Annotated in this window: 58 protein-coding genes, 15 tRNA genes, 2 rRNA genes and 1 riboswitch (1 of these 76 running past the window's edge); of the genes, 17 read left to right on the top strand and 58 right to left on the bottom strand. The window is 40.3% G+C overall.

Features of this window, described 5'->3' with window-relative positions; all coding sequences use genetic code 11:
* Positions 1–99: the 3' portion of an MFS transporter gene (locus MPH60_RS00375; protein WP_241593900.1), read on the top strand. It extends 1,200 nt beyond the left edge of the window; only the last 99 of its 1,299 coding nucleotides appear in the window; its start codon lies beyond the left edge, outside the window; it ends in the stop codon at positions 97–99.
* Positions 100–189: 90 nt separating this feature from the next.
* Here MPH60_RS00375 and MPH60_RS00370 read toward each other — a convergent pair whose 3' ends face one another.
* From MPH60_RS00370 to MPH60_RS00340, 7 genes are all read right to left on the bottom strand, one after another.
* A complete protein-coding gene (locus MPH60_RS00370; RefSeq protein WP_241593898.1) occupies positions 190–885 on the bottom strand; it encodes a YjjG family noncanonical pyrimidine nucleotidase in 696 nt (231 codons plus the stop codon).
* Positions 886–1,034: 149 nt separating this feature from the next.
* A complete protein-coding gene (locus MPH60_RS00365; protein ID WP_241593891.1) occupies positions 1,035–2,585 on the bottom strand; it encodes a BCCT family transporter in 1,551 nt (516 codons plus the stop codon).
* Positions 2,586–2,784: 199 nt separating this feature from the next.
* The gene (locus tag MPH60_RS00360) at positions 2,785–3,867 is read right to left on the bottom strand and encodes a tartrate dehydrogenase (RefSeq protein ID WP_241593889.1); all 1,083 of its coding nucleotides are present in this window, start codon (positions 3,865–3,867) and stop codon (positions 2,785–2,787) included.
* Positions 3,868–3,884: 17 nt separating this feature from the next.
* Complete coding sequence (locus tag MPH60_RS00355; RefSeq protein ID WP_241593887.1) at positions 3,885–5,336, bottom strand: aldehyde dehydrogenase family protein; 1,452 nt, start codon at positions 5,334–5,336, stop codon at positions 3,885–3,887.
* Positions 5,329–6,411, bottom strand: coding sequence for an aromatic ring-hydroxylating oxygenase subunit alpha (locus MPH60_RS00350; protein ID WP_241593917.1), 1,083 nt, complete (start codon positions 6,409–6,411; stop codon positions 5,329–5,331). Before MPH60_RS00350 ends, MPH60_RS00355 begins: the two co-directional genes overlap by 8 nt.
* A 90-nt stretch (positions 6,412–6,501) precedes the next feature.
* Entirely contained in the window at positions 6,502–6,750 is a 249-nt protein-coding gene (locus MPH60_RS00345; RefSeq protein WP_241593885.1) for a ferredoxin, read from the bottom strand.
* A 25-nt stretch (positions 6,751–6,775) separates the two neighbouring features.
* Entirely contained in the window at positions 6,776–7,795 is a 1,020-nt protein-coding gene (locus tag MPH60_RS00340; RefSeq protein ID WP_241593884.1) for an NAD(P)/FAD-dependent oxidoreductase, read from the bottom strand.
* A 294-nt stretch (positions 7,796–8,089) separates the two neighbouring features.
* Between MPH60_RS00340 and MPH60_RS00335 the strand changes: the two genes are divergently transcribed.
* A complete protein-coding gene (locus MPH60_RS00335; protein WP_241593883.1) occupies positions 8,090–9,463 on the top strand; it encodes a sigma-54 interaction domain-containing protein in 1,374 nt (457 codons plus the stop codon).
* A gap of 120 nt (positions 9,464–9,583) precedes the next feature.
* Here the strand turns inward: MPH60_RS00335 and MPH60_RS00330 are convergent, their stop codons facing one another.
* The 9 genes from MPH60_RS00330 to MPH60_RS00290 all read right to left on the bottom strand — a co-directional run bounded on the left by MPH60_RS00330 (position 9,584) and on the right by MPH60_RS00290 (position 17,881).
* Positions 9,584–10,306, bottom strand: coding sequence for an anti-sigma factor (locus MPH60_RS00330; protein WP_241593882.1), 723 nt, complete (start codon positions 10,304–10,306; stop codon positions 9,584–9,586).
* Positions 10,307–10,861, bottom strand: coding sequence for an RNA polymerase sigma factor (locus tag MPH60_RS00325; RefSeq protein WP_241593881.1), 555 nt, complete (start codon positions 10,859–10,861; stop codon positions 10,307–10,309).
* Positions 10,862–10,938: 77 nt separating this feature from the next.
* Positions 10,939–11,409, bottom strand: coding sequence for a COG4315 family predicted lipoprotein (locus MPH60_RS00320; protein ID WP_241593880.1), 471 nt, complete (start codon positions 11,407–11,409; stop codon positions 10,939–10,941).
* A gap of 21 nt (positions 11,410–11,430) precedes the next feature.
* On the bottom strand, positions 11,431–12,204 hold the full coding sequence (locus tag MPH60_RS00315) for an extracellular solute-binding protein (protein ID WP_241593879.1): 774 nt from the start codon (positions 12,202–12,204) through the stop codon (positions 11,431–11,433).
* A gap of 270 nt (positions 12,205–12,474) precedes the next feature.
* Positions 12,475–13,581: a GerAB/ArcD/ProY family transporter gene (locus MPH60_RS00310; protein ID WP_241593878.1), complete on the bottom strand. Its 1,107-nt coding sequence runs from the start codon at positions 13,579–13,581 to the stop codon at positions 12,475–12,477.
* A 108-nt stretch (positions 13,582–13,689) separates the two neighbouring features.
* Positions 13,690–14,790, bottom strand: a complete 1,101-nt coding sequence (locus tag MPH60_RS00305; protein WP_241593877.1) for a GerAB/ArcD/ProY family transporter — start codon at positions 14,788–14,790, stop codon at positions 13,690–13,692.
* A 54-nt stretch (positions 14,791–14,844) separates the two neighbouring features.
* The gene (locus tag MPH60_RS00300) at positions 14,845–15,066 is read right to left on the bottom strand and encodes a hypothetical protein (RefSeq protein ID WP_076367809.1); all 222 of its coding nucleotides are present in this window, start codon (positions 15,064–15,066) and stop codon (positions 14,845–14,847) included.
* Positions 15,063–16,250: a Ger(x)C family spore germination protein gene (locus MPH60_RS00295; RefSeq protein WP_241593876.1), complete on the bottom strand. Its 1,188-nt coding sequence runs from the start codon at positions 16,248–16,250 to the stop codon at positions 15,063–15,065. The genes MPH60_RS00300 and MPH60_RS00295 overlap by 4 nt, the downstream gene beginning before the upstream one ends.
* A 53-nt stretch (positions 16,251–16,303) precedes the next feature.
* Positions 16,304–17,881: a spore germination protein gene (locus MPH60_RS00290; protein ID WP_245406421.1), complete on the bottom strand. Its 1,578-nt coding sequence runs from the start codon at positions 17,879–17,881 to the stop codon at positions 16,304–16,306.
* A 368-nt stretch (positions 17,882–18,249) separates the two neighbouring features.
* On the opposite strand from MPH60_RS00290, the gene MPH60_RS00285 reads away from it, so the two are divergent.
* A complete protein-coding gene (locus MPH60_RS00285; protein WP_241593875.1) occupies positions 18,250–20,316 on the top strand; it encodes a Na+/H+ antiporter in 2,067 nt (688 codons plus the stop codon).
* 65 nt (positions 20,317–20,381) lie between these two features.
* On the opposite strand, the gene MPH60_RS00280 is transcribed toward MPH60_RS00285, so the two are convergent.
* The 6 genes from MPH60_RS00280 to MPH60_RS00255 all read right to left on the bottom strand — a co-directional run bounded on the left by MPH60_RS00280 (position 20,382) and on the right by MPH60_RS00255 (position 25,570).
* Positions 20,382–20,801, bottom strand: coding sequence for a DUF3021 domain-containing protein (locus tag MPH60_RS00280; RefSeq protein ID WP_241615801.1), 420 nt, complete (start codon positions 20,799–20,801; stop codon positions 20,382–20,384).
* Positions 20,798–21,253 (bottom strand): LytTR family DNA-binding domain-containing protein, encoded by a 456-nt coding sequence (locus MPH60_RS00275; RefSeq protein ID WP_241593873.1) that lies wholly within the window; start codon positions 21,251–21,253, stop codon positions 20,798–20,800. The genes MPH60_RS00280 and MPH60_RS00275 overlap by 4 nt, the downstream gene beginning before the upstream one ends.
* A 230-nt stretch (positions 21,254–21,483) precedes the next feature.
* Complete coding sequence (locus MPH60_RS00270) at positions 21,484–21,969, bottom strand: PaaI family thioesterase (protein ID WP_241593872.1); 486 nt, start codon at positions 21,967–21,969, stop codon at positions 21,484–21,486.
* Between the two features lie 244 nt (positions 21,970–22,213).
* Entirely contained in the window at positions 22,214–24,004 is a 1,791-nt protein-coding gene (locus MPH60_RS00265; protein ID WP_241593871.1) for a glycosyltransferase, read from the bottom strand.
* A gap of 37 nt (positions 24,005–24,041) precedes the next feature.
* Entirely contained in the window at positions 24,042–24,365 is a 324-nt protein-coding gene (locus tag MPH60_RS00260; RefSeq protein WP_241593870.1) for a hypothetical protein, read from the bottom strand.
* 20 nt (positions 24,366–24,385) lie between these two features.
* Entirely contained in the window at positions 24,386–25,570 is a 1,185-nt protein-coding gene (locus MPH60_RS00255) for a glycosyltransferase family 4 protein (protein ID WP_241593869.1), read from the bottom strand.
* A gap of 487 nt (positions 25,571–26,057) precedes the next feature.
* Here MPH60_RS00255 and MPH60_RS00250 point away from each other — a divergent pair, with 487 nt between their 5' ends.
* The gene (locus MPH60_RS00250; RefSeq protein WP_241593868.1) at positions 26,058–26,912 is read left to right on the top strand and encodes a DUF4915 domain-containing protein; all 855 of its coding nucleotides are present in this window, start codon (positions 26,058–26,060) and stop codon (positions 26,910–26,912) included.
* A 156-nt stretch (positions 26,913–27,068) separates the two neighbouring features.
* A complete protein-coding gene (locus tag MPH60_RS00245; RefSeq protein ID WP_241593867.1) occupies positions 27,069–27,905 on the top strand; it encodes an RMD1 family protein in 837 nt (278 codons plus the stop codon).
* 523 nt (positions 27,906–28,428) lie between these two features.
* On the opposite strand, the gene MPH60_RS00240 is transcribed toward MPH60_RS00245, so the two are convergent.
* From MPH60_RS00240 to MPH60_RS00215, 6 genes are all read right to left on the bottom strand, one after another.
* The gene (locus MPH60_RS00240; RefSeq protein ID WP_241593866.1) at positions 28,429–28,998 is read right to left on the bottom strand and encodes a YdhK family protein; all 570 of its coding nucleotides are present in this window, start codon (positions 28,996–28,998) and stop codon (positions 28,429–28,431) included.
* 135 nt (positions 28,999–29,133) lie between these two features.
* Positions 29,134–29,277: a DNA-binding anti-repressor SinI gene (gene sinI / locus MPH60_RS00235; protein ID WP_241593865.1), complete on the bottom strand. Its 144-nt coding sequence runs from the start codon at positions 29,275–29,277 to the stop codon at positions 29,134–29,136.
* Positions 29,278–29,652: 375 nt separating this feature from the next.
* A complete protein-coding gene (locus MPH60_RS00230; RefSeq protein WP_241593864.1) occupies positions 29,653–30,270 on the bottom strand; it encodes a hypothetical protein in 618 nt (205 codons plus the stop codon).
* Between the two features lie 415 nt (positions 30,271–30,685).
* Entirely contained in the window at positions 30,686–31,453 is a 768-nt protein-coding gene (locus MPH60_RS00225) for an arylamine N-acetyltransferase family protein (RefSeq protein ID WP_241593863.1), read from the bottom strand.
* 214 nt (positions 31,454–31,667) lie between these two features.
* A complete protein-coding gene (locus MPH60_RS00220; protein ID WP_241593862.1) occupies positions 31,668–32,648 on the bottom strand; it encodes an NAD(P)H-quinone oxidoreductase in 981 nt (326 codons plus the stop codon).
* 184 nt (positions 32,649–32,832) lie between these two features.
* A complete protein-coding gene (locus MPH60_RS00215) occupies positions 32,833–33,678 on the bottom strand; it encodes a manganese catalase family protein (protein WP_034305265.1) in 846 nt (281 codons plus the stop codon).
* Between the two features lie 271 nt (positions 33,679–33,949).
* On the opposite strand from MPH60_RS00215, the gene MPH60_RS00210 reads away from it, so the two are divergent.
* From MPH60_RS00210 to MPH60_RS00200, 3 genes are all read left to right on the top strand, one after another.
* Positions 33,950–34,468, top strand: a complete 519-nt coding sequence (locus MPH60_RS00210; protein ID WP_241593861.1) for a DUF2243 domain-containing protein — start codon at positions 33,950–33,952, stop codon at positions 34,466–34,468.
* Positions 34,458–35,237 (top strand): cytochrome c oxidase assembly protein, encoded by a 780-nt coding sequence (locus tag MPH60_RS00205; RefSeq protein WP_241593860.1) that lies wholly within the window; start codon positions 34,458–34,460, stop codon positions 35,235–35,237. Before MPH60_RS00210 ends, MPH60_RS00205 begins: the two co-directional genes overlap by 11 nt.
* Before the next feature lie 111 nt (positions 35,238–35,348).
* Positions 35,349–35,714, top strand: coding sequence for a carboxymuconolactone decarboxylase family protein (locus MPH60_RS00200; protein WP_241593914.1), 366 nt, complete (start codon positions 35,349–35,351; stop codon positions 35,712–35,714).
* Positions 35,715–35,756: 42 nt separating this feature from the next.
* Here the strand turns inward: MPH60_RS00200 and MPH60_RS00195 are convergent, their stop codons facing one another.
* Positions 35,757–36,389, bottom strand: a complete 633-nt coding sequence (locus MPH60_RS00195) for a spore coat protein (RefSeq protein ID WP_133352230.1) — start codon at positions 36,387–36,389, stop codon at positions 35,757–35,759.
* Between the two features lie 178 nt (positions 36,390–36,567).
* On the opposite strand from MPH60_RS00195, the gene MPH60_RS00190 reads away from it, so the two are divergent.
* Positions 36,568–36,711, top strand: coding sequence for a hypothetical protein (locus MPH60_RS00190; protein WP_241593859.1), 144 nt, complete (start codon positions 36,568–36,570; stop codon positions 36,709–36,711).
* Positions 36,712–36,814: 103 nt separating this feature from the next.
* Positions 36,815–37,324 (top strand): DUF3231 family protein, encoded by a 510-nt coding sequence (locus MPH60_RS00185; protein WP_241593858.1) that lies wholly within the window; start codon positions 36,815–36,817, stop codon positions 37,322–37,324.
* Between the two features lie 287 nt (positions 37,325–37,611).
* On the opposite strand, the gene thiC is transcribed toward MPH60_RS00185, so the two are convergent.
* The 6 genes from thiC to MPH60_RS00155 form a co-directional block, all read right to left on the bottom strand.
* Complete coding sequence (thiC, locus tag MPH60_RS00180) at positions 37,612–39,390, bottom strand: phosphomethylpyrimidine synthase ThiC (RefSeq protein WP_241593857.1); 1,779 nt, start codon at positions 39,388–39,390, stop codon at positions 37,612–37,614.
* Between the two features lie 135 nt (positions 39,391–39,525).
* Positions 39,526–39,640, bottom strand: a riboswitch (TPP riboswitch).
* A 116-nt stretch (positions 39,641–39,756) separates the two neighbouring features.
* Complete coding sequence (locus MPH60_RS00175) at positions 39,757–40,545, bottom strand: HAD family hydrolase (protein WP_241593856.1); 789 nt, start codon at positions 40,543–40,545, stop codon at positions 39,757–39,759.
* A gap of 135 nt (positions 40,546–40,680) precedes the next feature.
* The gene (locus MPH60_RS00170) at positions 40,681–41,214 is read right to left on the bottom strand and encodes a histidine phosphatase family protein (protein ID WP_241593855.1); all 534 of its coding nucleotides are present in this window, start codon (positions 41,212–41,214) and stop codon (positions 40,681–40,683) included.
* A gap of 227 nt (positions 41,215–41,441) precedes the next feature.
* Positions 41,442–41,894 (bottom strand): hypothetical protein, encoded by a 453-nt coding sequence (locus MPH60_RS00165; RefSeq protein WP_241593854.1) that lies wholly within the window; start codon positions 41,892–41,894, stop codon positions 41,442–41,444.
* 318 nt (positions 41,895–42,212) lie between these two features.
* Positions 42,213–43,352: a zinc-dependent alcohol dehydrogenase gene (locus MPH60_RS00160; protein ID WP_241593853.1), complete on the bottom strand. Its 1,140-nt coding sequence runs from the start codon at positions 43,350–43,352 to the stop codon at positions 42,213–42,215.
* A gap of 156 nt (positions 43,353–43,508) precedes the next feature.
* Positions 43,509–44,429: a glycerophosphodiester phosphodiesterase gene (locus MPH60_RS00155; RefSeq protein WP_405390232.1), complete on the bottom strand. Its 921-nt coding sequence runs from the start codon at positions 44,427–44,429 to the stop codon at positions 43,509–43,511.
* Between the two features lie 417 nt (positions 44,430–44,846).
* Between MPH60_RS00155 and MPH60_RS00150 the strand changes: the two genes are divergently transcribed.
* The gene (locus MPH60_RS00150) at positions 44,847–46,073 is read left to right on the top strand and encodes a sensor histidine kinase (RefSeq protein ID WP_241593852.1); all 1,227 of its coding nucleotides are present in this window, start codon (positions 44,847–44,849) and stop codon (positions 46,071–46,073) included.
* A 61-nt stretch (positions 46,074–46,134) separates the two neighbouring features.
* On the opposite strand, the gene MPH60_RS00145 is transcribed toward MPH60_RS00150, so the two are convergent.
* Both MPH60_RS00145 and MPH60_RS00140 read right to left on the bottom strand, forming a co-directional pair.
* Positions 46,135–46,968, bottom strand: coding sequence for an ABC transporter permease (locus tag MPH60_RS00145; protein WP_405390234.1), 834 nt, complete (start codon positions 46,966–46,968; stop codon positions 46,135–46,137).
* Positions 46,969–46,991: 23 nt separating this feature from the next.
* A complete protein-coding gene (locus tag MPH60_RS00140) occupies positions 46,992–47,759 on the bottom strand; it encodes an ABC transporter ATP-binding protein (RefSeq protein ID WP_241593850.1) in 768 nt (255 codons plus the stop codon).
* Positions 47,760–48,142: 383 nt separating this feature from the next.
* Here MPH60_RS00140 and MPH60_RS00135 point away from each other — a divergent pair, with 383 nt between their 5' ends.
* Complete coding sequence (locus MPH60_RS00135; protein ID WP_241593849.1) at positions 48,143–49,132, top strand: ABC transporter substrate-binding protein; 990 nt, start codon at positions 48,143–48,145, stop codon at positions 49,130–49,132.
* A gap of 30 nt (positions 49,133–49,162) precedes the next feature.
* Positions 49,163–50,056 carry a TauD/TfdA dioxygenase family protein gene (locus MPH60_RS00130; protein WP_241593848.1) on the top strand — a complete coding sequence of 298 codons (894 nt, stop codon included), beginning with the start codon at positions 49,163–49,165 and terminating at the stop codon, positions 50,054–50,056.
* A 102-nt stretch (positions 50,057–50,158) separates the two neighbouring features.
* On the opposite strand, the gene clpP is transcribed toward MPH60_RS00130, so the two are convergent.
* From clpP to MPH60_RS00115, 3 genes are all read right to left on the bottom strand, one after another.
* Positions 50,159–50,743, bottom strand: coding sequence for an ATP-dependent Clp endopeptidase proteolytic subunit ClpP (clpP, locus tag MPH60_RS00125; protein ID WP_241593847.1), 585 nt, complete (start codon positions 50,741–50,743; stop codon positions 50,159–50,161).
* A gap of 30 nt (positions 50,744–50,773) precedes the next feature.
* A complete protein-coding gene (locus tag MPH60_RS00120; protein ID WP_241593846.1) occupies positions 50,774–51,481 on the bottom strand; it encodes a sigma-70 family RNA polymerase sigma factor in 708 nt (235 codons plus the stop codon).
* Positions 51,482–51,877: 396 nt separating this feature from the next.
* A complete protein-coding gene (locus tag MPH60_RS00115) occupies positions 51,878–52,204 on the bottom strand; it encodes a hypothetical protein (protein ID WP_241593845.1) in 327 nt (108 codons plus the stop codon).
* Positions 52,205–52,562: 358 nt separating this feature from the next.
* Between MPH60_RS00115 and MPH60_RS00110 the strand changes: the two genes are divergently transcribed.
* Both MPH60_RS00110 and MPH60_RS00105 read left to right on the top strand, forming a co-directional pair.
* A complete protein-coding gene (locus tag MPH60_RS00110; RefSeq protein WP_241593910.1) occupies positions 52,563–53,084 on the top strand; it encodes a tyrosine-type recombinase/integrase in 522 nt (173 codons plus the stop codon).
* The gene (locus MPH60_RS00105) at positions 53,071–53,265 is read left to right on the top strand and encodes a hypothetical protein (protein ID WP_241593844.1); all 195 of its coding nucleotides are present in this window, start codon (positions 53,071–53,073) and stop codon (positions 53,263–53,265) included. Before MPH60_RS00110 ends, MPH60_RS00105 begins: the two co-directional genes overlap by 14 nt.
* Before the next feature lie 272 nt (positions 53,266–53,537).
* On the opposite strand, the gene glsA is transcribed toward MPH60_RS00105, so the two are convergent.
* Complete coding sequence (glsA, locus tag MPH60_RS00100; protein ID WP_241593908.1) at positions 53,538–54,479, bottom strand: glutaminase A; 942 nt, start codon at positions 54,477–54,479, stop codon at positions 53,538–53,540.
* 370 nt (positions 54,480–54,849) lie between these two features.
* Here glsA and MPH60_RS00095 point away from each other — a divergent pair, with 370 nt between their 5' ends.
* Together MPH60_RS00095 and MPH60_RS00090 are read left to right on the top strand one after the other, a co-directional pair.
* Positions 54,850–55,056 (top strand): hypothetical protein, encoded by a 207-nt coding sequence (locus MPH60_RS00095; RefSeq protein WP_241593843.1) that lies wholly within the window; start codon positions 54,850–54,852, stop codon positions 55,054–55,056.
* 213 nt (positions 55,057–55,269) lie between these two features.
* Complete coding sequence (locus MPH60_RS00090) at positions 55,270–55,560, top strand: hypothetical protein (RefSeq protein ID WP_241593842.1); 291 nt, start codon at positions 55,270–55,272, stop codon at positions 55,558–55,560.
* 334 nt (positions 55,561–55,894) lie between these two features.
* On the opposite strand, the gene MPH60_RS00085 is transcribed toward MPH60_RS00090, so the two are convergent.
* The 17 genes from MPH60_RS00085 to MPH60_RS00005 all read right to left on the bottom strand — a co-directional run.
* Positions 55,895–55,975 (bottom strand) — tRNA-Leu (locus MPH60_RS00085).
* A gap of 8 nt (positions 55,976–55,983) precedes the next feature.
* Positions 55,984–56,057: transfer RNA gene (locus MPH60_RS00080), tRNA-Cys, on the bottom strand.
* Between the two features lie 8 nt (positions 56,058–56,065).
* Positions 56,066–56,140 (bottom strand) — tRNA-Gly (locus tag MPH60_RS00075).
* A gap of 3 nt (positions 56,141–56,143) precedes the next feature.
* Positions 56,144–56,218, bottom strand: a tRNA-Gln gene (locus MPH60_RS00070).
* A 35-nt stretch (positions 56,219–56,253) separates the two neighbouring features.
* Positions 56,254–56,329 (bottom strand) — tRNA-His (locus MPH60_RS00065).
* A 17-nt stretch (positions 56,330–56,346) separates the two neighbouring features.
* Positions 56,347–56,420: transfer RNA gene (locus MPH60_RS00060), tRNA-Trp, on the bottom strand.
* A gap of 10 nt (positions 56,421–56,430) precedes the next feature.
* A tRNA-Tyr gene (locus MPH60_RS00055) sits at positions 56,431–56,514 on the bottom strand.
* A gap of 16 nt (positions 56,515–56,530) precedes the next feature.
* A tRNA-Thr gene (locus MPH60_RS00050) sits at positions 56,531–56,606 on the bottom strand.
* Positions 56,607–56,613: 7 nt separating this feature from the next.
* Positions 56,614–56,689, bottom strand: a tRNA-Phe gene (locus tag MPH60_RS00045).
* A 12-nt stretch (positions 56,690–56,701) separates the two neighbouring features.
* A tRNA-Asp gene (locus MPH60_RS00040) sits at positions 56,702–56,777 on the bottom strand.
* 5 nt (positions 56,778–56,782) lie between these two features.
* A tRNA-Met gene (locus tag MPH60_RS00035) sits at positions 56,783–56,856 on the bottom strand.
* A 105-nt stretch (positions 56,857–56,961) separates the two neighbouring features.
* A tRNA-Val gene (locus MPH60_RS00030) sits at positions 56,962–57,037 on the bottom strand.
* A 15-nt stretch (positions 57,038–57,052) separates the two neighbouring features.
* Positions 57,053–57,127: transfer RNA gene (locus MPH60_RS00025), tRNA-Glu, on the bottom strand.
* Between the two features lie 9 nt (positions 57,128–57,136).
* A tRNA-Ser gene (locus MPH60_RS00020) sits at positions 57,137–57,228 on the bottom strand.
* A 5-nt stretch (positions 57,229–57,233) separates the two neighbouring features.
* Positions 57,234–57,308 (bottom strand) — tRNA-Asn (locus MPH60_RS00015).
* A 9-nt stretch (positions 57,309–57,317) separates the two neighbouring features.
* Positions 57,318–57,433: ribosomal RNA gene (gene rrf / locus MPH60_RS00010) — 5S ribosomal RNA — on the bottom strand.
* Between the two features lie 119 nt (positions 57,434–57,552).
* Positions 57,553–57,671, bottom strand: a 23S ribosomal RNA gene (locus MPH60_RS00005); the annotation flags it as partial.

Here is a 57,671-nt window from a genome sequence, read left to right as displayed (position 1 = left end):
CTCGCGATTTCCCTGGCACTTTGTATATTCTCACCGCATTTCAGCAGAAAGATTGAAAAGGATCAAACACTCAAACCACATGAGCTGGATTTGAACTGATTATAAAATCCCTGGCATAAGTAATAACAGAGGCTGCACGTCCTATCACTCGGACAAGCGGCCACTGTTATTTAGAATGCATATACCTCTCTATACTTGTTTACTTCCTACAATCTCCAAAAGATCAGTCAGCGTCCGGATTTCATATGTGGGCTTGATTCCCAGATTATTATCCTTTTGATGGGGATTGTACCAGCATGTATCCATTCCATAATTAAAGCCGCCCTGTATATCTGATGTCAAGGAGTCACCCACTATCAACGCTTTCGATTTATCTGTGATCTTTAACTTGGAAAATGCATAATCAAAAATCCCTTTATCAGGCTTCTGAAACCCAGCCTCTTGGGAAACTATCAAAGTCTCAAAGGTATTGCAAAGGGGTGACCCCCCGATTCTTGCTGTCTGCACTGTCGTGAAGCCATTTGTTATAATGGCCAGCCGGCATCCTCCAAGCTTCTCGCAAACCTCCAAAGCCCCTGGCAGAAGATGTATTTCCTTTCCCAAATGTCCTAGGTACACACGGCCGAACGCATCCGCATCGATATCAAGCCCATGCTTCAGGAACAACCGCTTGAACCTTTCCACTCCCAGATTTGTTATATCAATAAGGCCCTGTTCCAAATCCCTCCACAGTACCTTACTGATTTCTTGGTAGCATCCTGCATAATCCTCCTCCCCTGTAGGCAAACCGAACTCTAAGAAAGCTTCATGCAGTGCCTTTTTTTCCGATATTCCAAAGTCTAGCAATGTATCATCAACATCAAATAAGATAATCTCGTATTTCATCACTGCCTCCATAATTTACTTACACATCCCGTCTGTATTAACATTATCATTAGAACAGGAAAGAATATCAACTTTTTCCTAAACATAAAAAGCCGAATAAGGACACTTTTTAATAGCGTCCTTTATTCGACCAATTGACAATCCCCTTTTTATAATGCCTCTTTTTCAGGAAGAAGCGATTTTTTTTCAGGTTTTTTATTTTGTTGTTCCATAGTAAGACGTATTTCCGCTTTAAGACCTTTATACGTAGAATAACACATAATAAGCATTAGCAATGCCAATGGAACCGCCGTTGCCACAAGTGCAGATTGCAAACCTGCCAGACCACCTGTCATGATCAATACAATGGAAATTGCCGCAATGACAGCACCCCATATGATTTTAATTGAATGGGAAGGATTTGGATTTCCATTTTCGCTAAACATCCCTAACACAAAAACAGCCGAGTTGGCGGATGTAATGAAGAAAACCAGGACGAGAACCATAGCTAGAACACTTAAGAAAGTAGTCATTGGAAAATAATCAAAAAATTTGAACAATGCAGAGGTTACATCGGTCGAAACTGCAGTAGCCAGTGCTGTTTCACCCATATTTTGAATTAAATGAATGGCTGATCCCCCCATAACAGCAAACCAGAAAAATGATCCGATTACCGGAATGAAAACGGCACCCATCATAAATTCTTTAATCGTTCTCCCTTTTGATATTCTAGCTACAAAACTTCCAACAAGTGGTGCCCAAGCGATCCACCAACCAAAATAAAATAATGTCCAGCTAGCTATCCAAGTACCTTTACCTTCACTATATGGCTCAGTCCTGAAGGACATGCTAACAAAGTTCTGAACGTAATCACCTATGCCCTGAAAAAAGACTTTAAAAATGGTTTGGGTCGGTCCGAGAAAAAGAACGAAGGCCAGTAATGCAAAAGCGAGCAACATATTTAGATTGGATAAATGTTTCATGGCTCCTTGTAGTCCAGAAACCGTGGATGCTACATAAATAATTGTCACCACTACAATAATTGAAGTTTGAACACTAACATTCATCGGCAGATCCCACAGAAAATTCAAACCGCTGTTAACCTGCAATGTACCAAAACCTAGTGACGTAGCAATTCCAATGACAATGGAGAGAATGACAATCACATCGATTCCCTTGCCAATGGGGCCTCTGATTTTGTCTCCTATTAAGGGATGAAAAACGGAACTTAATGATGAAGGCAATTTTTTTCTAAATTGGAAGAATGCTAAAGAAACTCCCACAAGTGCATAACAGGCCCAGGCCGAAACTCCCCAATGCAAGTAAACTAATTGCAAAGCGAGTTTTGCTGACTCTTCGGAAGAGGCTTTACCAAAAGGAGGATCTATATAGTAGGAGACAGGTTCTGCCACGCCCCAAAATACTAGACTGATTCCAATGGAAGCGCTGAATAGCATACCAATCCAAGTTGCTGTTTTATATTCAGGGCGATCGCTATCTTCCCCTAAACGTATATGACCAAATTTAGACAGTCCTATATACATACAAAACACAAAGAAAGTAAACACACTCCCCAAAATGAACCAACCCAAATTATTGTAGATAAAATCAAGCGACGAATTAGAAAAACTCTCCAATTGACTTGGCATGAATACACCAATGGCTATTAAACACAAGCTAATCGCTAATGATATATAAAATACATATTTCTTACCTTTCATCCAATCACCCCTTAAATAATAAGATAGAAAGTTCACACGGGATATGTAAACGTTTTCTTTAACGAATAAAAAATTAAATTTTTGTCATTAGTCCCCATACCCATTCCCGGACTAAGACAAAAAGACGTAGTAAACTTCATTTCAAAATTAATATTTATGACCGTTCAATCATATTGAACGGTCATTTATCATTTCACCTTCAGACCTTGGATAAAATGATTGACTCGATGATTTCCGTCACCCTGTCCCCCACTTCGGAAGTGGATGCCATGCCATTCATATCCGGGGTGAGCACCCGGGCTTCCAGCAACAGTTGCTCAATCGCATCAAGAACAATCTTACCATGTGATTCATAGCCAAAAAAGTCGAGCATTTGGCTTGCTGACCAAATGGAGGCAAGCGGATTTCCGATACCTTTGCCGGCAATGTCAGGAGCCGAGCCGTGAATTGGTTCGAACATCGATGGAAATTCCCTTTCAGGATTAATATTGGCACCGGCAGCAAGGCCGATTCCCCCAGCAAGAGCCGCCCCTAAGTCTGTTAAAATATCACCGAACAGGTTCGAAGTTACAACGACTTCAAAGCGCTTCGGGTCTTTGATCATCAGCATTGCCGCTGCGTCGACAAGGTATGAAGCCGTTTCGACTTCAGGATATTCCCTGCTGACCTCTTCGAATACCTGATCCCAGAAAACCATCGAATAATTCAGGGCGTTGGCTTTAGAAATGCTCGAGAGCGATCTGCCTTCTTTTTTCGCGGTTTCAAAAGCATAACGGATGATCCTTTCCGTCCCTTTACGGGAAAACACACCGTTTTGCAGAACAACTTCATGTTCCTGCCCTTTAAACAGCCAATCTCCTGCTCCTGAATATTCACCTTCACTGTTTTCGCGGATGAACAGCATATCAATATCTTCACGTTTCACATCAACGAGAGGCAAGTGAGCCCCTTTTAACAATGTCACTGGGCGGATATTTACATACTGATCAAAGCTTTTACGGATTTTCAATAATAGCTCCCATAGTGAAATATGGTCTGGGACTCCCGGAAACCCGACCGCTCCCAAATAAATTGCGTCAAAAGCTTTCAGCTTATCGATCCCATCATCATCCATCATTCTACCATTTTCGGAATAAAATTCGCAGCCCCATGGGAAGTATGTGAAATCCAATTGAAAACCTGAATCCAGTTCAGCCACTTTTTTTAATACCTTTATGCCTTCATTAATCACTTCAGGGCCAATGCCATCTCCTGCGATGACCGCAATTTTGAATTGTTTCATAAATGATCTCCTCGATTTCAGTCTTGATTCCAAACTACCAATTTCATTTCGGTCATTTCTTCCACAGCATATTTAATGCCTTCACGGCCAGTCCCGCTTTCTTTTACTCCGCCGTATGGCATTTGATCGACACGATAGGTCGGTACATCATTGATGATCAAACCGCCTACATGCAATTCCCGTGAAGCGTACAATGCGTTTTTCACATTGTTCGTGTATATACCGGCCTGCAAACCAAAGCGGGAATCATTCACTTGATCGATCGCTTCCTTCACTGAACCCACTTTATTGACAATGACAACCGGAGCAAATGCTTCCTGGCATGAAACCTTTAGCGTATGATCCGCATCTGTAATGATTGTCGGTTCAAGAATGTCACCTTGCAATTTCCCCCCTGCAGCGATCGTTGCCCTACTACCTTTAGTTTCCTCAATCCAGCCCAATACACGGGCCGCTTCCCCTTTGGAGATTAAGGCGGAAATATAAGTATCCGGATCCAATGGATCGCCAATTCTAAGTTTTTTGGCCGCTGCAGTGAATTTTCCGACAAACTCTTCATACACTTCTTCATGTGCATATACACGTTGCAATGAAATACAGACTTGCCCCTGATTGGAGAAGGCACCCATGATGCAACGATCGATAATTTTATCGATATTTATATCTTTATCAATGATTAAAGCTGAGTTCGAGCCAAGTTCAAGTGTGGTCTTTTTCAGACCTGCTTTGTTGCGGATTCCTATTCCAACGCTTGGGCTGCCTGTGAATGTGATCATGCTTACCCGATCGTTTTCTACAATCGCTTCTCCTACAGTGCCGCCCGGACCTGTCACTACATTTAATACGCCAGCCGGCAGACCCGCTTTTTCAAAAATTTGTGCGATGAAAAGTGCGGACAGCGGAGTTTGCGAAGCAGGCTTCAAAACAATAGTGTTCCCTGCAGCTATTGCCGGTCCGACTTTATGCGCCACTAAATTCATCGGGAAGTTAAATGGGGTGATGGCACCAATGACCCCGATCGGCTCTCTTAGCGTGTAACCAATTCGGCCAACACCTCCTATGGCTGCATCAAAAGGAATTGTTTCACCGTGAATCCGTTTCGCTTCTTCAGCCGAGAACTTATACGTTTCGATGGTCCTTCCAACTTCCGCTTTTGCGAACATGATCGGTTTAGCTGATTCACGGGAAATGATTTCTGCCGCTTCTTCCGCATTCTCCATTAATAACGCGACAGCCTTCTCCAATATATCCGCCCTTTGATATGCTGGCATTTTCGCCATGACTTCGCGCGCATTGTAGGCGGCTGCAATCGCCTTTTCGGTCAGCTCTTTATCAGCCATGGCAATTTGGGCGATTTCTTCCCCGGAAAAAGGGGAATATAGCGGGGCATAGCTTTCCGTTTCGACTTTTTCGCCATTGATCATCAAATATTGTTTCATCGATTTAAATTGATTCGCTAATTTACTCATTTAGGGCCTCCAATACCATTTCATGAAATTGAACAATTGCTTTTTCCGAAGAAGAATATCTACCTTTGTTAAAGGCACGGGAGCGGAAACCGATTTGTTCCAGCTCTACAAGTTCCACATCTTCTTGTCGGACCTGTTCGGCAAACGTAACAAGATCTTTCTCTTCCTGAGTCAAATTCTCATCGCGGAAATAATATGTGTAAACAGCCAAAGTCGTTTCGTGATCAATCGGAACCATTTGAATGGTTGCCATATTTCCGGGACCTGGATAAATGGTCAACATCAAGTTAGGCCACAGCCAGAAAAAGGATCCACCTTGCATTTCCGCCTGATTTAAATCGACCGTTCCGTAATTTTTATCCGGTCTAACGATCGAACCTTGCAGTGAATAGTTATCGCAGGTAATGATTTGGTAATCATCCATATCGAGCGCTGCAACAAAGCTTGGATGTGCTACATGGCAATGGTCACATTCTAAATAGTTATCTATGAACGCTTTCCAGTTTGCCTTGATCACCCTCGTTTTTTGACTTGTTCTTTTTAACTCACTTAAAAACGGATATTTACTTAAACGGTCAAAGAAATCGCCGTAGGATTCGCTAAGCGGTTTTGCATGATCATCCAAGTTTACAAAAATTAAAGATTCCAAGATTTCCATGCGAACGGAGCGTAAACAGGCATCTTGTACACAGGCTTCATCTTCTCCTTTAAAATTCGGCGCTTTGTTCAATTTCCCATCCAATTTGAATGTCCATCCATGATAACTGCATTGCAAGATTTTCTTCTTGCCTGATTCACTTTTTTCAAGCTTAGTGGCACGATGCGGACAAACGTTATAAAAAGCGCGAATCACCTCATCCTGACCGCGGTTCACTATGATCGGCTCGTTTGCCACTTCTGTCGTAAAGAATGATCCCACTTTTTCCAATTGGCTGATATGACCCACAAGCTGCCAAGATTTAGAGAATACTAGATCGATTTCCTTTTCGAGAACTTTCGGATCGGTGTATTTGTCATATGTCAATGTTCTTTCAAATGTACGATTTGTTACATTTTCCACCTTGTTATAAGCCATCATTCATTTCCCCCTAAAAAATGATTACTAGCATTCCTGCCATACTAGCTATTAAAATTTGATATTTTTTAATTTATCCGACCTTCCGCTTCAACGGGCACTCACTGGTATATTGGCGAAAGGTTCCGCCGCCAACTTAATCGAATCTGTCGGACAACCATCAAAAGCATCTTCCAAGTCTTCCTCAAGATCTTCGGATACTTCAGTTATTCCTGTGTTGGCATCCAGGATTGAAAAGGCGATTCCTTCATCGTTATAATCAAAAATCTCCGGTGCAGTCGCTCCACATGCCCCGCAAGCGATACATGTCTCCTGATCAACCATTGTGTATGTAGCCATGTGGCTCCCCCCCCTTTTCACATAATTAAACGGATGTTGTGCTTTTCTCTTTTCCTCCCATTGTGCTCGTGCTGTGCAGCGGCTGAACTTTCGCACTCGGGTCGATATGAACTTTTGCATTACTCACTGCTGTTGGAGCTTCACCGAACCCGCTAGCAATCAGCTTCACCTTACCTTCGTACGTGCAAATATCTCCTGCAGCGTATATACCTTTGATATTCGTTTCCATTTTAGAATTGACAACGATGGAATTGTTTTCGATTTCTAGTCCCCAATCCTTTATTGGACCTATTGATGATACGAATCCATAATTTACGAGAACGTCATCGACTTCCAATTCAAGCTGTTTTCCACTCTTCGCATCCGTCACAATCACTTTTTCTATTCTTTCTTCTCCAATCAGTTCGTCAGGGATATAAGGAGTCAAGACCTCAACCTTGGATTGTTTCAACCGCTCTACACTGTGTTCATGGGCACGAAATTTATCCCTTCGGTGTATGAGTGTCACTTTTTCAGCTATCGGTTCAAGCATTAGCGACCAGTCGACTGCCGAATCACCGCCACCGAACACAACCACTTTCTTATCAGCGAATTGACTCATATTCTGGACGAAATAATGAAGGTTGGCATTTTCAAATCTTTCTTCGCCTTCGATTTTTAATTTCCGAGGCTGAAATGCCCCGTTTCCAGCAGTGATGATTATCGCTTTCGTATAATGTGTTTCTTCAGATGTCGTAATGGCAAACATCCCATCCGAAGTCCGGACAATGGTCTCTACAGATTGATTAAGACATATATCCGTTTTGAATTGACCCATTTGTTCCAGTAATCGATTGATGAGCTCTTGGGCCTGAATTTTCGGGAAACCCGCAATATCATAAATGTATTTTTCAGGGTACAAAGCAGACAGCTGCCCTCCCAATTGAGGGAGACTTTCGATGATTTTCACTGAAGCTTGGCGCATCCCCGCATAAAAGGCGGTAAACAAACCAACCGGTCCTCCCCCGATAATAGTGATGTCAGAGACTTCATACTTTTCTTCCAAACTCATTCCCCCCTAGATGTCTTCCGTGATACGATTCCATTTACTAGAATCGCTTTGCTTACATGTGAATGCATGCAATAATTACTGACATGCACCCCTAGCACTTCGTCAATTTCAGCAATTGATAATTATATATATTGCAATATGCGTGCCAACCACGGAAACCGCCTTTAATATACTAAATATTTAGAATCATTTTTGAAAACGCTATCAAATTGAGTTATAATTAACTCAATTTTGATGAAACGTTATTCAGAATTCACTCATTCCCTTTTGAAAAGAGAGGATTACCTTATGAAAAGTACGGATTCTACTGAAAGTGTCGAGATGACACTCCAAGCTCTATTAAAGATTCTTGATCATTCCTCAGATGAGATTTTCGTCCTTGACGGAGAAAAGCGGATCCTTTACGTCAATAAGGCATGTGAGCGCCATTATGGGCTGAAGCCTACTGATGTGATCGGGAAAAATAATGTGGACTTATTTGAAAAAGGATACTGGACGCCCTCCATCGTGCCTGAAGTATTTAAAAGAAAAAAGCCTTGCTACATGAAACAGCAAACGTATATTGGGGCTGAATTGATGACATCGGCGATTCCAATTTTAAATGATGCAGGGGAAATTGAACTGGTCGTCACTACGTCCACAGAAACACAAACGTATAAAATGTTAAAAGCAAATGAAGCAAGTAATGAGTCGAAATTGACTCATGACGAAGATGAAACGGGGAGATTCATTACTAACAGCGGTAAAATCAACCGCATCCTCACTTTTTGTGAAAAGGTGGCGCCGACGGATTCGACGATTTTGATCCAGGGGGAATCTGGAACGGGTAAAGGAGTGCTTGCCCATTTCATCCACCGGATCAGTAAGCGGAAAAGCAAACCATTCCTGACGATCAACTGTGCAGCCATTCCGGAGGAACTGCTCGAATCCGAACTATTCGGCTATTCAAAAGGAGCATTTACAGGTGCAAATAAAACTGGAAAACGCGGATTGATTGAATCCGCAGACGGCGGCACTGTCTTTCTTGATGAAATTGGGGAAATACCGCTCGCTCTGCAGGCAAAGCTCCTCCAAGTAATCCAGGATAAACAATTCATTCCCGTCGGCGGCAGTGAAATGAAAAAAGTCGACATCCGCATCGTCGCTGCAACAAACCAGAACTTAATAGAAATGGTCAATGATAAAAAATTCCGGGAAGATTTATTTTACCGATTGAATGTAATTGATATTCAATTGCCTCCATTGCGAGAGCGTAAAGAGGACATCATTCCCCTTACGTACAATTTTTTAAATAAGTTCAATGAAAGATATCATGAAAATAAAGTCATTTCGGAAGAATGCTTGAACCTATTAATTCATTATTCATGGCCCGGCAATGTACGCCAGCTCGAAAACTTGATTGAAAGATTGGTCCTAATAAGTGAATCCGTTATCCTGATGTCCGACTTGCCTGAAATGATAACCGAGAACGTTGAACAGGTCACACAGATTGATCTCCCCACTTCTCTCGATAAAGCACTTGATGAAACGAAACGGATATTGATCAGGAAATCTTACCAAACATATAAATCATCAAGGAAAGTCGCGAAGGACCTCTCTATCAGCCAAACGAAAGCCTCGGCATTGATCCGGGAATACTGTGAGGACTTAATGAATAAATAGATAACATGATAATGAGCTTCCATTGTAATTACGACTCCTTCTTGTTTAAATCACTTAGCTTTTAAATTCAGGTACGAACAGAAAATAAGAGACTTCCCTTTGCGGGCAAGTCTCTTATTTTTATGAAGAGCCAACTATTTTCTCGCCTCTCGGTTTTGTACTATTTGAATCTGGTTCTCTTGTGATGCCAATTTGATTGAATTTATCATCTATGGACAGGTTGTATGTCAATGAACCTGTGCCTGCTTCATCAGGCTTGAAAGTTCCTGCATTTGTCCGTTTTCCATCTTTCAGCAACCACACCTGATACACCTCGGACTCTTGAAGGCTAGGCAAATTCTGAATTTGCACGATTAACCGTCTTCCTTCTCCTTGCTGCAAAATGTATGCAGCCCCGTCCGTATTCATATTTACAGCCGTCTTATCGACAGGCTGCAACGATAGCGACGTTTTAACCTCCATTGGCAGATTGATGGCCGCAAGTTCGTTTTTCAATTGAATATTGGAATATAACAGCACAAACGCCAAAACTAGCGCTGCCAACAAAAGACCTGAAGTTACTGGTGTAAACTGCTTAAAGAAAGAACGACTCCAATTCTTTTCCCTTCTCACCTGAACTTCATCATCCGTCTCAAAGACAAAATTCATAACCTCTGATTTCAGGGAAGGAGAGGGTTCCCTTTCTTTGAAATCCCATTTCAATGACTTCCAGGCTTCCGTCATTTGTTCATACTCCCTAGTGCATTCAGAGCATTGTGTTAAGTGTTCCGCGAATGCTTTATTTTCTTTTTCACCCAGTTCACCCGATAAAAATGAAAGCAGGTTAGCACACTCTATATTCATTTACAAACCACCTACTTCCAAATACTTTTTCAATAATTTAAGCGACTGGTGAAGTCTGCTCTTGATGGTACCAATCGGTTCATTTTCGATTTTGGCAATTTCGGTTAACGAGTACCCTTTCCAATACAATAAATCAATCAGTCTTTTTTGCGGCTTGCTTAACTTACTTTTTGCATTGGCAATTTCACTGTGTAATAGCCCATTTTCTATATCATTATTCGGATCTTCTATGTCAATTGGACGATACATGTCCATGTGTTCATTATTCCGGATATGAACGCTGTCTTTACGGACATAATCCACACACACATTTCGTGTAACGGTCAAAAGCCAGCTTACAAAGTGCCCCTTTTCGGAATTGTAGCTGCTTTTTGTGGTCCAGAGCTTTAAAAAGACCAACTGCACAATCTCCTTCGTTTTTTCTGCATTTCCATTTGTGAACTTAAAAATATAACCATAGATTAATTTAATATGCCGGTCATAAAGTTCTTCCAGAGCAGGACGATGCTTTTTCATTACTAATGCCATCAATTCCTTATCAAGTTTTTCTTTCAATCGCACCTGCAACTCCTCACCAGTAAATTTGGAAAAAACGTGTAACAGGAACGACCATCAATGATCGTCCCTTTTTCTTATTTTGGAAAAACCGTCTTTTTATTTACAATATACCAAACATTTTTCACGCCTTCGCCATTGACATCTCCCGCTGCCTTATCATTCACAAAATAGTAGAGCGGAAAACCTTTGTACGTTACCTGCTCTTCCCCTGTATCTTCCCTTTCAATGGTTCCAAAGTCTTTTTCCTCAAATCCTTTTGGAACAGCAAAATCCCTTTCCATGAACGGCGGCCATTTTTTCAGACAATCACCGATGCAATTGCTTTTTCCAGATTTATCATTCTTGAAAAAGTAAAGTGACATTCCCTTGGAATCAGCCAAGTATTCGCCTGTTGTTTCACTTTTCATTAATTTTAGGGTTTCTGCTTTTTCATCGGCAGTACCACTAACCACTTGATCATTTTGGGATGGATCATTAGCTTCATTTCCACATGCCGCCAAAACTAGAACCATCATAAAAACTGAAAATACCATCCACTTTTTCATATGCTCTCACTCCTCGTCAATTTACTTCCATCCCCATTTTTGAAATACTTGATGGGATTCTTCCGTTTTAAGATAATCAATGAATTGTTTTGCCTTTTTCTTGTTTTCACTCTTACTCGTTATGCTTATCGGGGTTCCTCTATAGAGCTGGTCCTCCTCAGGAAGCTGAACCAGGTCCGTCACATCCGCCAGACGGTAATGCCAGGATTCATATGTGATCCAGGCGTCCAATTTTGAATTTGCCTTCCATAGATCGATAGCTTCTGCACTGGACTTCACTGAAATGGCAATATTCCTGCTAATTCCAGGAATCAATCCTTTTCTTCCAGCCAAATCTTCCCATAGCCCCAGTTGCCCGGCTCCATTAACATCCACAATCTTTACACCCTTCTTCGTTAAATCCTCCAAGGACTGTATATTTTTGGGGTTTCCTTTTCTAACCAGGATGCCAGCTGACCGTGTATACAATTCTGTACGGTTTTTTTCATCAAGAATTTCCGGATGATCATGGATAAAATCTGTTAGCATATACTCGGACCCTCCGTAAATGATATCCGCATCCTGTTTGGCTTGATCAATCCATTTTTCTTCGGGTCCCGCTGTTACTTCAACTTTTATCCCCGTTTCTTTGGTGAATTTTTCCGCCACTTCCTTGATAGGTCCAAGAGGTCCACCTGGTCCATATACTTTTACGACGTCGTTGACAGCTTGCCCCCGGTTTGGACCCAGTTCCGGTGAAAATCCTAAAAGTACTAGCATCAATGATATCCACCCAACAAAAATTACCTTTTTCAAATCTTTCTTCTCTCCCTTCTAAAAAGCCTTTGTACTATAGATAACGGGACAAACTTCAAAACGGTTTGAAAAAAATTGTTAATTATTTTAACTTGCTGTAAAGTACATCTAAAAATCTCCAGTTTTTTACTTTTCCTCACAACAAAAAAAACCATTCGAAAATGGAATGGTTGCAGACTGTAACATTAAGATAGAGCTCCTTTTGCCTACTTTCATGCCCATACTTTTTCAAGCCTCTTAAACAAAAGATCAAAAAGTTCGCAGAAAAGGTTAGCTTGATTTGCTTCCCTTTCTTTGTCTATTTCTTTTACTAACCATAGCAATTCCCAACAATATCAGGGGAATGATCGTTTGCATCAAAACTCCATGAAAAGGGAACGCGATGATATCATATCGACTGACATCCATAGAGCTGGGATACGACCAAAAGCTGAATTCAACAATCAATATACCTATCGGCCATACAACGGGACGATAGTCGGAGAGATTCAGCCACTGCGCTGTACCTAAAGCAGCCGCATAATAAAACACGGAAATTTTCACAAATGCACCCACTATCCATACCGCCATGATGGCGGATTCCAAATGTTCAAAAAAGTCGGCCAAACTGATGTACCGAGATACATTCATCACAGGATAATTCTTTGTGGCAGTTGTTGACCCGAGTACAAAAAGAACCAGGAGATTCACCACAATTAGCGTCATCATCACGGCAAACACGGTCATCATCCCATATTTCATTCCTTTTTTCATATCCGCTAAAAAAGGGAGGAGAAAAATCATCAGAAAAAACTCACTGAACCATCCACCCGGTACAATCGAACCCTTGATTGGAGGCATAATTCCATTCCCCAATATCGGGAATATATTCTTAAATTCAAGATCAGGGCCCAGCAAGATGATTAAAAGGAAGATTGGAAAGATAAAAACAGGAACCAACAATTGGGAAGCTCTCCCTAACACCTCTATCCCTCCGCGTACGATAAAGGCACAGAGGAGTACCATCGATGCCATGATCACGCTAATCGGGGTTTTGACCAGAAAGGAGTCGACAATGAATTCCCCATAACTTCTTAGGATTTGCCCTGTAATAGGAATATAAAAAAACAAGAATAAAAAACCGAGAATTTTCCCCGGAATCCGACCGATGATCTGTTCACTGAATTGGATAACCGTTTGTCTCGGATAAAGTTGATGCAGTTTATAAGTGATATACACCGTCGCAAACCCGATGAGAGACGCCAAAATGGGGGACAACCATAAATCAGTTTTGGCATATTTAGCTGTGATGCTTGGAACCCCGAGAATGGCCGTTGCAACAATCGTTGGATACATCATGAATGCCATCTGTAAAGCTGAAATTTTCCCTTTCTCCATCATCTTCCTCCTTTCTGTGATCGTATGTAAATTTGAATTCTCAGCCCACTGATAGACTTACTTTTTCATAAACTCTTCAAACGGCTACAAAATAGAGATTCAATCCATTCAGCCGGTTTCGGTTCCTTTACGACTTTTTTTCCTTACAGCAGCAATCACCAACAATAACAGGGGAATGATCGTTTGCATCAAAATTCCTTGTAAAGGGAAGACGTTGATATCATTACGACTGACATCCACAGAGTTAGGCAACGACCAAAGACTGAATATGACAATCAAAATCCCTATCGGCCATACAATAGGACGATAGTCGGATAGATTCAGCCACTGCGCTGTACCTAAAGCAGATGCATAATAAAAAACGGAAATTTTCACGAACGCCCCCACTATCCATACCGCCATGGCGGCGGATTCCACATGTTCAAAAAAGTCGGCAACACTGATGTATCGAGATGCATTCATCAAGGGGTAAAGCTTTGTGGATGTTGTTGCCCCGAGTACAAAAAGAACCGTAAGATTCACCACAATTAACGTCATCATCACGGCAAAGACAGACTTCATACCGGTTTTCATCCCTTTTTTCATATCCGCCAAAAAAGGAAGAAGAAAAATGATCAGGAAAAACTCGCTGAACCATCCCCCCGGTACAATCGCACCCTTGATTGGAGGCATGATGCCATCCGCCAATACGGGGAAAATATTCTTGAATTCAAGATTAGGAATCAGCAAGAGGATTAAGATACAGAGTGGAAAAATGAAAACAGGTACAAACAATTCAGCAGCTCGCCCCAACACTTCTATTCCCCCGCGTACGATGAACGCACAAAGAAGCACCATCGAAACCATGATCACACTGATCGGGGTACGTACCAGAAAAGAGCCGACAACAAATTCTGCGTAGCCTCTAAGAATTAGCCCCGTGTTCTGGATATAAAAAAACAAGAGTAAAAACCCAAAAATTTTCCCTGGAATCCGACCGATGATCTTTTCAGTGAATTGGATGACCGTTTGTTTTGGAAAAAGTTGGTGCAGTTTATAAGCGATATACACCGTCAAATACCCTATTAGCGCAGCAAAAATGGGTGACAGCCATAAATCAGTTTTGGCATATTTCGCTGTGATGCTGGGAACCCCGATAATAGCTGTTGCCACAATCGTCGGATACATCATGAATGCCATCTGCAGAGATGAAATTTTCCCTTTCTCCATCATCTTCCTCCTTTCTGCAATAATATGTAAATTGCACGCTACCTACTGATAGACTCACTTTTCCATAAACTCTCCAAATGGCCTGAAAAGAGTTTCCACCCATTGAGTGGGTCCTGACATCTGTGGGAGATTGAACATGGACAGAACCAAGCCAGTGAGGAGCAGTGTAAGAAAGGCCACTTTATCTTTTTTAGGATTTTGTTTCATTTTCGGCCATTCAAACAAAATGATTAAAGCTACGATCACGGTTGTACAAATAAAAGCCCCCCATCTCACTTGTCCTTCACCTCTTTCTCAGACAAACCCGCCGGTTTGTTTATATAGCCCTGTCTTCGAATATGGGCCGCAACATCAACTTCCACTTCCATTTCCGCGAATATCTCATCCCAGTGGTTATCTACCTCATTAAACTGTTTAGGATATTTCCTATAAAAATCTTTCCCCAATCCTAAAATGTCCGCTTTCTTATCCTGAGTATGCATAAAAGCCATCTCGATGCGTTTTTCTATATCATTTTGATATACTCGTTCTGCAGCTTTTAGAGACTTAGGGTTTGAAAGGTTTAAATTCGTTCCATTTTGAATAACAGCTCCATCTGTATTTATCTTCACCAACAATTTCCATTCACCATTGATAATTTGCGGAATGATCTTGACTTTGGCTGACACTGGACTTAAAGATATCTCCCCTTTCTCCCCTTTGGGTTTTATGGTCACGGTATATGATTCCACTTCATCCCTTAACCACAATAGCCCCCTAGTTTCCTTTTCAGTCATCGTTCCAGTCATTTTATCTTTTTTGAACACGGCTGTTCCGAAAATGTAAGGAATTCCCTGCAATTTCTTTTCCCCTTTCCCCGGAGGCGATATTTTAATGAATGGAAGTGCGGCCGCTTGAGGCCTACCTGTTAACATTTCATCTAAATCCTGCATTGTGACCAGCATCCCAATATGTAAATCAGATAGTTCTCTAAGCACTTCCCCTGAATAGTTTTCCAGGGGTGGCAAAGATTCAAGGATAGGCTTGGCTTCCCCTTTGCTGACATACACATTTGCCTTCTCTCTTGGCTGCGGATGGCGCAGCAAAAAATCCAGCTGCTCTTGAATTCCATCCTTCGCTAACTTTTCACCGAATACAAATACTTTACAATGACCCCAAAACACTTTGCGCGGAAGCTTACTTTGAAGCTTAGACAATGCATCTGAAATATTGGAGCCTTTTTCATATCTCACCATTGTCGTAACCCCACTCCCCCCTTGACTGCTCCCTCCTTGACCTCCTCCACTGCTTATTGAACTTGGAATAAAGACTTGGACGGATAGTTCGATTTGATTATTACCCTTCTTATCGATGGCAGCGGCTGTGACAATCGCCAAATCAGTGATCTCTATTCGATCCCAACAACCGCTTAGTAAAGGGGTCGTTACACAAATAACGAGCAAAAGAAGGACGCTTTTCATGAAATGACGCCTCTTTACTTTCTCCACTATCCTTGTTCGCCTCCAGCATTTATTCACTCCGTTTCACTCCCCCTTTTTGGATTTGGACTCTGTTCCTGGGCTTGACGGTATACATTAGAATCCCCCGTGAGACGCGGGCGTGTATCCATCATCCACCAAGGGGCTCTCCACAGCACATCTTTCAGCTCTTTACCTTTTAACGGTGCCAGTGGCGCTAGGTATGGAACGCCAAAGGAACGCAAGCTGCATAAGTGAATGACTATGGCGATGATCCCCATCATGATGCCAAGCAGTCCTAATGTACCGGCAAGCAGCATCATCGGAAAACGCAGCATCCGGAAAGCGATTCCGGCAATATAACGAGGCATCATAAAAGAAGCGATCCCCGTAATCGCAACCACAATGACCATTGGAGCTGATACCAACCCCGCTTGTACGGACGCTTGACCAATCACTAGCGCTCCAACAATGCTGACGGCAGAACCTACCTGCTTCGGCAAGCGAACCCCTGCCTCTCTTAGTGCTTCAAACGTAATTTCCATAGCCAACGCCTCTACTATTGCAGGAAAAGGGACCGATTCCCGGGATGCTGCTATGCTTAACAGGAGTGCGGTTGGGACCGCCTCATGATGGAACGTTAAAATAGCAACATAAAGGGAAGGAAGCAAAAGAGATAATCCCATAAAAAAATAACGTAACCAACGGATAAAAGTGCCTGCCATAAAACGTTGAGCATAATCCTCTTGTGATTGAATCAAAGAAAAGAAGGATATTGGTGCAATTAACGTAAAAGGGGTTCCTTCTACAAGAATGACAGCCCGTCCCTCCAGCAAGCTGGCACAGGCTACATCCGGCCGTTCTGTCGACATGATCTGAGGGAAAGGAGAAAATGGATTGTCCTCGATCATTTCCTCGATGTACTCGCTTTCTAAAATACCGTCTATTTTAATTCGTTCCAACCGAGTTGTAATCTCTTCAATCAGTGTTTTATCCGCAAGTCCATCAATATAAGCAATTGAAACATTCGTCCTGGTAAGAGTTCCGATCTTCATCGATTGAATTTTAAGGGCAGGACTTTTTATAATGCGTCGCAATTGGGACGTATTTACCTCTAGAGATTCAATAAATCCCTCTCGTGACCCCCTAACTCCCCCCTCTGCCACAGGTTCTTCAATCGCCCGCTTTTCCCATTTGGACAATCCTAGAGAAAATCCATCGCTTTCCCCTTCATATAGGAGGATCGGGTTTCCAGAGGAAATCGATTCAATGCAATCCGCCAACATATGCACTTTTACCACTTTAGGAACGGGCATTTTATGTTCAATAAAGTCATTTAATGGCTGTGGTTCTTTTGATGGCTCTTGCATGAGTGGAGATAGCACATATTGTTCTATCGCCTCGATGTCTGAGAGTCCCGCAATATAAATGAGCATCGCGCGTGTTTTTCCGAAAATGGAGAACGGGCGGAACATGACATCCGAGCAATTATCATAAACAGAACGAAGTGTTTCTACATTTCGGATGAAATTCGCATCAAGTGCATCTGCAGGCTTGGAATCTTGGTAATTATTTTGTACACTGGATTTTTTTTCTTTCGTTTTCCTCAACAATCTACCCACATTACGAATCAAGCTGGTTACCCCCATTTTTTTGCAGGTCGCTCTAACTCCATTTTTCTATGTTTCTTCATTAAGGGTATTTTATACAGAAAATCCTGTGCCAGGCATGAACTTAATTTTCATTAGCAGAATTGAAAAGCTATGTTATTAATTGATTTTGAATAAACCGTAAACCCTTGTGATAACCTGTTTGTAATTGTTAACTTAGGGGTATATCAAAAACCGAGGCTACATATTAATCGAAAATACTGTCTCTGGCTAGGTATTGTCTTTGAACAAGATACGGAAGACCATAGATCAATATTGCTTTAAAATACCTCTGTTTTTATATAAGTTTCATGGGCAATCAGACTAAAACATTAGAAGATAAGGGAGATTCTATGTCATTCTTAATCACATTGCTCGGATTATTGGTGTCCACGATAATCGCTACAATATTAAATGCCATATGGCCTCGTATTCCACTACCGATATATCAGATATCCATGGGAGCAGTGCTTTCATTATTGCCATTTCAATTATCGTTGGATTTTCATTCAGAATTATTCATGATCTGTGTTATTGCTCCGTTACTCTTTATAGAAGGAAAAAATACGTCCCGTAAAGAAATGCTTGAATTGCGTAAGCCTATTCTGTTATTGGCCTTTGGGTTAGTATTTGTGACTGTTTTTGCAGGAGGGTTTTTCATCCACTGGTTAATACCCGATATGCCGATGGCTGTTGCTTTTGCTTTAGCAGCTACAATTACCCCTACGGATGCTGTAGCGGTACAATCGATTACAAAAGGGTTGAAATTACCCGGAAATATGATGCCCATCCTTGAAGGTGAATCACTTTTCAATGATGCTGCTGGAATCGTGGCTTTTAAAGTTGCCCTGGCAGCTGCCTTAACTGGAGCATTTTCTATAAAAGATGCTTCGCTTAATTTTATATTTGTAGCTTTAGGGGGTATCTTTATAGGTATCCTATTGGGCTATTTAATTGTTAAATTACGATTATTTTTACGGGTTCGTGGACTTGAAGAAATCTCCATGTCTATAGTTATTGAACTAATTACGCCTTTTGCCATCTATATGGTAGCTGAAGAATTCCATGTATCCGGAATCTTGGCAGTAGTTGCTGCAGGTGTAATTCATGGCATCGAGAGGGATCGCCTTCAGAGTTCCACAACTAAATTGCAAATTGTATCAACTAATACATGGTCTGTATTAGGTTATGTTTTGAATGGACTTGTATTTGCTTTGTTAGGATTTATGTTGCCGAGTATTTATCAGGAAATTGAGTCCAGCTTAAATAGGGGTAATCTTTTTGGGATAAGTGTCTTGATTGTTCTTTTATTATTGGTGATCCGTTTTATTTGGGTATACATTCTGCATGATACTTTTACGAAAAACAGAGTGAATCCATTAGAGCAATTCATTATGTCCAGGGTTCACCCAGAAGATAATAATGACACCGATGAGGAGAATGTTTCAAGATCACGATTTGCATTTCTTACATCCGTTAGCGGCATTCATGGAACCATTACATTAGCTACAGCTTTATCCATACCATATTTTATGCCAGATGACACTTTATTCCCGATGCGTAATACAGTCTTGTTCATCGCAGCTTGCGTTATATTGTTAAGCGTCACATTGGCTACGGTTCTCTTGCCATTACTGGTAAAGACACCGATTGAATTCAAAGATGAACGCCTAACCTCTGAAGAGGCTTATAAAATTGTTTTAAATAAAACGATCGATCAGCTAAGCAAAGAAGCAACGATCGATAATCAGAAAGCGGTCAATCAAGTAATGGAAGATTTGAATGAACAACTGATTGATTTGGAACGGGGAATCACGAACAGACCGGATAATCGGACAATACGCGATTTAGTGGAGCAAGGGGCCCATAAGGAATTGGAAGTCGTTTCTGGATTAGTCAAAAAAGGAACTATATCTGAAACAGTCTTGGAACTTTATAAAGTGTATCTTTCAAGAACCTTGAATTATATGCAAAAATCTTCGCTGAAGAGGGCTTGGATCAATTTGCAGGCGATTCTTTTCAAGAAAAAGATCAATGTCAAATGGGATAAGAAATGGGAAGCGAAATTAGAGGACTCCATCGTTAAAAATGCGGACCTGATCCGGGACTTCCGTAAAGCCCAAAAAGAGGCTTCAAAGGAAGCCATTTCAATGCTCAAACAACAAACTACACCTGAAAACCGTCATGAAGTGATGCTTGTCATTCAAAGATATAATCGCCATTTGAATCCATTTGGAACATTAAGTGAAAAAGATGCAAATCGCTTTAAAGAGATGGTGAGTCATTTTCAGTTGATTGCCATGCAAATCGAACGTGATATCATTCAGCAAATGGTTGAAGATGAGCAAATATCCATGCAAACAGCAACTGAGCTTAGACAAAACTTAATCTATGATGAAATGATAATGATACAAAATTAAGACATGAATTAGAGACACCGTTATGACAGGGAACGGTGTCTCTTTATTTAAATCCACATCCACTCTCAATTTCTTCTTTTATCAAGTCCATCATTCAATATTTTCACTTGGAAGCGAAAGTAGAGATAGAATACGGTCCAGATGATCAGATAGAATGGTATGAAAATCCCAATTCCTATAGCCAACCCTTTTAAGCTGAATGGAATCCAACCAACAAAGAAAGATAATAGGAAGTAAAGAATGCTGACAGTAAAGAAGTGCAGGATGGTTTGAAATAACAAACTCCATTTTTCATTTTCAAAGAAGATTGTTGCCGTGCTGAAGAACCAGCCACATAATATGCAGCCTATCGCGTTTTTCACAAATATTCCACTGTCTAATGCAGTGACCTCCCCAAAAGCGATCACTCCAAAACACGTCAGCACCATCACGAGTGCCCCAAAACAAATCCCAACAAAGCTACGGAATAATAGTGTTTTCATCATAATCCCTTCCTTTTCCATTGAAATGCTTTCTTGATTCCTTGAACATAGTGCCGAGAAACATATTCTTTTTCCCCTGATCGGAAATACACACATAAGGTCCCGTTGAAAGATGCTTCGAATCTGCTTAACTCATCTAAATTGGCAATCACTGACTTGGACAATCGCACGAATTGATTACCAGGAAGGTCCCTTTCCAGTTCATATAACCGTTCTTTCATTTCGAAAGTCCCCTGTTTCGTCCGCACCATTATGGAATCTTGCTCTGTGAACAAACAAATAATTTCCTCTGCCCGAAATACGTGCTGCATTTCTTCTTTCCTGCCGACAAAATACGGTCTTTTCCTCTCCTTCAAACGCTCCATCAGTTCCTGGACTTCCTCATTCCATTCGTGATTTCGGATAAGCACCTCTATCGCCTTGATCTCCTTATCTATCTCTACGTTTATTTTCAACTCTGCGACCTCCCTTTGCTTATAATGTAAGTATATTGATATTTTTGACAATTCGCTTGTGATTTCCGGTTACATGTAACTTTACAGTGATAACATGCTTGAAATGGATACTCAGATACACTAAATAGCCGTCCAATATTTGGACGGCCCTTTAATACAAAAAATCTTGTTCTGCTTTTGAATCTGTTTTTATCAATCAGCTTACCATTGACCTGTTCCAAGGGTCCGGATCACTCTTTGCTTGTAAAAGTGCTTGGCATCACCACAGCGATTACCTCTCCACGGGCGCAAAGTTCATCGATGGCAAATACCTCTGTTTCGATTCTCCATTTCTTTGGATGAACCTCATGAATTGTCCCAACGGCTGTTAATGGCACATCATTTGGGGTTGGCTTTACGAACTCCACTTTTAGTGAAGCAGTCACGAACCTTGGAGGCTCCACTCCATCTCCAACTTCATGACCATTTTTACGATGCAATGCAATAGCAGCGGAGCCTGTTCCATGACAATCAATTAAAGAAGCAATCAAGCCTCCATAAACAAATCCAGGAATTGCGATATGTTCTGGACGTGGTGTATAAATTGTCCTTGTTTGCTCTCCTTGCCAACCGGTTCGAAAGTGATGACCCTCTTCGTTTAAACGACCGCATCCATAACACCATGCAAATGCATCTGGATAATCATCTTGAATCGCTCTTACCACAATCTCCTCCATCATCTCTCCTCCTTTTTCAGAATATTATAACATCACTAAAGAGAATTCCCAGATAGTTTATTGAGCTTTCAGCTTTATACATACTGCAGGAATCGATAACATACATAAAAAGTTTGCAAGAATCCTTGCTCCTTTTCTCGATAAATGACAAAAGCCCCTGTTAGCAAGCAGCATTCAGGGGCTTTCATTTGAAAATATATATAGTTAAGAAGTGTATCTATTATTTTGTTGCAGGTTTACCTTCTTAAAAGTTAAGCCTTTTTCTTAAATCCCAATACTTGAATGTCATTTTACCCATTTTCGACTTCGAAAGTGAATCATATTTACGTCCAAGTGCCAGGTTTTGTTTTTCTAGCTTAGTAATTTGTTTCAGTTGGACTGTGTTCCGTTTTTTTAACTGCTTTACTTCTTTAACCAATTCTTTATTTTTCACTTTAATTTCATTGTTTTTATTATCGACAATTGCCCGCTCTTTCATTGTAATTTCCACATCTTTTGGTTTTAATTTAGGATTGCCATAGGTTTCAAATCCTATGGTTTTTACATATGGCATGTTTTTTTGAAAATTTTGTTCAAAGTTTCCATACCTTTTATCGATGTGGAAAAATGTATAACATCCAGCTTTTTCCGCTGAAATGATTTGACCATACCCAGACAGTTTAAACAGTTTTTCAACTCGTTTTATTTCATCAGGTATGTTTTTGACAATATAGGTGAAAACTTCGTCAACATTAAACGCTGCAGGCAATTTTTTCACTTTATTTGATGGTGTATGCTTATTCAGTTCATCAAAGTCATCTTCATCAATATAAAACATATCTGCACTTTCATTTACATAATCTGTAATACGTTTGCTCCACAATAGTCCTTGCAGTTTTTTTATGGCTTCCGAAAATAAAAACTGCCTGCTGACCTGATACATTCGTTGTGCCGCAAACTCATATATATCCTTATTACATAGTACTAATTTGACAGCGTCACGAAAATCCTTCTCTGTTACAGCATATAACGGGTAATCTTCGCCAAAAAGCTTTATATGCATTTGGGTTGGATTCATTATTACAGCCTTCCTTAATATCCCATACTCCAATAGCTTTGTAGACAGTTCCAGACTGCTGTCCATTTCCTCACTTCTCCAGGTTATTCCAATATCACTGTTCACGATTAATTGCTGGGCATTCTCCCTTGTCAATGCACCGTACCATGTAAGACCATCTGTATTTTTAAGAAGGTATGCCGCTTCTTCCTTAAAATGAGAATCATCCTTAACCCATTTGAATTTATCCCCCGCAACATCAAGTGAAAGATTCGGAATCTCGCGCTTTAATTCTTTAAAAGCAGTAATGATCGGAATGGTCTTCCAATCCGGGTCGAACTTTCCTGTATATACAAGTTTGTTTTTTAACCGGGTCTGCCCTTCTGCTGATTCAATGTTTGGTATCATCGGGGTAAGCAGGGAAACTTTGTTTTTTTCTTTATTCAAATTAAGAATCTCAATGACAAATTCGCACATCTCTTCTGTTTGACATAAGAAATACGCACACTGATCATATATATTTTTGATGCTCTCAAATTTTTCTTCAGCAACATCCTGGCCTATGTGAGTCAATCCTGTAGCATAAACTAAAGTATTCTTTATGATATGCTTATGATTGGCTATTTTTTCAACAGTCTCAATGCTTCTAACAAATAGCCAGTCATATCCCTTTTGACTCCAATAATGAGTTATAAGCATTTCAGCTATATCAAAATCAATGACACCTTTTTTTACCCACTCATCATCGGTGGCACTGAAAAAAGGATCAACAAAAGGATTGAGAATGGTTATATTATCAAATTTCTCAAGAGGCTGAATTAAGATATCACGTTTGACCGGGCTAGCTAGAAGTAAGTCAACTTCGATGTTGGAATCTAGCGCAATGGTCGATGCTAAGGAAGATAAAAATACTGCAGATCCATCCATTGAATTCATGTCAATAAAGCCAAATAGAAGTACCTTCATTTTTCTGTTTTCAACTAGTTCATGTGAATTCAAAGTTTTCACTCCAATGACTGAAATCTGATATGAATCTTTATTTTTTTATTTGTTCTTTAATAGATGATTTAAGCGCAAGATATTTTAACGTGAATTTCCCTGCATAGGTAACGTTGAATTTGTGTTCTAATAACTTAAGTCTTCGTAATTCTTTGTTTAGCTTACTATTTTCTTTTTGGGCCATCTTACTTTTTTCTAATTCATCTCGCAGCATATTGTTTTCTTTTGTTATGTTCTCAATGATTTTTTGTTTTTCCATGCCATTGCTCTCTATGAGCTCTAATGTCATGGACATCATGTCTTTCATTTGTAATTCGAGTTCCTCGTACATAGTTTTCCAATATTCGTTTCGTTCGTCCATATTGAAAAAACTCCCTTCCATTAACCTTGGATAATCTCCAATTCTCTTTTAATAACAACATCTACCGCGCATTTTTCTCTAATCGACCGAGTAGCTTGTTTTGACACTCTTAAAAATACGTCCGGGTTGTAATATAAGCGCTCTATTGCATCAGCAATTTCGATAGGAGACTCAGGTTTTGTTAGAAGGCCAGAAACGTCATGTTTAACGAATTCCGGGATTGCCGTAATATCTGTTGAAATCGGCACTAGCCCGCTCGACATTGCCTCACACATTGAAACCCCTTGAGAATCCAAACGGGTCGGGCAAAGGAAAATTCCAAACTCCTTATGTAATGCAGCGATTTGATCCTGAGATAGGAAACCTTTATGAATCGTTACATTCTCAAAATCGCTGATTGGCTCAACGGTTTGATCGAATAATTTTCCATCACCATAAAATGCAAATTCCAACTTATCGAAGTATGGTCTCTTCGATAGTTCAAGAACTGCTTTCACCGATAAGTCATTGGCGTATTTTCGCGAAGCGTATGGCCTGATTGAAAGAACTTTTGTCCGCATTTCAACTGGCTTTTCAATAAAGGTAAAGAGATTGTCATCTATTACATTAGGAATGATTACTGAATTTTTTGATTCTGCTCTTGCATCACATTCCGCTATATGTTCCTTGAACCATTTGGAAATATGAACAAAGGTTGTATCCAACTCATTCGTCTGATAAAACCAATTCATGAAAGAAAGCTGTGATACATAATAGTCGTCCGACATTTCAAGTATCTTCCGCAAGCTTTCAGGGCTTTCAAGAAAATTAAACCACCTTCTATGCCATGCCTCCGTTTCAAATCCATGTATCCAGGTAATAATCGGTAAATCTGTGTTCGTTTCTTTTATCGCTTGTACCATTTTTGGATTAACAAAATGAATAAGAGCTTTTTTATGTACTTTATGATTTAAGAAAATGCGCAGATGCTGTTCAGTTCCACGATAAACAGGCACATCTTCATACGTATACTTTTCAGCCTTTTTATAGGCAGGATGCAAAACAAAGACATCTACCTTCAAACCCTCATCCAGATAAGCCTTGACTCTTCGGTGGATAAACCCATTCCGATATAACTGATCTTCATGTGGATAAGCATTCGTAATGATTACATATCTATCTTTTTCACTAAATGTAAGCTCATATAGATTTATAGATTCCTCCATTTTTGTTCACTCCTACTATTCAGTCATCTTCAATCGGCCTGCTACTTATCTGTAAATGAAGGATTTTTAAGAGACTCTTTTCCAATCACCTTTAAAACCGTCAACCGATTATAACAAACATGTGTTACTGAATATTGACATCAATATGAAAATTCTGTAAATGGAAGTAAAGTTTTCATGAACTTTTATAGGCTTTTGTAAAGTTTCATTAATGCATGTCTGGGTGCATCAGTAATGGCATGAAGGTGGATGGCAAATAAACAGCAACATAAAGAAGGAGGGCGTTCCATTTAGCGGAAACGCCCTCTTGCATATGAACCAGTGTATTAATAGGACTTGAACGTGCAGGGCATAAAGCCCATTTCAAAACATTTTAATCAGTTAAAAAAAGTCCACTATCCCCCCCATAACTTGTCTACACCATTACAATAAATATTCATACTATATTAGAAAATGAATTGTCTAAAAAGATGAGGTGCGATCTTACATGATACCCATAGATGATGGTAAATTATTAATTTCATGCTGCAATCATAAAGGCGGTCTATATGTAGTCCAATTTAAACAACAACAATATGAAATAAAAAAGATTTTAAATGTTGGATGCACAGGCATTACAAAATACGGCAGCTCTTTTGTCGTAATTTCCAATTCTCATGGAATCTTCATTTTGGATGAAAACTTAAAGGTTATTAAGAACAAGGCTTTATCTACAGAATTAGATTTACATGGTGTAGCAATAGATAATGATAAAGCTTATATTGTTGAAACCAAGACTAACTCAATTGGTGTTTATGATTTGGAAAACGATTTGGAAAGAATGGATGAAATTAGATTTTCACCTGAAAATGACGATGTTTGCCACGTCAACGATTTGTATATAGCAAATGATAAGCTATACGTATCGATGTTTTCATATCCTCCAAGGAAAAATTTCCTTTCTTTTGCAAGTTATTTCCCTAATAAAACAATCCACCAAGGTGTGATTCTAGAATATTCTTTACAAGAAAGAAAAGTGGTTAAGATCCGTCATGATAAATTACTTCAACCTCACAGCGTATTTCATTATGATAATAAGCTGTATTATTGTGTTTCAGGTGAATTCCTAGTAAAAAGAAATGAGGAAGATATTTTTAAATGCCTTGGTTATACTCGCGGTTTAGCAGTTAGAAATCAAACGATGTTCATTGGCCAAAGTGAGAGTAGGCACATACCGGTTTTATTAAAAAAACATACGAACATATTACTGGATTGCGGGATTTATGTTCATGACCTCTCTACGAAACTTTCATCTTTTATCCATATACCTTCTGAAGAAATTTATGGAATATTGGTTATTTAAAAACAGTGAAATCCTATTTATCTCATAAGGATCTCTTTCTTTATTCACTTGAACAGTCAGTGAACTTTTTTCTACCTCCAAGAATTATTCAAGCATGTTTTTGAAAGAATAGAATAGAATCGAAAAAAGACCAATTTGCTGAAGAGAGTGATATAGATGGAACCAATTACCTTTAAAGCATTTGCAATCACTAATGAAATCGATTTGAACAAAATCGCCATTCATTGCGGCATACCAAAAAAATTCACCTGGGAAGAGCCTTTAATCCTTAAAGGCGATATTCTAAGTTCCATCCTTAATAAACATGTGGACGAATCACAGCAGGTGCTGGTTTTTTCCTTTGGCAGCATTGTCTTCATCAATTACTCACACGCGAATGACATTAAGGAATTTTCATCCTTTATCCATTCTTTCGAGCCGGTTATTGATCTCGACAATTTAGATAGATATACAGACGATTACAGCCTTCACTTCAGTGAAACTGAAAACATCAATTTGACAGACGAATATGTAGTTGTGCCTAAATATGAATTTTTTTACCCTGAATTAATTTCCACCATTCTCGCAAAATCGGTGGCACTTGAAAAAACTGAGGAACAACTCGGAAAAATTCACGACAAGCTCGAAGCCATGATAGACCGACTGGAAAAAGGCAAGTTGAGAATCGGTAATAAGGAACTAGCGAGGACGACTGCCAAAATCGTACGTCACGAGTATAATACCCTAGCGTACATCATGATTCTGGACAAACCTGATATTACATGGACAAGCAGCATTGCCGGCGAATTTTATGACAGCATGCTTGATTTTTTTGAATTGAATGATCGGTATAAAATCCTGAAAAGTAAAACCGAAATTTTATATAACATTATGGATGGCTTTTCTAACATCAGCCATTCGATAAGGGGACTATTCGTTGAATGGATCATTGTAATCCTCATTGTCTTTGAGATCGTTCTGACGATATCAGAAATTGCAGGATGGATTCCATGAATTCTGAACATATCGTATCCATATTAGAATTATGGTGAAAATTCCTGAATGGTAGGTTGAACAAAAAATAAGCATCTTTTAGATGCTTGCGTTTGAAGACAAAAGAGGTTTTATCTAAATTTCAAAACAAAGTTGATTGTAACGGAAGGTGCGAGACTCCTGCGGGAAAAGCGCGTCAGGGGGAGACCCCGCAGTCGCAAAGGCGCCGAGGATGCTCCCGGACCGACCGCGGAAAGCGAGTGCCTGGAGTGGAAATCGACGTTCGAGGTTTTACAAACTCTCCCCGACTGTCTGCCAAGCCTCCTCGGCACAAGCGCCTGTGGGGTCTCGGCTAGCCAGTTATTCGGCAGGAGTGTCGCAAATCCCTTCAATCCAATAAGGCTTATTGTAAAAAAACATCAAGGATACTCTAGTCTTGTTTGAATATTATGGTTCGGGAGGAGAGCATTCCGAATCCACTCTTGTCACAAAGTGAAGAAAATTCCAATCCCTTTTTCTTCCGTTTTTAAATCATGATGTTAAATCATTCAGACGCTGATAATTCACTTTCCGTTACCCATTTATGATTCTTCACTTTTTCTCCTCCCGCAGTCGGTGTGAAATCGACCATATAAACAGTCGTTTTTTCAGCAGATTCAACTTCAGCGACAGCCCCGTTCATTCCTTCCATATGAGAAGCATTTACTGTGACCTCCGCTCCTGGTTCATATGTTTTCTCACCTGCATCTTTGATTTCTTCGTGAATGATCCATTTATGATTTTCAACTTTTTCTCCGCCAGTTGCAGGTGTATATGAAATTGAATAAGCAGTCGTATCAAAGGCACCCACTATTGTTGCTTCCGCGCCCTTCATGCTTTCCATATGTCCTGATTCGATAATCGCTTGACTTCCAACTTCATAGGTTGGATTTTCTGCAGCTTTTAATCCTTCTGGAACATCACCCGTGCTAGAATGGTTCATGTCCATTTCACTATGTTCCTTTTCTTTTTTTTCTTCTTTGCTTTTATCTTCGCTGTTGGAACATGCGCCAAGGACTAAAAACAGGGCTGCTACTAATGATAAGATGATAGGCAATTTTGTTCTTTTTTTCATATTGAATAAAACCTCCCTTATGATTACATCCATCTTACCAATTAAATATGCAGAAAATATGGAGTACACTCGTGGCAAAAGAAATGAAGCCTCATACTTTTTTTATGAGAAGTCCTACCTCAATTTAAGCGTTCATTAGCCACCACAATCGCTATTTTTATCGCTATTCGACTTTTCTTGAAGAAATTTTTTGAATTGCTCTTTTGTAACTTCCGATTTCATTGCCAATGGTACCAGTTCCAGCCATTCGTCAGGAAGGTTTTCATCAAAATCCTTCATATCATCATCTCTTTCTTATTATCTTTAGTTGATTTATCTGTATGGGTAAAGTTCAATATTGAGTCTATTTTTCCACGTGAAACTATATGCCGAATATCATTATAAATGATCTCAAGCGTCTATAGCTGGATTTTAGTGTAAATTTAATAAGTCTTTACATATACATATAAGGCCTCAATGTTTGTTATCTAATCAGGGAATTCCCCATTCTTCTATATACCCTTAATAATTAAAGTGAACAGCATGCTATCGGGAGTGGTTTAACAGAAGTAAAAAGAGGTGGTTTATTGATAGAGGTTATTTTAGGTATTCCATCCTAACGGATCTTGCTTGGAAACCAAGCAAGAAGGACTTTGCTAAAAGTCCTTCTTATGTTCAGTCTCCCAAAGCTGATTGTTCGATTTTTTGCATGATATGTGAAAGGTTCATGGAGGCATGTTTTGTATAATCCCTGCCTATGGATTTAAATAATCCTTTCGCTATTCCTATTAATATGATTTTGGTATGACCATCTGAAATAATGGACTTATTAGGGAAACTTGATTCAGCTTGTGCACCGCCAATCTTATTAGCCGTTTCCTTAATAAAATCAATGATTTTAATTTCCTGTATTTTTCCTTCGATATTGGTTTTATAGATAATTTGATTTCTCCAAATCTTTAGCTCAATTCTCTGTTTAGTATAATCGAAGATGTCTTCCGTAATATGAACATTGCTCATTTGAATTGATTCTTTAATAGGATACAATCTTGGATTAGGATTGATTTTCTTTATTAAGGATTGATCAATCGTGACCTTTTCCCGCTTTATGCGCGTATTTTTCGTTTCACATAAAATCAGCCTTAACTGTCCGGCAATTATATTATTGAATTCTTCTAATCCAAAGAGCTCCACGAGCATTACGCTATATTCCAAAATGGTGATCGCTTCATCGAATTTTCGTTTAGCAGCAGCATTCAATCTAGTAAAAACCAATCGATTCTTCCTATCCATATCCTTCTCACCCCACTGAATTCAAATCTATTTAGTGAATAGTAAAAACATCCAGTTGATTTCATCCGAGCCTTTTTTGGACGTTCTCGATTTTTTTCGTCCTTAACAGCACTTTATCCGGCCATTCTCAAACTTATTCGACCTTCAACGCACTTTATCCGGCCATTCTCAAACTTATTCGACCTTCAACGCACTTTATCCGACCGTTCTCGAACTTATTCGACCTTCAACGCACTTTATTCGACCGTTCTCGGACTTATTCGGCCTTCAACGCACTTTATTCGACCGTTCTCAATTGTTTCGTCCTTCACCTCAGTATACCTGCGGGATCTCGACGATCATTATATTCATAAAAAGACTGTCGAGAATGGACAGTCTTTCGGTATGGATGCCTTTGTTATTCAGTCCTTTTCCACTATCTATCGAAGTGCTGTTTCATTAACTCTTTAAATCGTGTTCCATCTATTTCTTCTTTCGTCACTTCCCCATCAGCCCACCGTGTAAAGGATGTATCAGTTAAAGTGATGTTCCCGTTGTTTGTCAAACGGGTGATTAATGGATGCTTATTGAATGGCGATTGGGGATTTTCCCTGATGATCGTTTGGACCTCATTAAGTTCCGCTACATTTCCTACGGGTTTTGAAGAATCGAAAGCATACCCTATTCTCCAATCGCGATCTTTATGTTTCAGTTTTAATTCAAGGATATGATCTCCATGGTCGGTACTTTCTTTTTTTATTCGAAATTCACCATTTTGGGAAACGACCGTTTCTCCGTTCAACGGAACTGGTTTTAAAGGCAGATTCCCGCCAAAACCCGTATCGATCAGATAGGTTTGGCCCTCATGGTTCAATAGAATGGTAACATGGGTCCTTCCTATGGTCATCCACCCCTGATTATAGATGACACCTCGAACCAAGAATACATCAAAGTCATTTTCCTTCAGGAAAAAATAGAGGGCTGCATTCAATTCATAGCATAATCCACCTTCATTCCTCACAAGGACTTTGTCCATGATATTGGCTTTATTGATATCACTTAGATGGGATGCCATGATTGATAAGTTTTCAAACGGAATGGTTTTCGCAGTTTTATCCAGAATTTCATCTAATGTCCCAAATGTCAGTTTCACATCTTCCTGGAGCCCTATTCTTTTCCTGAATAATGCATTCAGTTCATTCATTACGATTCCCCCATTTTAACAGATACCAATGAAGAGCATCTTGACTTTGTATATATTCATTATACTTTGCACATCTTTCATTCTTCAACGATATGCCCTTAACAAAACCCACATTCCACTTTTTCCTTATGAAGCTCCAGGATAAGAGGCCGCCCAATAATGCCGCAATTCCGGGCAACCTTCTCCATACATGCTTCGAAGCTGTTTTCTTTAATCATTCATGTACCTGTAAGATGATTTTACCCAAATTCTTATTTGCTTCCATATGTTCATGCGCCCTTTGTACCTCTTCAAAAGGGAAGACATGATCCACGATTGCCTTGATTTCATGTTGGAGGAACAACGGCATGGCCTTTGTAACGAATTCTTCCGTTAACTCTTTTTTATATTCATCACTCCGAGGAGTTAATAGAGTGCCTTTTAATTGAACTCTTTTTAAGAGAAGTTCCATCAAATTCACCTTCTCGACTACAGTTCCTCCTAAGATCCCTATCAGTACCCATCGTCCATCAGTTTTTATGCTTTTAAGGTTTTTCTCCCAGTAAGAAGCACCGATGAAATCCAGGATAACATCCACTCCTTGATTATTTGTAGCTCTCATTACTTCCTCATCAAAAGATTGTTCTTTATAATTGATACAGATATCCGCTCCTAATGAGTGACAGAAATCCAATTTTTCCTTTGAACCGGCTGTAATGATGATCTTCGCTTTTGTCAGTTTTTTTGCCAGTTGGATAGCTGCTGTGCCTACACCGCTTCCGCCAGCATGAATCAATACCGTATCTTGATCCGTCAATTCACCTAACCAAAACAAGGTTTGGTACGCTGTCAAGAATACTTCAGGAATCGCTGCCGCTTCTTCAAATGACAAGTTATCCGGGATCTTCATCGCTCTATCAGCCGGCATCAAAGCATATTGAGCATAACCGCCGCCATTTACAAGGCCCATCACCCTTGTCCCTATTTGTATAGTTGCACCTTCCCCTGTTTCCACCACTTCCCCAGAAACTTCAATCCCCAATATTGGATTGGCCATATAACCGGATTTCCCTTCTCGTGAAACAATATCCGTTCTATTTATAGCAGAGGCTTTCACCTTAATTAATATTTCCCCTTTTCCGGGCATGGGCTTGGAAAAATCTTTAAATAGTAATTGTTCTGCTCCACCCGGTTCTTTAACTATCACAGCTTTCATTTATCCCACTCCTTACTATTATATTAGTGACCACACTTTTAAAATGGTTTGTCTTGAAGTTGGAAACTATGCTACTCCAAAAAATATCCACAAGCAAATAATTAGGTGTTGTAAACATGTTGATAGAATAAAAAAAGCTCGATGACCCTTTCGGGGCCATCGAGCTTTTTTTGAAAAGTTTCTATTACCTTTTATTAAGTGATTGACTTCTATCCAGGTCATGATGCAATTGTGCTGCCGGAACCTTAGGGTTAGGAATCTGTCCTTTTGCAACTGGTTCAGCTACATAAACAAAATCTCCTGTACCATCTGGGGCGCTACCTGTCGCCCACAGTCCGTCTGCTGATTCATTACCTTCTGACAAGTTCCAGAATTCGTACGCTTCCGGTTGAGATTCCATTTCCGCTTCCGGTGGGAATGACGCGGGAACGACAACGCCATTTTTCTCTTCAAGTTCTGCAATGGCCGCCATCCATTGATATTGGTGGTAACGATCACGGGCTAACATTTTACGGAAGGTGGCACGAACCCCCTCATCCTTGGTCATATGATATAAACGGGCCACTTGAAGGCGTCCTTGGCTTTCAGCATGAAGATTCGATCTCATGTCCGCTAATAGATTTCCGCTGGCTACAATATAAGATCCGTTCCAAGGCACACCATTCGAGTTGGTTGGCAGTCCCCCAAGACCGCTTACGAGCAAATGCTGGGGATTGATTCCACCCATGATGGCTGCTGTAGCAGGATCTTTTGCGGCTTCTGCTTGATCTTCCGGAGAAGCGCCATCAAGCAATTGACTAATGAGCGAACAAAGCATCTCTACATGTCCAATTTCCTCTGTACCGATATCCATCAGCATATCTTTGTATTTTTCTTCTCCACGGCAGTTAAAACCCTGAAAAAGATATTGCATCATGACAGTCATTTCCCCAAACTGTCCACCTAACACTTCCTGAATTTGACGGGCAAGCATCGGATCTGGTCGATCTACCTTAACTTCAAATTGCAATTCTTTTTGATGGCGAAACATATTAACTCCTCCTTTTTTTATATGATGTACGGTTTTTTATTACCCGCCTGTCCACGCTTGAAACCTGAATCCAATTATAATGAACAATAATTAGAAAAAATTTACATACCATTAACAATGATTACGGAACTAAAAATCCAAGGATCATCTTTAGGCTATGAATCGCTCAATAAATAAGATTTATAAAAGGTCCATTTACCTGTCTATAACTTTACAATACAGGGTAAAGTAAAAATAACCATAAATAGGAAGATTAAAAGGAGGATGGAAAATGGATTTCAAGCCCCGAAATCAAAATGATCAATCTATTTCACAATTACGTAATACTTATTCCGCTCGTAATCTATGGTCCGGTTTTCTATTCGGGATCGGATTGGTGGCATTCATCGATGAGGCCATCTTTCATCAACTATTGCATTGGCACCATTTCTATGACAAGTCCACATCCAATATTGGGCTTGTCTCGGATGGTTTATTTCATGCCCTAAGCTGGTTTGCAACGGTCGGGGCTTTGTTCATGTTCGCTGACCTTCGCCGCAGAAGGGGATTATGGCTGAAAAGGTGGATAGGAGGAGTTTTGCTCGGGGCAGGTTCTTTTCAATTATATGACGGGATCATCCAGCACAAGCTCATGCGTCTCCATCAAATCCGTTACAATGTCGATATTCTCCCATACGATTTGATTTGGAACATTGCAGCCACAATCATGATCTTGATCGGCATTATCCTCGTCATTCAAACACGGCGCAGCCTACTTAAAATGAAGGAAGATACCAGTAATGCACAGTAATGGACATATTAATAGTGGGGCTGGCTTTGGCCCGATTTTATTGATTCTTTTGGCGCTTGTTATAGTGATTTATATCGCAGCTGTCGTAATTTCGAACCGCCGCTATAAAAAATGGCCCTTATACCGTACACTCTTTTGGATTCTTGGCACCATCTGTGCAGCGTCTGCAATTATAGGTCCCATAGCCAATCGCGCGCATATCGACTTCACGGCACATATGGTTGGTCATTTACTGCTTGGAATGATTGCACCCATCCTGCTCGTGCTTGCTGCACCTATTACTCTTGCACTGCGAACACTTGATGTACAATCAGCAAGACGCCTTTCAAAGGTGTTGAAAAGTTGGCCGCTACGCATTATAAGCAATCCAATCACTGCCTCTGTGCTTAATATTGGGGGGCTTTGGATACTTTATACGACTGAGTTATATCGGTTGATGCATCATAATGCCCTTCTACATGCATTAGTGCATTTTCACGTGTTCATAGCGGGTTATCTATTCACTGCGTCTATGATTTATATGGACCCGACGCCCCACAGGTTCAGCTTCATGTTTCGTGCTGTCGTATTTACAATTTCACTGGCCGGCCATGATATTCTTTCTAAGTATATTTTTGCCCATCCTCCAAGCGGAGTCACAAAGGAACAAGCGGAAAATGGAGGAATGTTAATGTACTATGCCGGTGATGCCATTGACGTTGCACTTATTTGCATCCTTTGCTATCAATGGTTCAAAGCCACCCGGCCCAAGGGATCACTTGCCTTGTAGGAAGGACGGTTACATATTACTTAGTTAAACTCCTCTGTTTCTGTTTAATCGTCCAGCATTTAGCTCATACTAATTTTTGATGAAAAAAATTTAGGATGGAGCTGAATGGAAATGGAATTTGAAGCTAACAATTCTACTGAAAATGCTCTTCGTGATTATAAAGCTGGAATCGGTGCCTTTACGCAGAAAATGCCTGTTCTCGCAGAGAAATTCAATTCGTTTACGGAAGAGTGCTTTAAAGAAGGTCAATTATCCCAGAAAGAAAAACAGCTTATCGCATTGGGTATAAGCTTATATTCACAAGATGAATACTGCATTATCTACCATACAAAAGGATGTCTTGATCAAGGCTGTTCCGAACAGGAAATTCTTGAAGCTATTGGTGTGACCGCAGCATTCGGCGGAGGAGCCGCCATGAGTCAGGCTGTAACACTCATCCAGGAATGCATCCAGGATATAAATCAGATGAAACAGTAAGAAAAAAGGGATAGGACAAATAGTCCTATCCCTTTTTTTGTTCTAATGACTCATGTTGTTGTTATTTCCTTGTGCGGGTGCATATGAATTCAACATTTGCTGCATATCCTGCTGTGCAAGCTGCGGAACCTGATAGTAATGATGTTTGTTTTGATATATCGAAATCTCATATGCCATTTCAATGCAGTTTGGAACGGAATCTGCAAATACACGGCGAACCACCGGATTCGTTATTTCAAGCGCTGCCATCGCTTTCATGGATGCTGCAGACTTAACAGCTCCAAGCATCAAGCCTGAAATGCATTCATCCGTAATTTCCGATACGGATTGCAAAGGTTTCTTTGGCTGAGTTGGTGTCAATCCATATATAAAATCGTTACCTTGATTCATTTTGTAGCTCTGAGTCCGTTTAGAAGGATCCTGGCCCGATTGGAAGCACTCCAGTGAAATATTATATTCATCTTGGATGAACTGATATTGACGATCCAGAATATCAAGTAATTCCTGATCTTGGATATGCTGACGCAAAAGAGTATACGTATTTAAAGTACCAATCGTTCCCGACAACACTTCATGTACATCGAATACTTCGTGACCACCGTGATTCATTTGTGGGGGAATGGCACCCGTTTGCATGTTCTGGTGTACTTGGCCTTGTTGATATTGGTTTTGCATAGTATTTCCCTCCTCGTTTTATCAATGATGCGAACAAGTTTAGTATGTTAAACCCCAACTGGATTATTCAATCTAAACTCTTCCAAGAAGACCAATAAGCTGCTACATCATGTTTTCCGTATAAAAAAAACGTGGCGTTTTAAACTATAAACACTTTATATGTTTGGGAGGAATTCCAATGACACATCAATGCTTCTATTGTAGTGATGACACGGAAGAGAAAAAAATCCATGTCGTAACGTTTCAAGTTACTGACACGGATAGAAATGAAATGCTCTGTGATGAATGTTATCAAGAATGGCTACAAGGAATAAAAGGTTAAGCATTAAAAGACCTCTGACATTCCCTAAACATCTTTGATGCATACTTGGATGAATTCAGGGGAACTTAAATGCGTTAAATAATGAATTTCAAGGAGGATGGTTATGGGAATTTTAAGTGGAAATCCAAAAGAAGAGCCCATGCATTACGGTGAAGTATTCGGAACATGGTCATTTCTAACAACTACAAAAGGGCTGATTGCCTGTCATCAAACTATGCTTAATCATACAGGCGACAAGGACCTGCATAAATTACTTGTTGAAGTGATCAATCAAGGGAAACAGGAACTTGACCAACTTGAATCATTATTAAAAGAAAATAACGTAGGACTTCCTCCGTCACCACCTGAAAGGCCTAAAGCTAATTTGGAGGATATTCCCGTCGGGGCACGTTTTCAAGACCCTGAAATCTCCGCTTCAGTATCAATCGATATTAATGCAGGATTAGTTGCTTGCAGCCAAATCATGGGTCAATGCATCCGAGAAGATATTGCACAGATGTTCGCTCAATTCCATACGAATAAAGCTGCATTGGGTGCTGACTTCCTAAGATTGAATAAGGAAAAAGGCTGGCTTGTCCCTCCTCCTCTTCATATTAATAAAACAAGTATGTAAATATAATGGAATATCCCCTGATCATGTTGACATCGTGATTGGATGCCCAACATGATTAAGGGATTAATTCCAATAATGAAAGGATTAAGGAATCACTACCATTGCAGACTTTCGATTAAGTGGCACTTTGTGCATTGTTGACTATAATCAGTTTTTACAAATTCATGATTACAATGCTCGCGAAAAATGTTCAGCTCCCTTTTCAGCTGTTCCAATTGAGTTTCCAACTGTTTCATTTCAACTTTTATTTGAATTGCCCGATTCATCGAATTCTCCCTCTCTCCGAATCATAGATAGATTTCCCCGTCCGTTTTCCTAAATTCATTCGCTTTTTCTTTAAGACCTTCATCGATTACCGACTCAAAACCCAGACCCTTTTCCTTCGCCAAATCACGGATGTCTTGAGATATCCTCATACTGCAGAATTTGGGTCCGCACATTGAACAGAAGTGGGCTGTTTTGGCACCCTCTGCCGGAAGTGTTTCATCGTGATATTCAACTGCCCTTTCAGGATCAAGGGAAAGATTGAATTGATCTCGCCAACGAAATTCGAATCTAGCCTTCGAAAGGGCATCATCCCGTTTTCGTGCCTGGGGATGACCTTTAGCAAGATCAGCTGCGTGGGCTGCAATTTTATAAGTAATGACCCCTACACGAACATCCTCTTTATTCGGAAGTCCCAAATGCTCTTTCGGTGTCACATAACAAAGCATGGCCGTTCCAAACCATCCAATCATGGCAGCACCAATCGCAGAAGTGATATGATCGTATCCAGGAGCTATATCCGTCGTCAATGGTCCCAGGGTATAGAATGGTGCTTCTTGACAGACTTCCAGCTGCTTATCCATATTTTCTTTAATCAAATGCATCGGTACGTGACCAGGTCCCTCCACCATGACTTGAACATCGTGCTTCCAAGCAATCTTCGTCAGTTCCCCCAATGTTTCCAATTCAGCAAATTGAGCCTCATCGTTTGCATCTGCAATGGAGCCCGGACGGAGGCCGTCACCTAAAGAGAAAGAAACATCATACGCCTTCATGATTTCACAAATCTCTTCAAAGTGAGTATAGAGAAAACTTTCTTGGTGGTGGGCCAAGCACCATTGTGCCATGATGGAGCCCCCTCGGGAAACGATTCCCGTAACACGCTTTGCTGTCATGGGAATGTATCGTAAAAGCACACCAGCGTGTATGGTGAAGTAATCGACACCTTGCTCAGCCTGCTCGATTAATGTATCCCGGAAAACTTCCCAATTTAAATCTTCCGCGACTCCATTCACTTTTTCCAATGCTTGATATATCGGAACCGTCCCAACTGGCACAGGTGAATTTCTGATAATCCATTCCCGGGTCGTGTGAATATTTTTACCGGTGGAAAGATCCATTATGTTGTCTGCACCCCAACGTGTAGCCCAAGTCATTTTCTCCACTTCGGCTTCAATCGATGAACTAACAGCGGAATTTCCAATATTCGCATTTATTTTCACATGAAAATTACGTCCGATGATCATGGGCTCACTTTCAGGGTGATTAATATTTGCCGGTATGATCGCCCTCCCGCTAGCTACCTCTTCTCTAACAAACTCAGGGGCTACATTTTCCCTGATCGAGATGAACTCCATTTCCGGAGTTATGATACCTTTTCGGGCATAATGGAGCTGGGTTACGTTTTGCCCTTTCGCAGCACGCAATGGTTTTCTTTTCAATCCCGGAAAAACTTCGGCGTTGGATTGTGACTCTTTTTTATAGCCGTTATCTTCGGGCTTTATTTCACGCCCTTCATACTCTTCAACATCTTCCCTTTCCAGAACCCAGCTGCGTCTAATCGGGGCAAGACCTTTATGAATATCAATGGGATATTCTGAATCCGTATAAAAACCGCTTGTGTCATATACTCGTAAAGGCGGATTCTCCTCTTCGCCGAATGACCCTGTAGTCGGACTTAGCTTAATTTCACGCATAGGTACTTTAATATCAGGTCTAGATCCCTCAACATACACTTTTTTACTCCCGGCAAAACTGGACATAATTGAAACATTCATGTCATCTACAGAATTACTCATCATGATTTCATTTCTCCTTTTTAAGTTCATTTAAAAAGGACAAAATCCAATCCATTTCGCACGAAAAAGCCAGATCTCATATTTAAGACCTGGCTAACGTTAGTATGACTACAGAAATGACCAATTGAAAAGTCATTGTTTAGTAGATTCTAACTTCCCCACGCTGGTATGAACCAGATCAGGTCCTGAGGGTTAAGAAGCTTAAGCGCTTCTCTCTCAGCCCAACTTTTATTGGACACCCCTAGTCTGAATAATTTAATTGATTACAGGGTAACTATATCTCACCCTTTTCATTCTGTAAATAATTTGAAAGACCTAATATTTTCATTACAACTCTCCAAAATTGGTTTTTTGAAGGAGAGCCGTTAATTAATTCCCCAGGCTCTCAAGGATTGGGTAAAGCTCCTCTAAATGCTTGATTTCATAGGTTGGAATCACTTCATTCCGTTCCTTATCATGGCGATTTATCCAAACAGACTTTATGCCTACTCGTGATGCCCCGAGGATATCCGTCATTAAATTATCGCCGACCATCAATACTTCATCCTTATCAAGCTCCATGATTTCCAAAGCATGCTCAAAAATGGAGGCATCCGGTTTACCTCTTCCAAATGCGCCTGATATCACGATTTGGTCGAAATAAGGAACCAGTTCAGGAGTAATTTCAAGTTTAGTATTTTGCAGCTCAGGAGATCCGTTCGTAAGCAATAGCAACTTATACTTCCCTTTTAATTCATCCAGAACACGGAATGTTTCTTCATAGATAAATGGCTTTTTGCGTCTCTCCGCAGGGAAACGTTCTGCCAGTTCAAGCCCAAATTCAGGGTCATCGATCCCTAATGCCAATAACCCTCTCGTCCACGCTTCTTTCCGATAAGCCGGTGCAATCCCCGCCATCTTCCTGAATTCATCATGATCATCCTGGAAATTTCCCCATAGCCCCTCAAATGGGTTGATTCCGATCATTTGTGTGAATGCATATGTATCGTAAGAAGAATAAAGCTCACGCGCTTCCTTTCGCACAGCTTCTTCAAACTCGTCGACATTTAGATCATATTTCTCCTTGGCCACTTCACATGTGGCCACAAAAGCTTCTTTTACACTTTTCTGATCCCATAGTAATGTATCATCTAAATCAAAAAAAACTGCCTTCAGCAAAATGTCCACCCCTCTTTCCCTATTATTGAATTCGTAAAAATTACACTATTACAATAATAAACCACAACCAATAAAAAAAGAATAACTATTCGGAAAATGACTTACCTTTTCTAGCGGGAAACCCATACTCACTTATCATCTTTCAAATACATACAGCTTACCATTACTGGCGATATTGAATTTTGGACCGGTGAATCCCCGTCGGATCAGCTCTTTCCTCATATATACCATGAGGGCGGCATGACTCACGATCAGCACATCCCGTTCCCCCTTTGCAAAGACTTCATCCAATACTTTATTGATCCTTCGCTCTGCGATCTTAATTTCCGCCCTTGTCTGCTTGTTGAACACCGAGCAGCAGCGAATCCAGATGGCCCAAAGGATGAATGGCAGCTTTACCCTTCCTTTAAGAGGCGGGGAAGGTATTTCCCGCAGCTCCTCCATCCGGTGAACCGTACCTGGATAGATATGTTCCGCTGTCTTGACAGCTCTAGACATATCACTGCAATAACATTCCTGCCATTCCTCCACGCCAAATAAAGTCGTCCCATAAATAATATCGGCTGCATCATAATCCTCAAACCATTGCTTCATTTCATCCGCCGTTACCGATCTCCCAGTAGGAAATTCATGTGCCACCTTAAAATGCCGTACCAAACCAATTTTCATATCTTCTCCTTTTTATCTTTTAAAATATACGTTTCTTTTTCTTGTAAAAAGCCCTTATCAATATATTACCCTATGTAAAACTTTTAAGAAAAAAGTATGTTGAAACCATTAAACCTTACTGAACTCTCCTTGGCACTGTGTATATGTTTAAAAATTATTAAAGTTCCATCGTTTAATTATGAGAGCATCGAAAAAAGAGAACGCGTTTCGCCTTCTCCATTTTTCGTTTAATCTATGAATTGTAGTTCTGTTATCGTACATCTTTTCCTGAATTTATATTTTCCGCTCAAATCACTGAATTGATAATCATTGAGAGATTTCCCCAGTTGTTCCTTCAGCTTATCCACAGTGATGGATTGCTCAACTGTCTCTTTCCAATTTTCATTTCCGATCAACTCATCGAACGGAATGGTAGTCAGGACTTCATCATATATCTGGATGCTTTGATCGATGCCGAAGCTGCCATAGATACTGCCATTTTCATCAGCAAAGATATGATCCGATTCCAATTCCTCCACCAATACTTCCAGATATTCCTTTGACTTAACAGGCTTGATAGCAATCTCTGCTTCCGCCTTTACAGGTCCCAATCTCTTATCGACGATGTCTATCGTCAATTTGACGTGAACGGGCTGATACTCAAACCCTTCACAAAGTTCTGTTGCCGAATTATATACCATCTGTACATCCTCCTTTTGACATTATCATTATATAATATAAATAGTACATTTCATTACCAAAAACCCTTATTCAAGTTCACTTGCATCTTATATTCATAGCGACTCTTTTTTCAATTCATACTCTCCTTCAACACTGAAGGGTCAATTGTCATATTTCGGGATTCGCTGATATGAAAGCCACAAATCCTGATAATTATCATTCATATTTCATTCCTCATTTATACGTTTATCGATAATAACCGTTAACTTTGTTCTATTTATGAACCCAACTAAATAGTCCAATGCCGCTCAAGGCATTGGACTTTTATAAGCTTCACATTATGGCTTTAGCACCACTTTAATACATTCATCTTCGTGATCGTTAAAAATTTGATAAGCCTCACTCGCTTTTTCTAGAGGGACTTTATGGGAGATGATTTCCGTGGGGTCGAACTCTCCAGCCGTGATTTTATCAAAAATCTTGGGCATGTAATGAATGACCGGCGCTTGTCCCATTTTCAGATTAATGTTCCGCTCAAATAAATTGCCTAATGGGAACATATTATATTTGGATCCGTATACGCCAGTCAATTGGATCGTGCCGAATTTACGTACGGCATTAAGTGCAATCTCGATCGCACTTAATGTTCCACCCTGAAGTTTCAGCTTTTGCTCAATCGCCTCTATCGTTGATTTCTTGCCATCCATTCCCACACAATCTATGACCACATCTGCCCCGCCTGAAGTGATTTCCTTAATGTAGCTGCCCATATCGTTATATTCATCGAAGTTATACGCCTCAACCTTATTCATCTGTTTAGCCTTATTGAGTCTATAAGGAAGATTGTCGATGGCAATGACCCTTTTTGCTCCTTTCATCCAAGCGAACTTCTGAGCCATCAAACCAATCGGCCCACAGCCCAATACCGCTACCGTATCACCTTTCTTGACGCCAGCGTTCTCTACACTCCAATATGCGGTTGGCAGCACATCGGACATGAACAAAAGCGCTTCATCTTCAAGTTCACATGACTCTGGGATGACAAACGGCATGAAGTTTCCATATGGTACCCTTAAATATTCTGCCTGCCCGCCAGGATAATTCCCATATCGTTCCGTAAAACCAAAGTATCCGCCTGTATCCACCGCTTCATTGGGGTTGGAATTATCACATTGACTCTCCATATCATGTTCACAATAATAACAGTGCCCACAAGAAATGTTGAAAGGCAGGACAACCCGGTCCCCTTTTCTCACCTTCGTTACTTCCGGACCCACTTCTTCGACGATGCCCATCGGTTCATGGCCAATGACATAATCTTTATGCGTCGGCAAAGCACCCTGATATATATGGAGGTCAGACCCGCAAATAGCCGTTGAAGTCACTCGGACGATGATATCATCCTTTTGCTGAAGTTTTGGATCTTCAACTTGTTTTACCTGTATATCTTTTGCTCCTTGAAAAGTTACAGCCTTCATATTCAACCTCCTAAAATATTCTTAATACATTTGATATACCCGTCAAAAAAGGCTACTAAGCCTATGAACATCTAATTTCATCAAGAAACTCTTCATTATGCTGCACTTGGATGACAAAAAAAAGCCCCGGAAACCGGGACTTACCTATGAAACCATTTATTTAGGTACTTTATTATTGTGCTTGTACTCACTTAGTACCTCGTTGAATACATCGGGATAATTCGTAAACAGCCCCGTTGCACCCCATTCAAGAGCCTTTTTCATATCCGCTCTTTCATTTACGGTATATGGATGGAATTGGAGGTCATGGTCGCGAACCATCTCCACATACTGTCCGTCTACCTTATTGAAGTTCGGGCCAACGCCAATTGCATATTCCTTAATGGACTCCAATTCTTCATCGGAAATGGTTGCTGGGTTCTTATAAGAAAAAAGCTGCACAAGCGGTAACTTTGGATTCATGTCATGAACCTTCATAAGGCTTTCTTTACTGAACGATTGAATTAATACATTCTTGGTACGGCCTTTTGAATCCACCATTTTATATTCTTCCAGAACCTGCAGAAGTTCTTCTTCCATTCCCGGATATACTTCAGGGGACTTTGTTTCGATATAGTAATTGGCTTGCTTTCCGAACTTCTTAAAGACTTCTTCAAGAGTGGGAACCGTTAACCCTTCATATACCTCTTTTGCCAATTGCGGATATTTTTCATTGAACCATGTACCGGCATCCAGTTTCTTGATTTCTGCCAGCGTTAAATCCTTCACAAGCCCAGTACCATTCGTTGTACGATCCACCTTTTCATCATGCATGGCTATCAATCTTCCATCCTTGGTCATTTGAAGATCGATTTCTATGTAGTCGCCTTTCATTTGTTCTCCCAATTGATAAGCGGGAATGGTATGTTCAGGTGCATAACCAGAAGCTCCCCTATGTGCGATATTCACGATTTTCTTCTCATAAATAGATGAATTGGAATGATTTCCATTTGCAGCTGAGGCCCCCATGGAAGTAGCCTGCAATATAAAGGCCGCACTCATCATACAAAAACCGAATTTCTTTATATTCGTTTTCATTTTCCCTCTCTCCCTCCTACTATTACCATCATTTTAGAAGGGGAATGTGAACTTACAGCAAATATAATGTAAAGATATAATATATTAGTTAAAATGGTCAAAATAACCTATCGAACACGGGGCATTCATGTGGTTTGACCTAATTCAAAATTCGGATGACAGCTTAAATGATTAAAAACCCGTTAAAATGCTAAACATGGATACTGGTAATTATAAAAGGTTTTTTGGGATGTTCATATTGAAATAGTAGCCCCCTCCGCTGCTGTATTCCAACCGAATCTTGCAGGGAGTATGTTTTTTTAAAAAATATGGATACAAAGACTATCAATAGCAAAATCTATCTTTTTCTGATTTACAAAAAACTAGTATCATATTACTATTAAACAAACAAACAGAATATTAATATTAAGGGGAATTATGTTAAAAAATTATCAATATTATCAAAACAAACACCGATTTATACTGAAAGCATTCATGGCAATGATATCCTTTTTACTTTTAGTTGGGATTTCTGTTTCACCTATAAGTTGGAAAGATAATCCCTACGAGATGATATTACAGGTCATTTTAATATCGGGGATGATAATTTCTCTGTTATTTTACTTAAAAACAGAAGTCAATTTTTATAAAACCCTATTCATTTTCTTAATTACTGTTTATTTATATGGAAAATTCTTGATATTCCCAGATACCGCAATCATGCTGGCTTTATTTGCTTTAGCACCCTTGATTCCCATTTTTCTCTTTGATAAAATCGGGTTTTATGTTGTCGCCACTTTAAATATCATATTAGGCCCCGCTTCCATCTTGATCATTTCTAAAACGGATCTTCAATATACTTATGAATATGTCGCTTTGGATAGTTTCGGCAACACGCTTAATTTCATCGCTATACAAATCATATTGGTATTCGTATTCATAGGAACCAATAATAGGGTGGAATCCACTAATGCATTTCATAAGGAAATACAGCAGGCCAAACAACTGAACTCAGTCGGACAGCTCGCTGCCACCATTGCACATGAGATACGTAATCCTATTACAGTCGTAAAAGGATTTGCCCAGTTATTAGATCAAGAGAAGGAACTGAATGAAACGGAAAAATTTTATGTACAGACCATGCTTACAGAACTTGAATATACACAAGTGATAATCAATGACTATTTGTCTTTGGCAAAACCGCAAACGGATAATGTACAGGTCATTCCTTTAAATTATGAAATCCAAAAGATTTCCGAACTCTTAACCAGTTTCGCCAATAATCGCAACATAGGCTTTCTCCTGGATTTCCGTGACGACCTGCACATTAACATGAATCCCATCGAGCTTAAACAGATCCTGGTCAATATCATGAAAAATGGAATTGAGTCAATGAACAACCCCGGATTCATCAAGGTGGAAACAGAGCAGGAACGCACTATGGCAAAAATACGAATTACGGATACAGGAATTGGCCTCTCAAAAGAACAGCTTGAAATACTAGGTACCCCATTTTATTCACTTAAAGATAGGGGAACCGGTATCGGCCTGACCGTTTGTTATTCCATCGTTCAAAAATACAAAGGGAAAATCGTGGTACAGAGCGAAGTGAACAAAGGAACATCGTTCACCATTTATTTGCCCTTATATAAAGAAATAGATTAAACATATATCCCTAATAAGAAAAAGGATGCCCCCCCATCACCGGGCGGTCATCCTTTTTCAATTAGGCTTTAAAACTATCTTGCCATTTCAGCAAATGATTTTCTAAAAAGCGGACAAACGAGTCTGAGATTTTACCAGCGAGGGCAAAAATGATGATGCCTACGAATACGACGTCCGTTTGCATGAATGAACGGGCATCCTGGATCATGAAGCCCACCCCTCTATCCGCACCCAGCAATTCAGCGACGACCAGGCACATCCAAGCCGCACTTAAGGCTAAACGGATACCAAGTAATATGTTTGGCAAAGCTGCCGGAATCATGAGTTTCGTTATTTGTTCCCGACGGTTAAACTCCAAGATTAGAGCAACATCGTACAGTTTTTTATCCACATTCCGAAGGCCCAAAAAAGTTTGTAAATATAAAGGAAAAAAAGCACCTAAAGCAATAAGCAGCACTTTAGATAGTTCACCAAATCCGAACCACATAATGAATAAAGGGGTAATCGCAAGTAAAGGGACCGTTCGTAACATTTGAATGCTTGGGTTTAAATATTCTTCGGATTTTTTTTGCATGCCAACGATGACTCCAAACAATAATCCTAAAAAACCACCTAATGCAAAGCCTAGAAGAGCCCGCGTTAAACTGATTTGTAAATGGATGCCCATTTCCCCCGACTGAACGAGATCAATGAAAGTCGTGACGATCAATAAAGGTGATGAGAATAATTGGGCTGACAGGATGCCAACCGATCCTAATGTTTGCCATGCAATCAACACGACAACGGGAAGGACCGAACCTCGCAATGCCGATTTGGCGAGTTTTGATTGTTTTGTCTTTTCCCTTATGACAAGCGGCTTGTTTTGAGCAACGGTCTGTGTAGACATAATTTTCATCCTTCCTTTTTTCAAAAATTTAATTAAATGCTCCAATCCTCCACTTCTACTGGATGATGATCAAGTTGGGTTAATATGACGGACCTGAATTCCTGAAACGCTTTGCTTGTTCGCGTTCTTGGATATGGCAAATCAATTGGAACGATAGCTTTAATCCGTCCAGGCTTTGCATCCATGACGACCACTTTCCTCGATAAAAAGATGGATTCATCTATATCATGGGTGACAAGCACCATCGTTGTCTTATTCCTCTCCCATATTTCTAGTAAAGCCTCTTGAAGATGCGTTCGCGTGAATGCATCCAATGCACCGAATGGCTCATCCAGCAATAATACTTCCGGATTACGTAATAAAGCCCTGGCAATGGCAACACGCTGCGACATTCCACCCGATAATTGGCGTGGATACGCCTTTTCAAATCCTTTTAGTTTAACAAGTGAAATCAAATCATCCACCCTTTTTCGAATGTCCGGTTTCTTTAATGGAAGGTTACCTGCAATATTCTTCTCCACGTTTAGCCATGGAAATAAGCGATGCTCCTGAAAAATGAATCCACGGTCTTTAGAAGGGCCGCTAACCGGATGATTCCCTGCCATGATTGCTCCGTCAAAGTCTGAATCAAGTCCTGCGATCAACTTTAATAATGTGCTTTTCCCGCAGCCGCTCGGACCAATGATAGTGACGAATTCACCATTGTTGACGGTCAGTTTTAAATGATCCAAAACATGGACACTTTCATTCTCATTCTTAAATGTTTTGCTTACTTGATTAATTTCTAACGACGCAACCAATACCCTCACCCTTTCTTAAATAAAAAAAAATAGAGATCCAGCAATAAGGCACATATTGTCCCTTTGCTGAATCTCTAGTTAACTAGTCGATTCAATATTTCATTTTATATTAACTTATCGATTATTTTTAATCAACACTTAATACCAATTTATTTTATCGGATTAATTACAAAAAAATAATTGACAGATAATTCTAACAGCTGTTAAGATGCATTCATACACAAAACCGCTTCACACTGGAGCCGATTGAATAAAGGTCATGTGAATCAACTGGACTACCGGAGATTCAATGAAGAGTACCCCGGCATACTCTTCGTTGAATCTCTTTTTGTCATTAATCTGACTATCCAGATGTGGTAAGTGTATTAAAAAGGAGGGAATTCATGAAGGAATATCGTAACAAGTTAACCGCATTACTACTTGCCATCATTAGCATCGCTGTATTGGCAGGCTGTAATTCCGATGCCGGCAAAGCTTCCGGGAAAAGTGATCCGCTGAAAGTTCATATTGCCTTAAATGGCAAGATGGGACCATTGGTCATTGCAAAGGAAAAGGGATTGTTCAACGAAGAGTTTTCTAAACTGGATGCCCAAATCGAGTGGAGTGAATTCTCGAGTGGTCCCCCGCTCTTGGAATCCCTTGCTTCCAATCGGGTTGACCTGTCCTTTTTAGGGGATGGTGCACTGATTGCCGGTATTGATAAGAATCTGCCATTTGAAGTGATTGCCCAAACAGGTCGGGGTGAGTCATCTGTCCGGATTCTGGCTCAAGCAGAAGGTGACATAAAGAAGATTGAAGACTTAAAAGGAAAAACGGTCGGGGTTGCCTCGGGGACAACGGGTCATGTGTATTTAATCAAGGCCTTGAAAGCCCATGGTTTAACGATTGATGACATTAAACTCATCAATTTACAACCGGATGATGCTCAAGCAGCTTTTGAAACCAAACAATTGGACGCCTGGGCGATATGGAACCCTTATTACCTTAATAATATTGAAAAAGGGAATGCTGTCGCACTTAAAGTAAAAGGAAAAATATTGGCTCCTGGTGCAATCATTGCACGTAAGGGCTTTGCCGAAGAGCATCCTGAAATTGTCGAGGCCTATTTAAAGGTTTATAAAAAAGCTGCCGACTGGCAAATTGAACATCCAGATGAAGCATCTGAAATTTATTCCAAAGAAACTAAATTGCCCGTGGGTACGGTCAAGACAATAATAACGGCCGAAAAACCAAATATCTTCTTTACCGAAGATGCCATCAAAGCACAACAAGAATCCATCGATACTTTAGCTGGTGTGGGTTATATCAAGAAATCATTTAATTTTAAAAATCAGATCCACAATGAATACATTGATGAAGCCTTTAAAAAATAAAAAAACATACATTACAGGAGGAGATTGATTATGACGGAAACTAAAACACAACAATTGAAAGTGGTACCGGTAGCAGGAAGGATTGGAGCGGAAATACAAGGAGTCCAATTAAGCGGAGACTTGGATTTAGCTATTTTCAGTGAAATTAAACAAGCGTTAAACGATCATAAAGTCGTATTCTTCAAAGACCAAAATCATTTGGACGATGCCAGCCAAGAAGCTTTTGCCAAACTATTGGGTGAGCCTTATGCACATCCTACAGTACCGGTCAAAGACAATACTAACTATATTTTCGAACTTGATTCCGAAAGGGGTGCAAAAGCAAACCATTGGCATACTGATGTCACTTTCGTTCCAGAAGTTCCAAAATACTCTATTTTAAGAGGTGTAACCATCCCTGACGTTGGCGGAGATACAGTCTGGGCAAATACGAATCAAGCATATGAGGACCTGCCGGATGGATTGAAGAAATTAGCGGACGGACTATGGGCGATTCATACAAATGAATATGATTATGCCCAATTCAAACCAGCTGAAAACATCGATGATGAGGTTAAAAAGAAATATCGAGATGTATTCGAATCGACCATTTATAAAACAAGGCACCCAGTCGTTCACGTGCACGCAGAAACCGGAAAAAGGCATTTGTTATTAGGTGGCTTTGCTGGTAGAGTGGAAGGATATACAACAAGCGAATCCGAAAGATTATTAAGTATCTTCGATTCATACGTCACGCGCTTAGAAAATACCGTGCGTTGGCAATGGAGTGAAGGGGACGTGGTCATTTGGGATAACCTAGCCACGCAGCATTATGCCATTGCCGATTACGGGGACCGGCACCGCGTCGTTCGCAGGGTCACTGTCGGAAAAGACGTTCCCGTAAACAAGGAGAACGAGTCCAGCAGACTAATGATAAAAAAATAAACTAATGTATCGAGTGAAAAAAAGGAAACTGCCGATATCATATCGGCAGTTTCCTTTCATTTTCGTCCAGATTATTTTGAACTTACATGGCGTTTTACAGGATTAATTAGCCTTAACGATTATTTCATCGATTATACCGTAATCCTTCGCCTCATTTGCGCTTAAGAAATAATCACGATCTGTGTCCTTCGCCACCTTTTCGATAGGCTGGCCGGTCCTTTCCGAGATGATTTGATTGATATGATCCTTTAGCTTCAAAATCCTTCGGGCAGAGATTTCAATTTCCGTGGCTTGCCCCCTCGCCCCACCAAGCGGTTGATGAAGCATGATTTCACTATTTGGCAAAGCACACCTTTTCCCTTTCGTACCCGCCAATAAAAGCATGGCACCGAATGATGCAGCCATCCCCGTACATACAGTCCGGACATCAGGCTTAATATATTGCATCGTATCATAAATGGCGAAACCGGCACTGGTCGATCCCCCCGGACTGTTTATGAAGATGGTAATTTCTTTATCTGGTGCATCAGCTGCCAAGAATAACAATTGGGCAACCACGCTATTGGCTAAATGATCGGTGATTTCTTCCCCAATCATGATGATACGGTCTTTTAGAAGTCTGGAATAAATATCGTACGAGCGCTCACCCTTGCTTGATTGCTCAATAACATATGGAATGGTGGTCATATCTCTTCTTCCTCCTAACAATAATATTGGCTAAGCAGCCATTGAGAGTGTGTTTGAAGGAGTGAAGGTTGATTTGGAAAGAATCGGACGATGCATCAGTTTAGGAATCATCGATTCACTGTTCAGGGATTTGAAAGATGGGATGCTTCTGATGAGGATATCAGGATTTTGGGCTTTTAAAGCCTGTGTCATCAGGGACATGAGCCGTTGTTCCTCCTCATCCTGCCAATCTTCCACACAAGACAACATACGCTCATCAATGTCATTGTCAAAACGCTTTTTCACACGGTTCAAGATGGCCTTTACTGCCGTTTCCGTGGTCTTCAAATAATCTGAAATTTCTTTTGACCGATAGAGGAACCCTTCCTTTAATATGAACACTACAGCTTGTTTCGGGGTAAGGGATTTCATTATATATTCAACCGTTTCAAAGAGGTTTTCCCCACCTGCCGCCTGCTGTTCATTATCCAACAGATCGTCTAAGGATTCTTTTTTTCTTTTTCTAATCGTATCAATCCAGGAATGTCGGGCTATCGTTTTCAATAGAGCGGTTGTTATCTCCGTTTTCTTCCCATAGCCCTGCATTGCCTTCAATATCGTTTCCTGTGCCAAATCATCGCCATCCCAATTATTTTGGGTCAGGAATCGGCAAAACCGAAGCAATTCAGGATAGACTTCACGCAAAATTGCACCGTTATCCTTTTCTTCAGAAATATCTTCACTCAATTTATTTATCATTTTTCTCACTCCTTCAACACCCTCTATCCTATAAACGTTTCAGAAAGAGAAAAAGATATGGGGGTGAAAAATTTTCCTTCATTCTTCATTATATTCTATTCCATTTTTTCCTTTGGATTTCCTTTCATACTAAAAACCTGTTTGGTTAAGATCCAAACAGGCTAATATCAATGATGCTACAAATAGGGCCTCCCCCAGTGAAGACCATATTTTTCAAACCAATTATTATTCTCCTTGCATTCCATTAAGCAATCCTTGGATGTGACCTCCTGCTTACAGTAATGTTCCGCAATGCCGTTACGTTTTCCCAAATCGCATCTTGTTCCGATAAGCCTGTCGTCCCGGATCCTTGATGTGAATCCTGAATCTCAAAATTCCAGGTGATCCGTATTGCTGCTATTCCAAGTGTTCAATGCATTCGACCGTGTATTCGCTAGGTTCCATTTCTTTTTCTTCAATACCAAACCAATTGGAGGTGCGACTTTCATTAGCGCTATCTTTACAATAGTTCACCAAAGAACCTGCAGGCATCTCTTCAGATTCTTCATCGCTCATCTCTTCAAAATTCACTGATCGCTCGTTATGACGCTCGCTGTCTGACTTTTCATTCTCCAGGTCTGCAAACAGGAACATGCAGTAAAAAACGGCTATCATAATTGCCATAGTAATCAACCTTGACCTTAAAGGCAGCACCTTTTTCAATATAGCTAAAACTCTCTTCATGGTGGTTTCCCCAATCTGCTAAAGCATAATAAATTCACAATGAATTAAATCATCTATTAAATATCCATCAATAACACTAGTTTAGAAAAATATTACTATTTTCATTATATCAAGTTCCAGGAATTTTTTATTGCTATTATTCATTAAACAACTAAAAATACTCCGAACCCTATAAAATGGACAGTCCAAAAAATATCAGTATGCTCCTCAAATTGACTTCCGGCCTTTTTCAGTGTTACTCTTAAAAGTATACATTCAAAATACTGATTCCATTAGTGTGAATTAAGGGTGAACACATTTGCCGAAAGAACATTTAATAGACGTTCAACCAATTAGATCATTGGAAAAATTAGATGATATGAAATGGTCATTGAAAAGACATTGCAGCGAGAGAGACTACATATTGTTCTTGTTAGGCATCAATACCGGCTTGCGTGTAACTGATTTATTATCGCTGAAGATAAAGGACATTAAAGGCAAGATGGAGGTAATCATCAAGGAAGGGAAAACAAAAAAGCCAAGAATGATACAGCTTAACAATGTATGTAATGAATTGGCAGACTATATAGCCACCATTGATGGTGAATGGCTATTCCCCTCACGCAAGGGCGATAAGCCAATAAGTAAGATACAAGCTTACAGACAGCTTAATAAAGCAGCGGACATGGTGGACATCGTGGGCGTCGGTACTCATACCATGCGGAAAACCTTCGGGTACTGGCACTATAAACGAAGTAAGAACCTTGCTGAGTTACAAATGATCCTTAACCATTCATATCCTGAAATTACACTAAGGTACATTGGGGTTGCTGATGATGTAACAGAGGACAGTTTAAATGACTTTGCACTATGGGAGGACGGAAGAAATGTCACTGACTGAATACAACGCAAAATATGAATCTATCATTCGCAGCAATATTTCCGATAGACAAAAGGCATTGAAATTAGCTGATTTAATGACCGATATGGAAGGCCAGCTAAGAAATGAAATCGGGGAACATCGAAATAAAGAGGTAAATGCTTTATATAAAAAAGTAACTCTTTTCTCCAACTTGTTATGATTGGCTTAAGACCTTGCCCTTATGTGCAGAGGTCTTTTTTTTCCTTGAAAGTAAATGCTTGTTTCTTTAAGGCTTTAAACTGAACCTCATTTATCATGCATCTGATAGGCCCTTTCATCTTCCTGTAACACCACAAAAAGCTCCTATTTCAAGCTTCATTCTCTCTCTTCTCTGACTCCCCTAAGCCGTATGCTTACGATTTGATTCCAGACAACTTTCGAATAAAAAAATTAATCAATATCATCCGACTCATTCGGTAATGGTTTCAATGTTTACAAATTAAACATACTTAAGGAATACTTTTTCGCCATCAATTCCAAGATTTTTATCCCGGCAACGCTGTTCCCCTTTTCATCCAGCGCTGCACCATAAATTCCAATCCCACATTTTCCGGGTACGGCCCCCATGATTCCCCCTGACACACCGCTTTTAGCCGGTATGCCAACATTAATGGCAAATTCACCTGATGCGTTATACATGCCGCAAGTAACCATGAATGTCTTGCAAATACGGGCAATGTCCCCGGGGATGATTTGCTTTCCCGTCAGCAAATCTTTTCCATTCATGGCCAGCACACAGCCTATCCTCGCTAAATCCTGACTGTTCATTTCAATGGCACACTGTTTCGAATACAATTCGATTAAATCCTCCACATCCTCATTTATTACATTATGCTGCTTTAAAAAATAGCTTAACGCCCTATTCAAGTCTGCTGTATTATATTCTGACCGGGCAACCTCTTCATTAAAATCAATAGTAGGATTTTGCGTCAACTCCCGGATAAAATGTAAAATACGCTGAAATCGCTCATTTACACTGTTACCTGCTATCATGTGGGTCACAGTCAATGCTCCTGCATTGATCATCGGGTTTAACGGCTTGGATGGCTTGTTTGTCTCTAATTTGGCAATTGAGTTAAAAGGGTCGCCGGTAGGTTCTTTTCCTACATAGGAAAAGACATATTCCTCTCCCTTTTCCATTAATACTAGAGCAAGTGTCAAAACTTTCGATATGCTTTGCAGAGTCATTTTACCTTTTACATCCCCAGCACAATATCCTTTTCCGTCAGGATAGTAAATTGCAACAGACAAATCCCCAGGATTCGCTTTTTCAAGAGCCGGTATATAGTCTGCAACTGTTCCCATATTTGTATATTTTTTTGCCTCATCGACCAGTTGCTGTAATTCTTCATTGGAACTGCATTGACATCCCATATTGTTCACAATTTTCCGCCCCTTAGAAAATATGTTTAGTGAAGTGTTCCTAGATAGTGTTTTTATATTTATTGCCATATCTCATCGATATTATTTATAAAACTGCGAAGCGGTTACTTTCCTGGTTTAATTTAGATGTACAGTTTCAGAATTATTTTCATAAAGACAAAGAAAATCAACAACAAATACGTCATAGGTCAAGCAGTAAGACAGATAAGCCAACGCCTTGTAAAAAAATCGGAGCAACTTCACTGTTCTTTAAAGAAGATTTAATTTAAAAAAGAAGGAATTAGAAGCGCTTATACGGAAATATATATTATCGCATAAGCTTTCATATGTATTTCACACTTGATGGAAAGTAGGAAAAGCCATGGGAAAATCGAAGAGTTTACAAGAAATCTATAACACCAACCGTCCAGAAAACAATGAACTTTTCCGAACGATACAACAGCGTCTACAACTGAAGTATCCAGACAAACGAATGACAGCTACGAGAACATTGCAAATAATTGTGGCTGATAGTGTTTCATCTGGAGAGCTGCGTAACGTGGAAGCCCGACTTCTTCACAGTTTATAACGACCTGTTGTTTCATAATCCCTTTGAAAAGTTAGAACACAGTAAGGATCATCATTTCGTAACAGCAACATTCATTTACTTAATTTGAGTACAGATTTACTTTCAACTGGTGAGTAAAAATGCTCAAAAGATAAAGATTGACAACATTTTTAGAGTAACTCATACTAGTAATGACTCGGGTGACAGAATATTATGAATAGTGGAGGGGTAATTATGAATAAGATTTTCGTTCCTAACGCAATCGCCACTTTAACAAGACTTTTCTACAGTTCGACTACAACGAATGAGTATTTAGCGATGAGAACCGCTCAATTCTACATTGAAGACCTGAAGTTACTGCAAGACGTGGAGGCTGTTGCCTTGGCGATCGAAAATCAAAATGCTTTCGCATTAATGTCTAAATTCAAATTATTTGATTATAAGGCTGCTGAAAAAATTGAAATCGCACTCTCCGCTTCTGGCTATACGGAAGCGGACCTAAGTGCTATGAATATTGAATTCTAAATCATTTATCAAAGTTAACGAAACGAATGGCAGAGTTCATACTCTTTGACCCATTCGTTTTTTCTTTTTAATAGTAAGAACAAACGTTGATAAAATAAACGATTTCAGTCCATAAGATTCTATCACCTTTTAAACTCCGATAAGCTGCCAATTGTTTGATTCGATTTTGTTTGCTCCTTGGTTTCAATTCCCTTCATTCTGGAGTGATTAAAAACCATTGCATAATGCCCCCGCACATTATTTGTACATATTCTGTAGTGCGCCATGAACACAAAAAAGCTTCACACAATTAAGTGTGAAGCTTGATGTAATAGCGATTCTACGCTATTGGTGATACCGGTGGCCGGGGTCGAACCGGCACTCCAGAGGAACACGATTTTGAGTCGTGCGCGTCTGCCAATTCCGCCACACCGGCATGTTTGTTGGAGGCGGCAACCGGAATCGAACCGGTGGTAAAGGTTTTGCAGACCTCTGCCTTACCGCTTGGCTATGCCGCCAACGTTTTTGGAGCGAAAGACGGGATTCGAACCCGCGACCCCAACCTTGGCAAGGTTGTATTCTACCACTGAACTACTTTCGCATATGGCTGGGCTAGAAGGGATCGAACCTTCGCATGACGGAATCAAAATCCGTTGCCTTACCGCTTGGCTATAGCCCATTAACGTTATAATCATTATATCATGTTTTATTAAATGGGGCGACTGATGGGAATCGAACCCACGAATGCCTGAACCACAATCAGGTGCGTTAACCACTTCGCCACAATCGCCATTATAGAATTTGAATTGGCAGGGGTAGTAGGACTCGAACCCACACTGGAGGTTTTGGAGACCTCTGTTCTACCTTTAAACTATACCCCTGTAATAAAAATGGTGGAGGGGGGCAGATTCGAACTGCCGAACCCTAAGGAGCGGATTTACAGTCCGCCGCGTTTAGCCACTTCGCTACCCCTCCGCATATGGATGAAACATGGTGCCGGCAAGAGGACTTGAACCCCCAACCTACTGATTACAAGTCAGTTGCTCTACCAGTTGAGCTACACCGGCACTACTATGGTGGCTCAGGACGGAATCGAACCGCCGACACAAGGATTTTCAGTCCTTTGCTCTACCGACTGAGCTACTGAGCCAAGCAATAAAAATGGCGGTCCCGACGGGAATCGAACCCGCGATCTCCTGCGTGACAGGCAGGCATGTTAACCGCTACACCACGGGACCATAGATTGCGGGGACAGGATTTGAACCTGCGACCTTCGGGTTATGAGCCCGACGAGCTACCGGACTGCTCCACCCCGCGACGGTAATAATATTGCTTTTTATGAATCAAGTTTTCGTGTTGAGCGTTTCAATCGGCTGAAATAATCAATCCTTTATGCTGAAACAACTTGATGTTATTGAAAAATGGTGGAGGATGACGGGATCGAACCGCCGACCCTCTGCTTGTAAGGCAGATGCTCTCCCAGCTGAGCTAATCCTCCAATATGTTGTCTAAATGGTGACCCGTACGGGATTCGAACCCGTGTTACCGCCGTGAAAGGGCGGTGTCTTAACCGCTTGACCAACGGGCCAGGTATAAATGGCGGAGAGCAAGGGATTTGAACCCTTGAGACAGGGTTACCCGTCTACACGATTTCCAATCGTGCTCCTTCGGCCACTCGGACAGCTCTCCAATAATGGCTCCGCAGGTAGGACTCGAACCTACGACCGTTCGGTTAACAGCCGAATGCTCTACCACTGAGCTACTGCGGAACAATATAAGCTTGGCGACGTCCTACTCTCACAGGGGGAAACCCCCAACTACCATCGGCGCTGAAGAGCTTAACTGCCGTGTTCGGAATGGGAACGGGTGTGACCTCTTCGCTATCGTCACCAAACATTGTTAACATTTTTTCAAGACATATACTATTATAACGTCTTTTTGAGAAAATGCAAGAAGAAATTTTCATTCCTTCAAAACTAGATAATAAGAAGGTATTTCAATTTTTAAAAAGCGTTGGTTAAGTCCTCGATCTATTAGTATCAGTCAGCTCCACATGTCACCATGCTTCCACCTCTGACCTATCAACCTGATCATCTTTCAGGGATCTTACTAGCTTGCGCCATGGGAAATCT

This window comes from Peribacillus sp. Aquil_B1 (assembly GCF_022603275.1).
Taxonomy (GTDB): domain Bacteria; phylum Bacillota; class Bacilli; order Bacillales; family DSM-1321; genus Peribacillus.
Note: the sequence above shows the minus strand (reverse complement) of the source record. Positions and strands in the feature narration are given on the sequence as shown.

Bases quoted from the DNA above. Each gene is read 5' to 3' on its own strand.
- sinI (WP_241593865.1), bottom strand. From the start codon at position 29,277: ATGAAGGATTTTGATGAAAACCTTCCTGACGAATGGCTGGAACTGGTA.
- MPH60_RS00335 (WP_241593883.1), top strand. From the start codon at position 8,090: ATGAAAAGTACGGATTCTACTGAAAGTGTCGAGATGACACTCCAAGCT.
- MPH60_RS00280 (WP_241615801.1), bottom strand. From the start codon at position 20,801: ATGATGAAAACACTATTATTCCGTAGCTTTGTTGGGATTTGTTTTGGG.
- MPH60_RS00250 (WP_241593868.1), top strand. From the start codon at position 26,058: ATGATACCCATAGATGATGGTAAATTATTAATTTCATGCTGCAATCAT.
- MPH60_RS00355 (WP_241593887.1), bottom strand. From the start codon at position 5,336: ATGAGTAAATTAGCGAATCAATTTAAATCGATGAAACAATATTTGATG.
- MPH60_RS00230 (WP_241593864.1), bottom strand. From the start codon at position 30,270: ATGGATAGGAAGAATCGATTGGTTTTTACTAGATTGAATGCTGCTGCT.
- MPH60_RS00195 (WP_133352230.1), bottom strand. From the start codon at position 36,389: ATGCAAAACCAATATCAACAAGGCCAAGTACACCAGAACATGCAAACG.
- MPH60_RS00215 (WP_034305265.1), bottom strand. From the start codon at position 33,678: ATGTTTCGCCATCAAAAAGAATTGCAATTTGAAGTTAAGGTAGATCGA.
- MPH60_RS00090 (WP_241593842.1), top strand. From the start codon at position 55,270: ATGAATAAGATTTTCGTTCCTAACGCAATCGCCACTTTAACAAGACTT.
- MPH60_RS00220 (WP_241593862.1), bottom strand. From the start codon at position 32,648: ATGAAAGCTGTGATAGTTAAAGAACCGGGTGGAGCAGAACAATTACTA.
- MPH60_RS00285 (WP_241593875.1), top strand. From the start codon at position 18,250: ATGTCATTCTTAATCACATTGCTCGGATTATTGGTGTCCACGATAATC.
- thiC (WP_241593857.1), bottom strand. From the start codon at position 39,390: ATGATGAGTAATTCTGTAGATGACATGAATGTTTCAATTATGTCCAGT.
- MPH60_RS00205 (WP_241593860.1), top strand. From the start codon at position 34,458: ATGCACAGTAATGGACATATTAATAGTGGGGCTGGCTTTGGCCCGATT.
- MPH60_RS00225 (WP_241593863.1), bottom strand. From the start codon at position 31,453: ATGAATGAACTGAATGCATTATTCAGGAAAAGAATAGGGCTCCAGGAA.
- MPH60_RS00115 (WP_241593845.1), bottom strand. From the start codon at position 52,204: ATGAAGAGAGTTTTAGCTATATTGAAAAAGGTGCTGCCTTTAAGGTCA.
- MPH60_RS00350 (WP_241593917.1), bottom strand. From the start codon at position 6,411: ATGGCTTATAACAAGGTGGAAAATGTAACAAATCGTACATTTGAAAGA.
- MPH60_RS00370 (WP_241593898.1), bottom strand. From the start codon at position 885: ATGAAATACGAGATTATCTTATTTGATGTTGATGATACATTGCTAGAC.
- MPH60_RS00310 (WP_241593878.1), bottom strand. From the start codon at position 13,581: ATGGAGAAAGGGAAAATTTCAGCTTTACAGATGGCATTCATGATGTAT.
- clpP (WP_241593847.1), bottom strand. From the start codon at position 50,743: ATGACCACCATTCCATATGTTATTGAGCAATCAAGCAAGGGTGAGCGC.
- MPH60_RS00330 (WP_241593882.1), bottom strand. From the start codon at position 10,306: ATGAATATAGAGTGTGCTAACCTGCTTTCATTTTTATCGGGTGAACTG.
- MPH60_RS00245 (WP_241593867.1), top strand. From the start codon at position 27,069: ATGGAACCAATTACCTTTAAAGCATTTGCAATCACTAATGAAATCGAT.
- glsA (WP_241593908.1), bottom strand. From the start codon at position 54,479: ATGGGATGTCAATGCAGTTCCAATGAAGAATTACAGCAACTGGTCGAT.
- MPH60_RS00260 (WP_241593870.1), bottom strand. From the start codon at position 24,365: ATGGACGAACGAAACGAATATTGGAAAACTATGTACGAGGAACTCGAA.
- MPH60_RS00165 (WP_241593854.1), bottom strand. From the start codon at position 41,894: ATGGTATATAATTCGGCAACAGAACTTTGTGAAGGGTTTGAGTATCAG.
- MPH60_RS00135 (WP_241593849.1), top strand. From the start codon at position 48,143: ATGAAGGAATATCGTAACAAGTTAACCGCATTACTACTTGCCATCATT.
- MPH60_RS00150 (WP_241593852.1), top strand. From the start codon at position 44,847: ATGTTAAAAAATTATCAATATTATCAAAACAAACACCGATTTATACTG.
- MPH60_RS00295 (WP_241593876.1), bottom strand. From the start codon at position 16,250: ATGAAAAGCGTCCTTCTTTTGCTCGTTATTTGTGTAACGACCCCTTTA.
- MPH60_RS00240 (WP_241593866.1), bottom strand. From the start codon at position 28,998: ATGAAAAAAAGAACAAAATTGCCTATCATCTTATCATTAGTAGCAGCC.
- MPH60_RS00190 (WP_241593859.1), top strand. From the start codon at position 36,568: ATGACACATCAATGCTTCTATTGTAGTGATGACACGGAAGAGAAAAAA.
- MPH60_RS00185 (WP_241593858.1), top strand. From the start codon at position 36,815: ATGGGAATTTTAAGTGGAAATCCAAAAGAAGAGCCCATGCATTACGGT.
- MPH60_RS00255 (WP_241593869.1), bottom strand. From the start codon at position 25,570: ATGGAGGAATCTATAAATCTATATGAGCTTACATTTAGTGAAAAAGAT.
- MPH60_RS00365 (WP_241593891.1), bottom strand. From the start codon at position 2,585: ATGAAAGGTAAGAAATATGTATTTTATATATCATTAGCGATTAGCTTG.
- MPH60_RS00105 (WP_241593844.1), top strand. From the start codon at position 53,071: ATGTCACTGACTGAATACAACGCAAAATATGAATCTATCATTCGCAGC.
- MPH60_RS00145 (WP_405390234.1), bottom strand. From the start codon at position 46,968: ATGAAAATTATGTCTACACAGACCGTTGCTCAAAACAAGCCGCTTGTC.
- MPH60_RS00345 (WP_241593885.1), bottom strand. From the start codon at position 6,750: ATGGCTACATACACAATGGTTGATCAGGAGACATGTATCGCTTGCGGG.
- MPH60_RS00320 (WP_241593880.1), bottom strand. From the start codon at position 11,409: ATGAAAAAGTGGATGGTATTTTCAGTTTTTATGATGGTTCTAGTTTTG.
- MPH60_RS00130 (WP_241593848.1), top strand. From the start codon at position 49,163: ATGACGGAAACTAAAACACAACAATTGAAAGTGGTACCGGTAGCAGGA.
- MPH60_RS00270 (WP_241593872.1), bottom strand. From the start codon at position 21,969: ATGGAGGAGATTGTGGTAAGAGCGATTCAAGATGATTATCCAGATGCA.
- MPH60_RS00210 (WP_241593861.1), top strand. From the start codon at position 33,950: ATGGATTTCAAGCCCCGAAATCAAAATGATCAATCTATTTCACAATTA.
- MPH60_RS00110 (WP_241593910.1), top strand. From the start codon at position 52,563: ATGAAATGGTCATTGAAAAGACATTGCAGCGAGAGAGACTACATATTG.
- MPH60_RS00160 (WP_241593853.1), bottom strand. From the start codon at position 43,352: ATGAAGGCTGTAACTTTTCAAGGAGCAAAAGATATACAGGTAAAACAA.
- MPH60_RS00360 (WP_241593889.1), bottom strand. From the start codon at position 3,867: ATGAAACAATTCAAAATTGCGGTCATCGCAGGAGATGGCATTGGCCCT.
- MPH60_RS00170 (WP_241593855.1), bottom strand. From the start codon at position 41,214: ATGAAAATTGGTTTGGTACGGCATTTTAAGGTGGCACATGAATTTCCT.
- MPH60_RS00120 (WP_241593846.1), bottom strand. From the start codon at position 51,481: ATGATAAATAAATTGAGTGAAGATATTTCTGAAGAAAAGGATAACGGT.
- MPH60_RS00200 (WP_241593914.1), top strand. From the start codon at position 35,349: ATGGAATTTGAAGCTAACAATTCTACTGAAAATGCTCTTCGTGATTAT.
- MPH60_RS00155 (WP_405390232.1), bottom strand. From the start codon at position 44,429: ATGAAAACGAATATAAAGAAATTCGGTTTTTGTATGATGAGTGCGGCC.
- MPH60_RS00095 (WP_241593843.1), top strand. From the start codon at position 54,850: ATGGGAAAATCGAAGAGTTTACAAGAAATCTATAACACCAACCGTCCA.
- MPH60_RS00305 (WP_241593877.1), bottom strand. From the start codon at position 14,790: ATGGAGAAAGGGAAAATTTCATCTCTGCAGATGGCATTCATGATGTAT.